General features: G+C 64.9%; 57 protein-coding genes, 1 other RNA gene and 1 pseudogene (2 of these 59 only partly in view). 34 read left to right on the top strand and 25 right to left on the bottom strand.

Annotation, left to right across the window (positions count from 1 at the left end):
* A protein-coding gene (locus tag H8B03_RS14550; RefSeq protein ID WP_193142600.1) for an NAD(P)H-dependent glycerol-3-phosphate dehydrogenase crosses the window boundary here: on the bottom strand, positions 1–368 show its beginning. 775 nt of this gene lie to the left of the window's left edge; 368 of the gene's 1,143 nt are visible here — the first part of the coding sequence; it begins with the start codon at positions 366–368; the stop codon falls past the left edge of the window.
* Positions 369–484: 116 nt separating this feature from the next.
* Here H8B03_RS14550 and H8B03_RS14545 point away from each other — a divergent pair, with 116 nt between their 5' ends.
* Positions 485–1,537 (top strand): Glu/Leu/Phe/Val dehydrogenase, encoded by a 1,053-nt coding sequence (locus tag H8B03_RS14545; protein ID WP_193142599.1) that lies wholly within the window; start codon positions 485–487, stop codon positions 1,535–1,537.
* A gap of 16 nt (positions 1,538–1,553) precedes the next feature.
* On the opposite strand, the gene H8B03_RS14540 is transcribed toward H8B03_RS14545, so the two are convergent.
* From H8B03_RS14540 to H8B03_RS14500, 9 genes are all read right to left on the bottom strand, one after another.
* Positions 1,554–2,462 (bottom strand): LysR family transcriptional regulator, encoded by a 909-nt coding sequence (locus tag H8B03_RS14540; protein WP_193142598.1) that lies wholly within the window; start codon positions 2,460–2,462, stop codon positions 1,554–1,556.
* Between the two features lie 79 nt (positions 2,463–2,541).
* Positions 2,542–2,991, bottom strand: coding sequence for a D-aminoacyl-tRNA deacylase (gene dtd / locus H8B03_RS14535; protein WP_193142597.1), 450 nt, complete (start codon positions 2,989–2,991; stop codon positions 2,542–2,544).
* The gene (locus tag H8B03_RS14530) at positions 2,991–3,914 is read right to left on the bottom strand and encodes a carbohydrate kinase (protein WP_193142596.1); all 924 of its coding nucleotides are present in this window, start codon (positions 3,912–3,914) and stop codon (positions 2,991–2,993) included. Before H8B03_RS14530 ends, dtd begins: the two co-directional genes overlap by 1 nt.
* Positions 3,915–4,017: 103 nt before the next feature.
* Complete coding sequence (locus H8B03_RS14525) at positions 4,018–5,133, bottom strand: TFIIB-type zinc finger domain-containing protein (protein WP_193142595.1); 1,116 nt, start codon at positions 5,131–5,133, stop codon at positions 4,018–4,020.
* Positions 5,134–5,145: 12 nt separating this feature from the next.
* Complete coding sequence (locus tag H8B03_RS14520; RefSeq protein WP_193142594.1) at positions 5,146–6,273, bottom strand: SPFH domain-containing protein; 1,128 nt, start codon at positions 6,271–6,273, stop codon at positions 5,146–5,148.
* Between the two features lies 1 nt (position 6,274).
* Positions 6,275–7,309 (bottom strand): DUF2927 domain-containing protein, encoded by a 1,035-nt coding sequence (locus H8B03_RS14515; protein ID WP_193142593.1) that lies wholly within the window; start codon positions 7,307–7,309, stop codon positions 6,275–6,277.
* A gap of 9 nt (positions 7,310–7,318) precedes the next feature.
* Complete coding sequence (locus H8B03_RS14510; protein ID WP_193142592.1) at positions 7,319–8,476, bottom strand: toxic anion resistance protein; 1,158 nt, start codon at positions 8,474–8,476, stop codon at positions 7,319–7,321.
* A 23-nt stretch (positions 8,477–8,499) separates the two neighbouring features.
* Positions 8,500–9,363 (bottom strand): 5-bromo-4-chloroindolyl phosphate hydrolysis family protein, encoded by an 864-nt coding sequence (locus H8B03_RS14505; RefSeq protein ID WP_193142591.1) that lies wholly within the window; start codon positions 9,361–9,363, stop codon positions 8,500–8,502.
* A 199-nt stretch (positions 9,364–9,562) separates the two neighbouring features.
* On the bottom strand, positions 9,563–10,447 hold the full coding sequence (locus tag H8B03_RS14500) for a pseudouridine synthase (RefSeq protein ID WP_193142590.1): 885 nt from the start codon (positions 10,445–10,447) through the stop codon (positions 9,563–9,565).
* A gap of 75 nt (positions 10,448–10,522) precedes the next feature.
* On the opposite strand from H8B03_RS14500, the gene H8B03_RS14495 reads away from it, so the two are divergent.
* Together H8B03_RS14495 and H8B03_RS14490 are read left to right on the top strand one after the other, a co-directional pair.
* Positions 10,523–10,990: a nucleoside deaminase gene (locus tag H8B03_RS14495; RefSeq protein ID WP_193142589.1), complete on the top strand. Its 468-nt coding sequence runs from the start codon at positions 10,523–10,525 to the stop codon at positions 10,988–10,990.
* A complete protein-coding gene (locus tag H8B03_RS14490) occupies positions 10,990–11,601 on the top strand; it encodes a DUF5671 domain-containing protein (RefSeq protein WP_193142588.1) in 612 nt (203 codons plus the stop codon). The genes H8B03_RS14495 and H8B03_RS14490 overlap by 1 nt, the downstream gene beginning before the upstream one ends.
* A 9-nt stretch (positions 11,602–11,610) precedes the next feature.
* Here the strand turns inward: H8B03_RS14490 and H8B03_RS14485 are convergent, their stop codons facing one another.
* The gene (locus tag H8B03_RS14485) at positions 11,611–12,303 is read right to left on the bottom strand and encodes a metal-dependent hydrolase (RefSeq protein WP_193142587.1); all 693 of its coding nucleotides are present in this window, start codon (positions 12,301–12,303) and stop codon (positions 11,611–11,613) included.
* Positions 12,304–12,362: 59 nt separating this feature from the next.
* Here H8B03_RS14485 and H8B03_RS14480 point away from each other — a divergent pair, with 59 nt between their 5' ends.
* The 10 genes from H8B03_RS14480 to H8B03_RS14435 all read left to right on the top strand — a co-directional run bounded on the left by H8B03_RS14480 (position 12,363) and on the right by H8B03_RS14435 (position 19,400).
* Positions 12,363–13,034, top strand: a complete 672-nt coding sequence (locus H8B03_RS14480; protein WP_193142586.1) for a ceramidase domain-containing protein — start codon at positions 12,363–12,365, stop codon at positions 13,032–13,034.
* Positions 13,035–13,065: 31 nt separating this feature from the next.
* Entirely contained in the window at positions 13,066–13,353 is a 288-nt protein-coding gene (gene gatC, locus H8B03_RS14475; RefSeq protein ID WP_193142585.1) for an Asp-tRNA(Asn)/Glu-tRNA(Gln) amidotransferase subunit GatC, read from the top strand.
* Positions 13,353–14,840 carry an Asp-tRNA(Asn)/Glu-tRNA(Gln) amidotransferase subunit GatA gene (gatA, locus tag H8B03_RS14470; RefSeq protein WP_193142584.1) on the top strand — a complete coding sequence of 496 codons (1,488 nt, stop codon included), beginning with the start codon at positions 13,353–13,355 and terminating at the stop codon, positions 14,838–14,840. The genes gatC and gatA overlap by 1 nt, the downstream gene beginning before the upstream one ends.
* Positions 14,841–14,844: 4 nt before the next feature.
* Positions 14,845–15,429 (top strand): hypothetical protein, encoded by a 585-nt coding sequence (locus tag H8B03_RS14465; RefSeq protein ID WP_193142583.1) that lies wholly within the window; start codon positions 14,845–14,847, stop codon positions 15,427–15,429.
* Positions 15,426–16,106 (top strand): N-acetylmuramoyl-L-alanine amidase, encoded by a 681-nt coding sequence (locus tag H8B03_RS14460; protein WP_193142582.1) that lies wholly within the window; start codon positions 15,426–15,428, stop codon positions 16,104–16,106. The genes H8B03_RS14465 and H8B03_RS14460 overlap by 4 nt, the downstream gene beginning before the upstream one ends.
* A 10-nt stretch (positions 16,107–16,116) precedes the next feature.
* Positions 16,117–16,509: RNase P RNA component class A (gene rnpB, locus H8B03_RS14455), an RNA gene on the top strand.
* A gap of 113 nt (positions 16,510–16,622) precedes the next feature.
* The gene (locus H8B03_RS14450; RefSeq protein ID WP_193142581.1) at positions 16,623–17,375 is read left to right on the top strand and encodes a DUF533 domain-containing protein; all 753 of its coding nucleotides are present in this window, start codon (positions 16,623–16,625) and stop codon (positions 17,373–17,375) included.
* A gap of 179 nt (positions 17,376–17,554) precedes the next feature.
* Positions 17,555–17,722: a 50S ribosomal protein L33 gene (gene rpmG, locus H8B03_RS14445; RefSeq protein ID WP_193142580.1), complete on the top strand. Its 168-nt coding sequence runs from the start codon at positions 17,555–17,557 to the stop codon at positions 17,720–17,722.
* A 172-nt stretch (positions 17,723–17,894) separates the two neighbouring features.
* On the top strand, positions 17,895–18,194 hold the full coding sequence (locus H8B03_RS14440) for a hypothetical protein (RefSeq protein WP_193142579.1): 300 nt from the start codon (positions 17,895–17,897) through the stop codon (positions 18,192–18,194).
* An 87-nt stretch (positions 18,195–18,281) separates the two neighbouring features.
* A complete protein-coding gene (locus H8B03_RS14435; RefSeq protein WP_193142578.1) occupies positions 18,282–19,400 on the top strand; it encodes an acyltransferase in 1,119 nt (372 codons plus the stop codon).
* Between the two features lie 58 nt (positions 19,401–19,458).
* Here H8B03_RS14435 and H8B03_RS14430 read toward each other — a convergent pair whose 3' ends face one another.
* Entirely contained in the window at positions 19,459–20,235 is a 777-nt protein-coding gene (locus H8B03_RS14430; protein WP_193142577.1) for a Bax inhibitor-1/YccA family protein, read from the bottom strand.
* A 176-nt stretch (positions 20,236–20,411) separates the two neighbouring features.
* Positions 20,412–20,636 carry a DUF1127 domain-containing protein gene (locus H8B03_RS14425; RefSeq protein ID WP_193142576.1) on the bottom strand — a complete coding sequence of 75 codons (225 nt, stop codon included), beginning with the start codon at positions 20,634–20,636 and terminating at the stop codon, positions 20,412–20,414.
* A 124-nt stretch (positions 20,637–20,760) separates the two neighbouring features.
* On the opposite strand from H8B03_RS14425, the gene H8B03_RS14420 reads away from it, so the two are divergent.
* Positions 20,761–21,633 carry a LysR family transcriptional regulator gene (locus tag H8B03_RS14420; RefSeq protein ID WP_193142575.1) on the top strand — a complete coding sequence of 291 codons (873 nt, stop codon included), beginning with the start codon at positions 20,761–20,763 and terminating at the stop codon, positions 21,631–21,633.
* A 6-nt stretch (positions 21,634–21,639) separates the two neighbouring features.
* Here H8B03_RS14420 and H8B03_RS14415 read toward each other — a convergent pair whose 3' ends face one another.
* On the bottom strand, positions 21,640–22,599 hold the full coding sequence (locus H8B03_RS14415) for an NADPH:quinone oxidoreductase family protein (RefSeq protein WP_193142574.1): 960 nt from the start codon (positions 22,597–22,599) through the stop codon (positions 21,640–21,642).
* A 286-nt stretch (positions 22,600–22,885) separates the two neighbouring features.
* Here H8B03_RS14415 and H8B03_RS14410 point away from each other — a divergent pair.
* Together H8B03_RS14410 and hisN are read left to right on the top strand one after the other, a co-directional pair.
* A pseudogene (locus H8B03_RS14410) lies at positions 22,886–23,095 on the top strand (helix-turn-helix domain-containing protein); the annotation flags it as partial.
* A 155-nt stretch (positions 23,096–23,250) separates the two neighbouring features.
* Positions 23,251–24,054: a histidinol-phosphatase gene (gene hisN, locus H8B03_RS14405; protein ID WP_193142572.1), complete on the top strand. Its 804-nt coding sequence runs from the start codon at positions 23,251–23,253 to the stop codon at positions 24,052–24,054.
* Positions 24,055–24,172: 118 nt separating this feature from the next.
* Here the strand turns inward: hisN and guaD are convergent, their stop codons facing one another.
* Positions 24,173–25,477 carry a guanine deaminase gene (gene guaD, locus H8B03_RS14400; RefSeq protein ID WP_193142571.1) on the bottom strand — a complete coding sequence of 435 codons (1,305 nt, stop codon included), beginning with the start codon at positions 25,475–25,477 and terminating at the stop codon, positions 24,173–24,175.
* A 174-nt stretch (positions 25,478–25,651) separates the two neighbouring features.
* Here guaD and mgtE point away from each other — a divergent pair, with 174 nt between their 5' ends.
* From mgtE to H8B03_RS14380, 4 genes are all read left to right on the top strand, one after another.
* Positions 25,652–27,028, top strand: a complete 1,377-nt coding sequence (mgtE, locus tag H8B03_RS14395) for a magnesium transporter (RefSeq protein ID WP_193142570.1) — start codon at positions 25,652–25,654, stop codon at positions 27,026–27,028.
* The gene (locus tag H8B03_RS14390; protein ID WP_193142569.1) at positions 27,025–27,579 is read left to right on the top strand and encodes a 5-formyltetrahydrofolate cyclo-ligase; all 555 of its coding nucleotides are present in this window, start codon (positions 27,025–27,027) and stop codon (positions 27,577–27,579) included. Before mgtE ends, H8B03_RS14390 begins: the two co-directional genes overlap by 4 nt.
* A gap of 77 nt (positions 27,580–27,656) precedes the next feature.
* Positions 27,657–28,469, top strand: a complete 813-nt coding sequence (locus tag H8B03_RS14385) for a TIGR00282 family metallophosphoesterase (RefSeq protein WP_193142568.1) — start codon at positions 27,657–27,659, stop codon at positions 28,467–28,469.
* 75 nt (positions 28,470–28,544) lie between these two features.
* Complete coding sequence (locus H8B03_RS14380) at positions 28,545–30,323, top strand: SLC13 family permease (protein WP_394355475.1); 1,779 nt, start codon at positions 28,545–28,547, stop codon at positions 30,321–30,323.
* Positions 30,324–30,700: 377 nt separating this feature from the next.
* Here H8B03_RS14380 and H8B03_RS14375 read toward each other — a convergent pair whose 3' ends face one another.
* Positions 30,701–31,279 (bottom strand): PEP-CTERM sorting domain-containing protein, encoded by a 579-nt coding sequence (locus tag H8B03_RS14375; protein ID WP_193142567.1) that lies wholly within the window; start codon positions 31,277–31,279, stop codon positions 30,701–30,703.
* Positions 31,280–31,693: 414 nt separating this feature from the next.
* Positions 31,694–32,245: a hypothetical protein gene (locus H8B03_RS14370; RefSeq protein ID WP_193142566.1), complete on the bottom strand. Its 552-nt coding sequence runs from the start codon at positions 32,243–32,245 to the stop codon at positions 31,694–31,696.
* A gap of 462 nt (positions 32,246–32,707) precedes the next feature.
* Between H8B03_RS14370 and H8B03_RS14365 the strand changes: the two genes are divergently transcribed.
* Both H8B03_RS14365 and H8B03_RS14360 read left to right on the top strand, forming a co-directional pair.
* A complete protein-coding gene (locus tag H8B03_RS14365; RefSeq protein WP_193142565.1) occupies positions 32,708–33,448 on the top strand; it encodes a YebC/PmpR family DNA-binding transcriptional regulator in 741 nt (246 codons plus the stop codon).
* 110 nt (positions 33,449–33,558) lie between these two features.
* Complete coding sequence (locus H8B03_RS14360; RefSeq protein WP_193142564.1) at positions 33,559–33,792, top strand: YdcH family protein; 234 nt, start codon at positions 33,559–33,561, stop codon at positions 33,790–33,792.
* A 45-nt stretch (positions 33,793–33,837) separates the two neighbouring features.
* Here H8B03_RS14360 and H8B03_RS14355 read toward each other — a convergent pair whose 3' ends face one another.
* Together H8B03_RS14355 and H8B03_RS14350 are read right to left on the bottom strand one after the other, a co-directional pair.
* Entirely contained in the window at positions 33,838–35,250 is a 1,413-nt protein-coding gene (locus tag H8B03_RS14355; protein ID WP_193142563.1) for a short-chain fatty acyl-CoA regulator family protein, read from the bottom strand.
* Complete coding sequence (locus H8B03_RS14350; RefSeq protein WP_193142562.1) at positions 35,247–36,485, bottom strand: multidrug effflux MFS transporter; 1,239 nt, start codon at positions 36,483–36,485, stop codon at positions 35,247–35,249. Before H8B03_RS14350 ends, H8B03_RS14355 begins: the two co-directional genes overlap by 4 nt.
* A 175-nt stretch (positions 36,486–36,660) precedes the next feature.
* Here H8B03_RS14350 and H8B03_RS14345 point away from each other — a divergent pair, with 175 nt between their 5' ends.
* The 6 genes from H8B03_RS14345 (at position 36,661) to H8B03_RS14320 (ending at position 42,081) form a co-directional block, all read left to right on the top strand.
* On the top strand, positions 36,661–38,193 hold the full coding sequence (locus H8B03_RS14345) for an acyl-CoA carboxylase subunit beta (protein WP_193142561.1): 1,533 nt from the start codon (positions 36,661–36,663) through the stop codon (positions 38,191–38,193).
* Between the two features lie 36 nt (positions 38,194–38,229).
* Positions 38,230–38,790, top strand: a complete 561-nt coding sequence (locus H8B03_RS14340; RefSeq protein WP_193142560.1) for a hypothetical protein — start codon at positions 38,230–38,232, stop codon at positions 38,788–38,790.
* Positions 38,787–39,185, top strand: a complete 399-nt coding sequence (locus tag H8B03_RS14335) for a RidA family protein (protein ID WP_193142559.1) — start codon at positions 38,787–38,789, stop codon at positions 39,183–39,185. Before H8B03_RS14340 ends, H8B03_RS14335 begins: the two co-directional genes overlap by 4 nt.
* Positions 39,185–39,571, top strand: coding sequence for a hypothetical protein (locus H8B03_RS14330; protein WP_193142558.1), 387 nt, complete (start codon positions 39,185–39,187; stop codon positions 39,569–39,571). The genes H8B03_RS14335 and H8B03_RS14330 overlap by 1 nt, the downstream gene beginning before the upstream one ends.
* Positions 39,568–39,957, top strand: coding sequence for a hypothetical protein (locus H8B03_RS14325; RefSeq protein WP_193142557.1), 390 nt, complete (start codon positions 39,568–39,570; stop codon positions 39,955–39,957). The genes H8B03_RS14330 and H8B03_RS14325 overlap by 4 nt, the downstream gene beginning before the upstream one ends.
* A gap of 78 nt (positions 39,958–40,035) precedes the next feature.
* Positions 40,036–42,081 (top strand): acetyl/propionyl/methylcrotonyl-CoA carboxylase subunit alpha, encoded by a 2,046-nt coding sequence (locus H8B03_RS14320; protein WP_193142556.1) that lies wholly within the window; start codon positions 40,036–40,038, stop codon positions 42,079–42,081.
* Between the two features lie 76 nt (positions 42,082–42,157).
* Here the strand turns inward: H8B03_RS14320 and H8B03_RS14315 are convergent, their stop codons facing one another.
* Positions 42,158–42,604 (bottom strand): DUF4174 domain-containing protein, encoded by a 447-nt coding sequence (locus H8B03_RS14315; RefSeq protein WP_193142555.1) that lies wholly within the window; start codon positions 42,602–42,604, stop codon positions 42,158–42,160.
* A 153-nt stretch (positions 42,605–42,757) separates the two neighbouring features.
* On the opposite strand from H8B03_RS14315, the gene scpA reads away from it, so the two are divergent.
* Together scpA and H8B03_RS14305 are read left to right on the top strand one after the other, a co-directional pair.
* A complete protein-coding gene (gene scpA / locus H8B03_RS14310) occupies positions 42,758–44,896 on the top strand; it encodes a methylmalonyl-CoA mutase (protein ID WP_193142554.1) in 2,139 nt (712 codons plus the stop codon).
* Positions 44,897–44,965: 69 nt separating this feature from the next.
* The gene (locus tag H8B03_RS14305) at positions 44,966–45,475 is read left to right on the top strand and encodes a GNAT family N-acetyltransferase (RefSeq protein WP_193142553.1); all 510 of its coding nucleotides are present in this window, start codon (positions 44,966–44,968) and stop codon (positions 45,473–45,475) included.
* On the opposite strand, the gene H8B03_RS14300 is transcribed toward H8B03_RS14305, so the two are convergent.
* Complete coding sequence (locus tag H8B03_RS14300) at positions 45,460–45,915, bottom strand: GFA family protein (protein ID WP_193142552.1); 456 nt, start codon at positions 45,913–45,915, stop codon at positions 45,460–45,462. The genes H8B03_RS14305 and H8B03_RS14300 overlap by 16 nt on opposite strands.
* Positions 45,916–46,032: 117 nt before the next feature.
* On the opposite strand from H8B03_RS14300, the gene H8B03_RS14295 reads away from it, so the two are divergent.
* Both H8B03_RS14295 and H8B03_RS14290 read left to right on the top strand, forming a co-directional pair.
* Complete coding sequence (locus H8B03_RS14295) at positions 46,033–46,713, top strand: molecular chaperone DjiA (protein WP_193142551.1); 681 nt, start codon at positions 46,033–46,035, stop codon at positions 46,711–46,713.
* 149 nt (positions 46,714–46,862) lie between these two features.
* Positions 46,863–47,177, top strand: coding sequence for a hypothetical protein (locus H8B03_RS14290; RefSeq protein ID WP_193142550.1), 315 nt, complete (start codon positions 46,863–46,865; stop codon positions 47,175–47,177).
* Here the strand turns inward: H8B03_RS14290 and H8B03_RS14285 are convergent.
* The 4 genes from H8B03_RS14285 to H8B03_RS14270 are packed head-to-tail and all read right to left on the bottom strand — an operon-like array spanning position 47,174 to position 52,806.
* The gene (locus H8B03_RS14285) at positions 47,174–48,724 is read right to left on the bottom strand and encodes a Ppx/GppA family phosphatase (protein ID WP_193142549.1); all 1,551 of its coding nucleotides are present in this window, start codon (positions 48,722–48,724) and stop codon (positions 47,174–47,176) included. The two genes, H8B03_RS14290 and H8B03_RS14285, sit on opposite strands and share 4 nt — an antisense overlap.
* Positions 48,725–48,781: 57 nt before the next feature.
* Complete coding sequence (locus tag H8B03_RS14280; RefSeq protein WP_193142548.1) at positions 48,782–50,971, bottom strand: RNA degradosome polyphosphate kinase; 2,190 nt, start codon at positions 50,969–50,971, stop codon at positions 48,782–48,784.
* A gap of 21 nt (positions 50,972–50,992) precedes the next feature.
* A complete protein-coding gene (locus H8B03_RS14275) occupies positions 50,993–51,706 on the bottom strand; it encodes a DnaA ATPase domain-containing protein (RefSeq protein WP_193142547.1) in 714 nt (237 codons plus the stop codon).
* Positions 51,703–52,806, bottom strand: coding sequence for an AI-2E family transporter (locus H8B03_RS14270; RefSeq protein ID WP_193142546.1), 1,104 nt, complete (start codon positions 52,804–52,806; stop codon positions 51,703–51,705). Before H8B03_RS14270 ends, H8B03_RS14275 begins: the two co-directional genes overlap by 4 nt.
* Before the next feature lie 165 nt (positions 52,807–52,971).
* On the opposite strand from H8B03_RS14270, the gene proS reads away from it, so the two are divergent.
* The gene (gene proS, locus H8B03_RS14265; protein ID WP_193142545.1) at positions 52,972–54,309 is read left to right on the top strand and encodes a proline--tRNA ligase; all 1,338 of its coding nucleotides are present in this window, start codon (positions 52,972–52,974) and stop codon (positions 54,307–54,309) included.
* A 155-nt stretch (positions 54,310–54,464) separates the two neighbouring features.
* Positions 54,465–54,578: the 5' end (the start) of an aquaporin Z gene (gene aqpZ / locus H8B03_RS14260; RefSeq protein ID WP_193142544.1), read on the top strand. The gene runs 576 nt beyond the window's last position; only the first 114 of its 690 coding nucleotides appear in the window; its start codon is at positions 54,465–54,467; its stop codon lies off the right edge, out of view.

The following is a 54,578-nucleotide window of genomic DNA, read 5'->3' as shown; positions in this document are numbered from 1 at the left end:
TTGCAGCACAGCGCCAGCGGGATGCCTCTGGGCAGATGCGGGCGGATCAGGTCGCACACCTCGTGCAGCGTGGCCGAGGGGGTGACGATCAGCGCCGCCTCTGCGCCGTCCAGCGCCCGGCCCATGTCGGTGGTGGCCGCGATGCCCTCGGGCAGCGGCACGTCGGGCAAATAGCGGCTGGCGCGGCTGTCTTCTCGGATCTCGCGGGTGACCTCGGCGTCGCGTCCCCACAGGCTGACCTCGCGCCCCGCCTGTCGCGCCACGCTGGCCAGGGCCGTGCCCCAGGCCCCGGCACCAAGAACCGCGATGCGGGAGGGCGCGGCACCGGCGCCTTGCGGAATGTCGTCGGGGGTGAAGTCCAGGGCCATCGGGGATCCGTCCAGAATTGCTGGTTCGAGAGAGCATGAAAACACCGGGTTTGTCATGCCCTGATTGCTTGGATAGGAACAGAAGGGACCGGTTCGCACGGAAGGAGCCCAGGCGCATGTATACCCACCCCGATTTCAACGCCCATGAATTGGTGACCTGGATCCAGGATCCGCAAACCGGCCTGCGGGCGGTGATCGCCGTGCATTCCACGGCACTTGGCCCCGGCATGGGCGGTTGTCGGCTGTGGACCTATCCCGATGCAGCGGCAGGGCTGACCGATGTGCTGCGTCTGTCGCGGGGCATGTCGCTGAAGAACGCCATGGCCGATCTGGCGCTTGGCGGCGGCAAGGCGGTGATCTTTGGGCCTTTGCCCGAGGGGGCCGAGGCCCGCAGGGAGGCGTTCCGCGCTTTTGGTCGCGCGGTGGAAGGGCTCGGCGGAAAATACGTCACCGCCGAAGACGTGGGCGTGTCGGTTGCGGATATGGAGGCCGTGGCCGTGGAAACCCGCCATGTCTCGGGCTTGCCGCCTGCGGGCGGGGCGGTGGGTGGCGATCCGTCCCCCTATACCGCGCGCGGCGTGCTGCGCGGGATTGAGGCGGCGGTGGCCAAAAGGCTGGGGCGCACGGATCTGGACGGGCTGCGGGTGGCGGTGCAGGGCACCGGCAACGTCGGCGGGGCGCTGTGCCGGATGCTGGCCGAACGGGGCGCCGATCTGGTGATTGCCGAGGCCAATATCGCCCGTCGCGACGCGCTGGCGGTGGAGCTGAACGCCGAAGTGGTGGAGGGGGATGCGATCCTGACGGCCGAGGCGGATGTCTTTGCCCCCTGTGCCCTTGGCGGTGTGCTGACCGCGCAAACGGTGGCGGGGCTGAAGGCGAAGGTGATCGCCGGGGCGGCCAACAACCAATTGGCCGATGAAGCTGCGGGCCATGCACTGGCCGCGCGCGGCATCACCTATGTGCCCGATTATGTCCTCAATGCGGGCGGCATCATCGCCGTTGGGGCCGAATACCTGGGCGACAAGACCCGCGACCAGGTGATGACGGCTGTCGATGCCATTGGCCCCCGCGTGGCCGAGCTTCTGGCACGGGCCGAGGCCGAGGGCCAGCGTACCGATCTTCTGGCCGATCGCATGGCCATGGAACGGATCGCCGCCGCGCGCGGCTGAAATTGGCGCGGCGGGATCACATCCCGCTGCGCAGCACCCCGCCGTGCAGCGTGCCATCGGGAAAGGCGTTTTCCAGCAGTTCCAGAAAGGCGCGCATCCGGGCGGTCAGCGCCTGCGGTCCGGGATAGACGAAGACAATCTCGCCGGGCGGGATCTGCCAGCCGTCCAGAACCTCGACCAGCTGTCCTTGGGCCAGTTCCTGCTCGACAAGGTACAACGGCAATTGCGCCACGCCTGCCCCGCCAAGGGCCGCGTGCTTCAGGGCCGGGTAGGAGGTCATCGCCACGCCCCCGGCCAGCCGCACGGTGCGGTCCTGTCGCTCTTTCACGAAATGCCAGCTGTGCACCAGACCGACGCCGTGAAACAGTACCGGCAACCCGGCCAGATCTGCCGGGTCCTCCAGTTTCCGCGCGACGATCTGCGGCGCGGCCACCGCCACCCGATGCGATTGCGCGATGGTTCTGGACACGAAGGGTGTGTCATGGGGATGGCCCACGCGCAGCGCCGCGTCGAAGCCTTCCTCGACAAGATCGGGCTGGCTGTCGGTCAGCACCACCTCGATGGTCAGGTCGGGATAGACCCGGCGGCTGACCGCCACGATCTGCCCCATGAAGCTTTGCCCGAATAGCACCGGCGCGGCGATGCGCAGATGGCCTGCCACCCCGTCATCGGCGGGGCTGAGCGCGCGGGTGATCTCGCCCGCGTCCGCCAGAATGCGCTTGGCCCGCGACAGCACCAGCGCGCCTTCGGGGGTCAGGCTCAGCTTGCGGGTGGTGCGTTCGATCAGGCGCACGCCAAGGGCGGCCTCAAGATCCTGAATGCGTTTGGAAACCGTCGATTTCGGCGTGCCCAGCTTGCGCGCTGCCGCAGCGAAGGACCCCTCCGAAGCGATGGCGGTAAATTCGCGAAGTGCGTTAAGATCCATGCCCTGCCGTCCAGCCTTTTGGACTATCAAACATGCCCGCCCGGTGCTGCCAAGATGCAATTGGCGCAAGCTGCGGGGTTCAGGCCGGATCCTGCGTGTCGATCCAGATGGTGACCGGCCCGTCGTTCAGCAGCGATACCTTCATGTCCGCGCCAAAAATGCCGGTTTCCACCTGGATGCCCAGATCCGCCAGGTCGGCGGCGAAGGATTCGTACAAGGCCTTGCCCTCGACGGGCGGGGCGGCGCGGGAGAACCCCGGACGATTGCCGCGCGAGGTGTCCGCGGCCAGCGTGAACTGGCTGACCACCAGCGCGCTGCCGCCGATGTCCATGACCGAGCAGTTCATCTTGCCGTCCTCGTTCTGAAAGATGCGCAGCTTGGCGATCTTGGCGGCCAGTTTCGCGCCCGTCGCGGCATCATCACCCTGCATGGCGCAGACCAGAATCAGCAGGCCGGGACCGATCTTGCCGGTGCTGGCCCCGTCGACGACCACCTCGGCATGGGCGACGCGCTGGATCAGGGCGCGCATCAGGCCAATTCGGCGCGGGTTGGCGGGTTGGCCCCGGCGCGCGAGACGGTGACCGCAGCGCAGCGGGCGGCAAGGCCAAGGGCGGCAGACAGCGCCGCGTCATCCAGCCCGGACAGCGCGTCTTTCGACAGGGCGTCGGCATCGGCCAGCGCAGCAAGGAAGCCTGCGTTGAACGTGTCGCCCGCACCCACGGTGTCCACGACCGTAACCTTCTGCGAGGGAACGAAGACCGCGCGGTCCGCGGTGATGCCGTGGGCGCCCTTGGCGCCTTCGGTGACCAGCACCAGCTTGGGCCCCTTGGCGATCAGTTTGCGCGCCAGTTCGACCGTTGCGCCCGGACCCATCAGCCATTCCAGATCCTCATCCGACACTTTCACCACGTCACAAGCGGCGAACATGCGGTCCAGACGGGCGCGATAGGCGGCCTCGTCGCGGATGAATCCCGGACGAATGTTCGGATCGATCATGATCAGGCGGTCGCCTGCGACCTGCGCCAGAAGCTGGGCATAGGTGTCGGCGCAGGGGGTAACCGCAAGGCTGATGCCCCCGAAGAACACCGCCTTCACATCGTCGGGCACCTGCGGAAGGTCGGCCGGGGCCAGCATACGCCCAGCAGTGTTTTCATCGTAGAAGGCGTATTTGGCGTGGCCATCAGTCAGGGTGACGAAGGCCAGCGTTGTGGGCCGATCGGACACCGCGACCAGGTCGGTTCCGACGCCAGACGCTGCAAGACTTGCGGTTAACTGCTGGCCGAACAGATCATCTGACAGGCCGGTGAACATGCGCACCGGGATGCCCAGCCGTCCAAGCGCGATCGAGGTGTTGAACACCGCCCCGCCGGAATAGGGCTGGAAACAGGCACCGCCGTCGGCGCCTTTGCGCGGCAGCATGTCGATCAGGGCTTCGCCACAACACAGGATCATTTTGAGTCTCGCTTCCTTCGTTCGGGCCGTATGCGCCGGGAATGTTAGCGCTCACGTAAGGGAAAGGCCATGTTGACGGCAAGTCTTTTTGCCAAGGCGCGTGTCAATAACCCCCGCCTGCGCCATTCTGCGCCGCGAAAACAAAGGCGGCGGCCGCCGCCAGCACCATCCCCGCGACCACGGCCAGTGCGATCTTGCCCTTGGAGTAAGGCCGCTCGCCCTGAACGCGCCCGGTCTGGCCGTTGATGACGAATCGATAGCTGCGGCCCTGGTACTTGTAGGCCGCGACCCAGATCGGCAGCAGCACATGCTTGAAGGTTACATCCGAAACCCGGGTCTGGATGTTGTGCACCCGCTGCCGGTCGCCGCCGATGTCGAATCGCACGTCCCGCTCGATCACCCGGTCCATATGGGCGCGGGCCTCGTGAAACCCCTCGTCCAACTCGACCGTATAGGCCTCGGCCCGCATCCCGGCCAGGTACTCCGGGCTGTAGGGCACCAGTTGCGACAGGTCCCACGGGGGCAGGGCGTCGGTGAAGGTCTTGGGCAGCGAGCGCGCCGCCAGCACCAGCACATCGTCGAACATCCGCGCCACCCGGCCCGAGGCGCGGCGCCAGCGGATGCGGGCCACCCGCTCGGTCTGGCGCTGACCGTTCCGCGTCACCGTGCGCGTGGTGTAATAAACCGTGCCGCGCTCGCCGCGATAGTCCGAGGCGGTGCGCGCATCGAAGGTCCAGTAGGGAATATAGACCCCGTCCATCTTGCGGCCATGGCGGGCGTATTTCTGCAGGCCCGAGGGCGCGAACCACAGCCGACCCAGCCAGTTGGTCATGGCCTTGCGCGCGTCCCGCTCGCTCAGCAGGAAGGGCAGCAGCGCCTTGGGCTTGATGTGGCGGTTGGTGCCGGTGTCGGCGACGATGGGGCTGGCACAGAAAGGGCATTCCTTGCCGTGGGTGGCACCGTCAAACGCCACCTCGGCGCCGCAACTGCTGCAGGTGGCGGTGCGGGTTTCCTCCATTTCCGCCAGCGGCAGTTGTTCCTTCAGCGCGGTGGCAAAGTCCAACTCGCGGATGGCACTGCCGCCCCATGGCCCGTCGGACAGGTCGCGGGCTTCGTCCTCATAGCCGCAATGGTCGCAGACCAGCTTGCCCGACGCCGGATCGAAGCGCAGATCGGCCCCGCATTGGGCGCAGGGAAAGCTGTGGGTTTCGACGGTCATCGGCAGGCCGGGTCAGTCGTCCGCCGGCGGCGGCGGGGGCAGCACGGTGAACAGTTGTGCCAGTTCGGTGACCTCGTCTGCACGCAGCCAGCCATCCTGTCCGGCGGTCCAGACATGGGTACGGCGGGTCAGTTTGCCTTCGGTGGCCATCCGGCCCATGTCGGCCTTGGAAAACGGCCCCGTGGTCTGGCCCTTCTCGGCGATGTGCCAGACGTGTTCGACAGGGGGCGGCGGCGGCACGGCAGCAGCGGTGGGCTGGGCCTGCCCGGCCGGGCGGGTGCCCCAGGGCCCGGCGGCATGGGTCATCTGCTGGCCCATGGCCATCCCCATGCCCGCACCGATGCTCGCACCCATGCCCGAATTGGGCGTGGCGGCGGCGGTGGTCATCGCCTCGGCGGCGGAATAGCGGGTGTATTCGCCCAGATCGCCCGCCAGCCCCATCGAGGTGCGCTTGTCCAGCGCCTTTTCCACAGCCGGTGGCAGCGAGATGTTCTCGATGTAGAGCTCGGGCATGGCCAGCCCATAGCCGGCCAGCGTCGGTGCGATTTCGGCGGCGACCAGTTTGCCCAGATCGGCGGTGTTGGCGGCCATGTCCAGTACCGGGATGCCCGAGGCGGCAATGGTGCGGCTGAACTCCTGCACGATGATGTTGCGGATCTGGAAGCTGATCTCGTCCATGGTGAACTCACCATCGGTGCCGACGATCTCGACCATGAACTTGGCCGGGTCCGCCACCCGGATCGTATAGGTGCCAAAGGCCCGCAGCCGCGTCGGCCCGAACTCGGGATCGCGCAGCATGATCGGGTTCTTGGTGCCCCACTTGAGGTTGTTGAACCGGGTGGTGTTGACGAAATAGATCTCGGACTTGAACGGCGAGCGGAAACCGTGATCCCAGTGCTGCAACGTAGTCAGCACCGGCATGTTGTTGGTTTCCAGCATGTAGAGGCCGGGGGTGAACACATCGGCCATCTGGCCTTCGTGGATGAACACCGCCGCCTGGCCTTCGCGCACGGTCAGCTTGGCGCCGTACTTGATGGCGTGGCCCTGGCGTTCGAACCGCCAGACCATGGTGTCGCGGGTGTCATCGGTCCAGTGGATGACGTCGATGAATTCCCCAGACAGGAAATTGAACAGGGACATGTCAGGTCTCTCCTTGTAGCGGGGGGATCTCGGCGTCGGCCTCGGGGGCGGTGGCCAAAGTCGGAATATCTTCTGCCTCAGCATCGGGTGGCGGCTCGGGCAGCAGTTCGGCGGCAATGGTGCGCACGATCGGGGCGGCCTCGGGGGCGGTCATGCCCGGACGCAGGCGTGGATCGTAGAGGATCGTCAGCATCAGCGCGTCCTGCGTGGTCAGCAGCGCGAATTCCTCATCGTCGTTGAAGATCGACGGGCGCACGTCGGGGCTGTCGTTGGCCAGTCCCAGACCCTGGGTGATTTCCTCGTGCAGGCACGACTGGCGCAGCAGCGGCGGATGCTCGGCCCGCACGATGCCGATGGCGCGGCGATAGATGTTCGGCGCGTTGTCGGCCGAAAAGGCGATGATCAGGCAGAAAGTGCTGGTGGGCATCTGGGTGATGGCGCGCATCACCCCGTCCGAGATGCCGGGCATGTTTTCCCGCAACATGGGTTCCAACGCGCGCCGCTCGTCCTCGTTGACCACATAGACGGTCAGGTTTCCGGGGCCGCTGGTGGTGCGGATGTCATGGCCGCTGGCGGCGCGCAGCCGCCCGGTCAGGGCTTTCACCGTGTCGTCATCGACCGCCCGCTGTGCCGCGCTGACCGAGGCGCCATAGACCAGCCCGACGCGCACCGGATCCTGCCAGCGGCGCAGCGGGCTTTCGGTCTCGCGCGCGACCAGCCGCCCCGACAGCGGGGCGTATTCGTCAAACAGCGCGATCTGCATGAAATTCCGGGCCAGCAGGTCGGCATCAAAGGGCGTGTCCAGCCCACCGCCATCGGTGCGCAACAACCCGCGCGTCACCAGATCTTCTTCGATCCTTGCATAGCGGGCGGCCAGTTCACGGCTTTCCTCGGACACCTCGACCTGCGGCGCGGGATCGCCGCGCGGCACTGCCCGTGGCGCGGTGTCAGGGCTCAAGGGCATCTCGCAGGCCGTCACCAGCAGCATGGCGGCCAGGGCGGCCGCCATGCGGGACAAGACTGCGGGACGGCCCATGATCCGGCCTCAGGCTTTGGGCGCGGCGGCCTTGGCCGACGCCAGGGTGTCGCGAAGCTCTGCCTCCATCTGCTGCAACTCGGCCTCGGCAGCGGCGCGCTTGGCCTTGCCCTCGTCGGCGATCTGCAGGCTTTCCTGAATGGTCGCGATAAGGTTGTCGTTGGCCGCCTTCACCGCCTCGATATCGAACACCCCGCGCTCGATCTCCTGCCGGACGGCCTTGTTGGCGGTGCGCAGGTTCTCGGCATTGGATTGCAGCAAATCGTTGGTCAGATCGGTGGCTTCCTTCACCGCCCCGGCGGCCTGTGCCGAGCGGTTGATCGTCACCGCTTGCGCCAGTTGGGTTTCCCAAAGCGGCACGGTGTTGACCAGGGTCGAGTTGATCTTGGTGATCAGCGACTTGTCGTTTTCCTGCACCAGTCGGATCGAGGGCAGGCTCTGCATCGTGACCTGGCGGGTCAGCTTCAGGTCATGGACCCGGCGTTCCAGATCGTCGCGCGCGGCACGCATGTCGCGCAACTCCTGCGCGGCGATGACCTGATCGGCCTCGGGGGCGGCACCGACCTCGGCATCCTTGGCGGGGATCGTGACCGCGTCCAGTTCCTTCAGCTTGGCCTCGCCTGCCGCGATGTAAAGGGCCAGTTCGTCGTAGAACCCCAGCGTCTTTTCATACAGCAGATCCAGCGACTTGATGTCTTTCAGAAGCTGATGCTCGTGGCCCAGAAGGTTGTCGGTGATCTTGTCGATCTGACCCTGCACATCCTCGTACTGGGCCATGAATTTCGCCATCGGCTCCATCTTACCGGTCAGCTTTTCCCACCACGACCGCTTGCGGTTCGGGTCCAACTCGTCGACCGAAAAGCCGCGCAGGGTGGTGACGATCTCGCGCAGGCTGTCGCCCGCCGGTCCCACATCCTTGTTGCGCACATCGGCCAGCATGGCCTGGCTGATCTCCTGCAACTCGGCCTGCGCCTTCGAGCCGAACGCGATGATCGAACCTGTCTGGCTCATGTCGATCTCGTTCATCCGGCGGCGGATTTCATCGGCCACGGGTGCGTCGGCTTGCTCCAGCACGACAAGCGCGTCCTGCGGGACGGGCAGGGGGGCGGCCAGATCGGCCAGCAGCTCGGTCTGGGCGGCGGCCTTGGTGCGGGTCTCTTCGGACATCAGGGGCTCCTTGTCAGAAATTACTATTCCCGCGCCAGACGTTCGCGCAGCACCTCGATCTCGACATCAAGGTCGGTGCGGTTGTCCAGCAGCAGGGTTTCGGTCTTGGCGGCAAAATTGGCGTCCAGATCATCCAGCAGCGCGGCATAGTCGGCGCGTGCCTGGGGATCGCGGGTGCGGGCATGGATGTCGGCGAATTTCACCGTCGCGTCGCGGGCGCCCAGCAGGTAGACGCCCAGGAACTTGCGGGCGGCGGTCAGGTCGCGGGGGTCTTCCTCGACGGTGCGGAACATCTTGCGCACGGTATCGGCGAAACGATCGACACGCACTTCAAGCTTGCGATCGCCCGCGCGGGCGATGGCGGCGCGCATGTCGTCCAGGTATTTCTCGGCCTCGCGCACGGCGCGCTCCACCCGGTCGGACTGGAAGCGGTCAATCTCTTCCATGCCCTTGTCCTTCAGCGGGTCGATGCCGAAGGACAGGCTGTGCAGCACTGCGCCCAGAACCGTGAAGATGCCGGCATTCAAAAGGCTGCCATCCGCCAGCCCGGCCAGCCCAAGCCCCAGCCCGGTCAGCGCCGAGCCGAACAGCTTGCGCGGGATCGCCGGACGTTTCGAGATGCGCCGCTCGTTATAGGCATCCTCGGCCCGCAGCCCGTCGCGGGTCAGCCAGGCGGCCAGCATCAGCGTTGCGAAACAGGCCAGGTTCAGGGCCAGCCCCAGCGGGTCGGCCCGGAAGGCCGAGATCAGGAAGGGAAACGGCAGCAGGAACAGGAAATTGACGCGAAAGCCGACGCGGCTGCGGATCTTTCCGTCATAGGGGTGAACCTCGGGCAGATCGCCCGCCGTGGCGCCGGGGCTGAACTTGCCGCCGAACCGCTGGGCCATTACACCGCCCCCGTGAAGGCGACGTAAAGCACCAGCAGCACCAGCAGGGTGTATGACAGTTTTTGCATTCCGGTCCCGGACATGGCCATCCTCGAATGATCTCTGACTTCAAGAGATAGGGGACGAATGCCTCCCTGTTAAGGGAGGATGGCACGATGTGCCGGTTGCGCAAGCCCCGCGTGGCGGGAAATTTGTGCTCTCAGCGCGAGCCGGGCTTGCCGCGTCGCACGGGCCGGGGTGTCGGGGCCTTGCCGCCGCGGGCCGGTTTCCCCGGATCCGAGGGCCGGGTTTTTCCGTCGGGCGGCGTGGCGGCGGGGTCGTCCCGACGGCTGCGTTGCGGTTTGGGGCGTGCCGGGCCAAGGCCCAACTGGTCGCGCACGACACGCGGTTTGACCTCTTCCACCTTCCCGGCTTTCAGCTCGCCAAGTTGGAACGGGCCATAGGACACGCGGATCAGCCGGTTCACATCCAGCCCGATGGCCCCCATGGCGCGGCGGATCTCGCGGTTGCGGCCTTCGCGCAGCCCCACGGTCAGCCAGGCGTTCGAGGCCTGCTGCCGGTCCAGTTGCACCGCCATCGGCTGAAACCGCTCGCCCTCCACGGTGATGCCCTTGCGCAGCGGCTCCAGCGTTTCATCCGTGGGCGCGCCCTTGACGCGGACCCGGTACTTGCGAACCCAACCGGTCGCGGGCAGTTCCAGCTTGCGCTTGATCTCGCCATCGTTGGTCAGCAGCAGCAGCCCTTCCGAGTTCAGGTCCAGCCGCCCCACGCTCATCACGCGGGGCATGTCCTCGGGCAGGTTCTGGAACACCGTCGGGCGATCCTTCTCGTCGCGTTCGGTGGTCACCAGACCCGAAGGCTTGTGATAGAGCCACAGCCGCGTCGGTTCGGCTTCTTGCACCGGTTTGCCATCGAAGGTGATGCGATCGGAGGGCATGACATTGACGGCGGGGCTGGTGATGCGCTTGCCGTTCAGGGTGACGCGGCCGGCGGCGATCAGCTTTTCGGCATCGCGGCGCGAGGCGATCCCGGCGCGGGCCAGGACTTTGGCGATCCGGTCGCCGGGAGGGGTCTTGTCAGTCATGTCACAGCCTTAGTCCTCGGGAGCGGGAAACGAAAGCCTGTTGCATGGGCGCGGGGCCAAAGGCAAGAAAGGATGATGAGCACGTTCCATTCCCACATGAGCCTTGCGCTGGACGAGGCCCGCGCCGCCGCAGCGCGCGGCGAGGTGCCGGTCGGGGCGGTGCTGGCGGGGCCGGATGGCGCGGTACTGGCGCAGGCAGGCAACCGGACGCGCGAGATGGCCGATCCGACGGCCCATGCCGAGATGCTGGTGATCCGGCAGGGCTGTGCGCGGCTGGGATCGGAACGGCTGACCGGGTGCAGCCTGTATGTGACGCTGGAACCCTGCGCCATGTGCGCGGCGGCCATCGCGGCGGCGCGGGTGGCGCGGTTGTACTATGGCGCGGCGGATCCCAAATCCGGCGGCGTTGCTCATGGCGCGCGGATTTTCACCCGCGCCCAAAGCCACCACAGCCCCGAGATCTATGACGGCATCGGCGCGCAAGAGGCCGAACGCCTTCTGAAAACCTTTTTCGCGGAGTTGCGCGTGGGGCGGCCGGCCTGATGTCCCGTGCCCAGTTGCAGACTTTTGTGCGCGAGGCGCTGGTCGATGGCCAGGATCGCAACACCATTGCCGCAGCGCTGGCCAGCGCCGGTTGGGATGATCGCGAGATCGCCCGCGCAATGGATATTTATGCCGACAGCGATTTCCCGGTGCCCGTGCCGCGCCCGCGCCCGGCGATCTCGGCCCGTGATGCGCTGTTCTACGCGCTGATGTTCATCGCGCTGGTGAATGCAGCACTGGCGGTTGTCCACCTGTTGCACGCAGGGATCGAACGGCTTTGGGGCGATCCGGAAACCCGTTTCTACAACACTGACTGGTGGCTGGCCGAGTTTCTGGTCTTTACCCCGATCTACCTGCGGCTGGCGCATCTGGATCGCCGCAATTGCCGCCGCGATCCCCGGCGGCGGCTGTCGCCGGTGCGGCAATGGCTGACGGCGCTGGCGGTGCTGGTCGCGGCCGTCAGCCTGCTGGGCTGTTTCGTCGTCACCATTCACGGCGCGCTGCAGGGTGACCGCGAACTTGTGTTCTTCGCCAAGACCGCCGCGACCGCATTGGTGGCGGCCGCCGTCCTGCTGTTGTTCCTGCGGCCCGATGATCTGGACGGCCGCTAGGGCTGCGGCCTACAGCGTCAGTGTCTCCATCACCTCGGGGGTCTTCACATCCACGTCCGGCAGGGCATCGACAAGCGGCTGGGCCGATTGCTCCAGCAGGGGGAAGGTCTTGTAATGGCAGGGGATCACCGTCTTGAAGGTGAAGAACCGCTTGGCCGCATAGGCCGCCCGCGCCATGTCCATGGTGAAATGCCCGCCGCAACACAGGATGCCGATTTCCGGATGATGCAGATCCTGGAACAGCTCCATGTCCATCATCACGTCCGTATCGCCCGAGAAATAGATCGTGCGGCCGCCCTGCGCGATCATGAACCCGGCCTCGCCGCCCGCGTACATCGGCCCGTGATCGGTGCCCAGCGACGAGGAATGCACCGCGTGTACCATGGTGACTTTGACATCGCCCAGTTGCACGGTGCCGCCCTTGTTGAAGCCGACACCGTGGATGTCCTTGGCTGCTTCCCAATGCGAGACGATGTCGAAACTGCCCACCACCGGGATCTCAAGCGCCCGCGCGATTTCCAGCATGTCGCCGGTATGATCGAAATGGCCGTGGCTCATCAGGATGGCGGTGGCGCCTGCGATGGTCTCGGCCCGGCGATCGTCGGGAAAGGCCGGGTTGCCGTCAAGCCAGGGGTCGACCAGCAGGATCTGATTGCCGATCTCGATGCGAAAGCCCGAGTGGCCAAGCCAGGTGATTTTCATGGGAGCCTCCCTACATGTCCCGAAGCAGGGTCACGATAGCACAGGGACGGGACAAGGGAATGGATCTGACGCAGGCGCTGGATGGCTATTGCGAGCGGTTGGGGCCCGCGTTCTGGGCTGAGCCGTGGAATGCGGTGACAAACCTGGCCTTTCTCGTGGCGGCCCTGGTGATGGCGCGGCGGTTGCACGGGCAGGCGGTGCCGCTGGCGCAGGTGCTGACCGGGCTGCTGGCGTTCATCGGGCTGGGCAGTTTCCTGTTTCACACCACAGCGCAGGTCTGGTCGGCGCTGGCCGACACGCTGCCCATCGTGCTGTTCGCGCTGGTCTATCTGTTTGCAGCGAACCGGGCCTACCTTGGGCTGCGACGGCTGCCGGCACTGGCGCTGGCCCTGCTGTACCTGCCGCTGACCGCCGCCCTGACACCGTTGCTGTCGGCGTTGCCCTTCGTTCGCATTTCGGCGATGTACTGGCCGCTGGTTGGTGCGTTTCTAGTCTATGCCTTCGTGCTGCGTGCCCGGCTGCCGCAGGTGGCGCGCGGGCTGGTCATTGCCGGGGGGCTGCTGACGGCATCATTGACCTTCCGGTCGCTGGACATGCCCCTGTGCGGGGCCTTGCCCATGGGGACGCATTTTCTGTGGCATTGCCTGAATGCGGTGCTTCTGGGCTGGGTGATCGAAGTCTATCGCCGCCATCACCTGCGCTCGCTTGCAGCCCCGGCTTCGGACCGCTAAAGCGGGGCGCAGCACAATTACGGAGACACGCATGTCGATCGACCGCGACACCGCCGCGCGCGTGGCCAAGCTCGCCCGCATCCGGGTGGAGGAGGACGCGCTGCCCGCCCTGGCCCAGGAATTCAACACCATCCTCGGCTTCATCGAACAATTGGGCGAGGTGGATGTAGACGGCGTGGAGCCGATGGTTTCGGTCACGCCCATGCGCCTGAAACGGCGCGAGGATGTGGTCACCGATGGCGACCAGCAAGACAAGGTTCTGGCCAATGCGCCGGACGCCCGCGAAGGCTTTTTCGCCGTGCCGAAGGTGGTGGAATAATGTCGGACCTGTCGAAACTGACCATCGCCGCCGCCCGCGACGCCCTGCGCGCCGGCGAAACCACGGCTGCCGAGCTGACCGAAGCCTGCCTGTCGGAGATCGACACCGCCGGCGCGCTGAACGCCTTTGTCCACAACACCCCCGAGATCGCGCGCCAGCAGGCCGCGGCAGCGGACGCGCGGATCAAGGCGGGGGATGCGCCCGACATGTGCGGCATCCCGCTGGGCATCAAGGATCTGTTCTGCACCAAGGGCGTGCCGTCGCAGGCGGCCTCGGCCATCCTGGACGGGTTCAAGCCCGAGTATGAAAGCACCGTCACCACAAAGCTGTGGAACGCGGGCGCGGTCATGCTGGGCAAGCTGAACATGGATGAATTCGCCATGGGCTCGTCGAACGAGACCTCGACCTATGGCAATGCGGTGAACCCCTGGCGGCGCGCCACGGAAGAGACGGCGCTGACGCCGGGCGGCTCCTCGGGCGGCTCGGCCGCCGCGGTGGCCGCCGACCTGTGCCTTGCAGCGACCGGCACCGACACCGGCGGCTCGATCCGCCAGCCTGCGGCCTTCACCGGCATCACCGGGCTGAAGCCGACCTACGGGCGCTGTTCGCGCTGGGGCATCGTGGCCTTTGCCTCCTCGCTGGATCAGGCCGGACCGATGACAAAGACCGTGCAGGACGCGGCAATCATGCTGAACGCCATGGCCGGACACGATCCGCTGGACAGCACATCCGCCGATCTGGCGGTGCCGGATTTCGAAGCGGCGATCACCGGCGACATTCGCGGCCAGAAGATCGGTATTCCCAGGGAATACCACATGGACGGGATGCCGGCGGAGATCGAGAAGCTCTGGGCCGACGGGCGGGACATGCTGCGCGATGCGGGGGCCGAGATTGTCGACATCTCGTTGCCGCACACCAAGTATGCTCTGCCGGCCTATTACGTGATCGCCCCGGCAGAAGCCTCGTCAAACCTGGCGCGCTATGACGGCGTGCGCTTTGGCCATCGCGCCAAGCTGGCGGCGGGCGACGGCATCACCGAGATGTACGAAAAGACCCGCGCCGAGGGGTTCGGCGCCGAGGTGCAGCGCCGCGTCATGGTCGGCACCTATGTGCTGTCGGCGGGTTTCTACGACGCCTATTACAACCGCGCCCGCAAGGTGCGCACCCTGATCAAGCGCGACTTCGAGACCGTCTTTGCCGAGGGCATCGACGCCATCCTGACCCCGGCGACGCCCTCGGCGGCCTTCGGGTTGGGCGAGATGAATGATGCCGATCCGGTCAAGATGTACCTTAACGACGTGTTCACCGTGACCGTCAACCTTGCCGGTCTGCCGGGCATCGCGGTGCCCACGGGTGTGGATGGTCAGGGGCTGCCGCTGGGGCTGCAACTGATCGGCAAGCCCTGGGAAGAGGGCGCGTTGCTGAACCAGGCCAGCGTGCTGGAAAGGGCCGCCGGGTTCGCGGTCAAACCCGCGCGGTGGTGGTAAGCTGATGCGCGCCGCCCCGATCGCCGTCACCCTGTCGCTGCTGGCGCTGGCCGCCTGCAGCCCCTCGGTCCCCGATTCGGGTAACGTGGTCTATCTGGAGCCGGTGTCGCCCGAGGCGCGCGCCGCCCGCAACGCGGCGCTGCAGGGCCCCTCGGGCCGTGGCACGGTCGGGCTGGAACCGGTGGCGGGAAGCACGGCGGCAGTCAGCAGCACGCCCGGTACCGTCGGCAACGACACCACCTATACCGGGGCCGCGCCGGCGCAGATCACCCATGTGACCCCTACGGCGGTGGCGGTCGAACAGGTCGAGGCGCGCCCGGTGCCCTCGCGCCCGTCGACGGGCAGCCCGTCGGTGGTGGGCTTCGCCCTGGATACCTCGCACCCGGTGGGGCAGTCGGTCTATGCGCGCTCCAACCCTTCGGCGGAACGCGCCGCCCGCGCTTGCGCACGCTATGCCTCGGACGATCTGGCACAAGCGGCCTTCCTGAACTCGGGCGGGCCGGAACGCGACAGCGCCGGCATCGATCCCGACGGCGACGGCTATGCCTGCAACTGGAATCCTGAACGGTTTCGCAAGGCCATCCGGTGATCTGGCATCCCTCGCCGAACTTCGGCCCCCGGCGCAACGGCGCACGGCCGGGTCTGATCGTTCTGCACTATACCGCCATGGACAGCGCCCAGTCGGCGCTGGAACGGCTGTGTTCGACCGAGCATGAGGTTTCGGCCCACTACCTGATCGGCCGCGACGGCACGTGCTGGCAACTTGTCCGCGAGGCCGACCGCGCCTGGCACGCCGGGGCCGGGGCCTGGGCCGGGCAGGGGGATGTGAACTCCCGCTCCATCGGGATCGAGCTGGACAATGACGGGCAGACGCCGTTTTCCGAACCGCTGATGGCGCAGCTCGAGGCGCTGCTGGGCGAAGTGATGGCCAATTGGCAGATTGTACCCCAGGCGGTGATCGGCCATTCCGACATGGCGCCGGACCGCAAGTCTGATCCGGGGGCGCGCTTTGACTGGTGCCGCCTGGCGCGGCAAGGGCTGGCGATCTGGCCCGAGGTCGCGACCGCACCCGCAACGGACCCCGACGCCTTCGCCCGACTGGCCTGCACCTTCGGCTACCCAGATGCGTCCCCCGACGCCCTGTTGACCGCAGTTCGCGACCGTTTCCGCCCGGCGGCGCGCGGGCCGTTGGCGGCGGAAGACATGGCGGTGATTGCCGATCTGGCCCGCCGCTTCCCCGTTGACCCGGACCCCGTCCCGGCCTAACAGGCGGGGCGCGGATGGCTGGGTGATCGCGGGCAGCAATGCCCGAGGAAAGTCCGGACTCCATGAAGCAACGGTGCCGGGTAACGCCCGGCCGGGGCAACCCGAGGGAAAGCGCCACAGAAAACAGACCGCCATGGGGCAGGTCGGCCTTGCCGATACCGTCCATGGTCAGGGTGAAACGGTGGGGTAAGAGCCCACCGCGCGGCTGGCAACAGTCGTGGCACGGCAAGCCCCACCGGGAGCAATGCCAAATAGGGATCTCACGCGGCTTCGTCCGCAGGCCGCTTCAGCCGCGAGATCCGGGTTGGCAGCTAGAGCGCATCGGCAACGGTGCGCCCAGAGGAATGGTCATCCAGGGGGGGCAACTCCCGGACAGAATCCGGCTTACAGGCCATCCGCGCCCTTCTTTTCTGCCCCTGCGACGACGCGGAGCCGGAAAAGTTTTGCAATATCGTCGGTTTGGGGGTCCACTTGACCGGGCGGGAAGCATTGCCCGCCAAAACGGGAGGACCACAAATGAGCTTCATGCGAACGCTAGCTACCGTCGCCATGGGATTTGCCGCGGCAAAGGGAGTGGACAAGTTCAAGAACATGGGCGGCATGGCCGGGATGCAAGACATGATGTCGGGCAAGTCCGGCGGTGCCGGCGGCCTTGGCAGCATGGGCCTGGGCGGCATGACCGACCAGATCGCCCAGATGGCTGATAAACTGGGCGTGCCCGGCGGCAGCAAGGCCGTCAAGGACTTGATGGGCAGCCTCGGCGGCATGGGTGGCAGCAGCAAGGACAGCGGCGCCGCAGCCATGGGCCTTGGCGGGCTGATGTCGGCCATGGGCGGTGCTGCGGCGGCCGGTGGTCAGCAGATGGATGACATGATGGGTGGCATGTTCGCCAATACCCCGGTCTCGGTTGCAGCCGAATCCAACGCCAAGCTGATGATCCGCGCCATGATCCAGGCCGCCAAGGCCGATGGCGAGATCGACGCCGACGAGCAGGCCAAGATCCTCGATCAACTCAAGGATGCCGATCCCGATGAGGTCGCCTTCGTGAAGGCCGAACTGGCCGCACCGGTCGATCCGATGGGGCTGGCACAGGACACGGGCGAGGCCATGAAGGCGCAGGTCTATTCCATGTCGCTGATGGCGGTGAAGGTCGATTCGGCGGCCGAGATCACCTACCTGCGGCAGCTTTCGACGGCGCTTGGTCTGACCGATGCGGCCCGCGATCAGGTGCATCGCGCCATGGGCCTGCCGCCGCTGCCGCGCGGCTGACCGGGCGGGGCCGGGCCGCGCCCGCTGGCGTCATGACCCGGCCTGCCATTCCTTGCGGCTTTGCGCGCCTTGCCCCGGATTTCCGGGCGGTTTCACTTGACACCGGGGCGGGCATCCGTAAAAGGCGGGTTTCATGAATTCTTCGGGTGGTCCGTTCCGCCCGGTTGAGGAGACCTCCCATGGCGAAGCCGACCACAATCAAGATCCGCCTGAACTCGACCGCGGGCACCGGCCACTTCTACGTGACCAAGAAAAACGCCCGCACCATGACCGAGAAGATGGTGACCAAGAAATATGACCCGGTGGTGCGCAAGCACGTCGAGTACAAGGAAGGCAAGATCAAGTAAGATCGCCAACCTTTCGAATTTTGGGGCCACGCATCGCGCGTGGCCTTTTTCGTGGGTGCATGACGTTTGGGCAAGGTTCCGCGAAACAACGAGAATTCCGCAAAGGGCTTTGGCACGGCGCATTTTCCTCGCTAGGCTCGGAGTGAACGACTTTGGACAGGGAGAATCGACAATGATGAATGGTTTGAAAATTGCCGGCGGTCTGGCCGTGGCTCTGGGCCTGATGGGCTGCGACATGCCCTCGGGCGGTTCCAGCAGCGGGACGCCCACGGTGGCCGAGAGCGCATGTGCCGCCGCCGTGGCAGATGTGACCCAGAACCCGATGATCGCCGTGACCTCCTCGGAGTTCTCGGAAGCGGGCACTTATGTGACGCTTGCCGTCGGGGAGCAGAAAGCGCCGTGGAAATGCATCGCCTACAGCGATGGCAGCACTGACGGGGTAGAGTTCCTCGGCTCCGAGGGTGCGCTGTAGCGCCCTGCGGACGGCCATGACGATGCGGCCAACGCGCGGGGCAACCCGCGCGTTTGTCATTTTTTCCGGCAAACGTCTGGCAGTCACATGCCCTTGATTCTGTCGCGGGCCGCTGCCGCAAAACGCAACGACATTCCCGGTCTCGACGGGCTGCGGGCGCTGGCGGCGGGGATCGTGGTTCTCAGCCATATGTCCAACGCCAAGTGGCTCAGCCTTGGCGGCCTGTCCTTTGCGGGCTGGGGCAAGACGGGCGTGTTCCTGTTCTTCTTTCTCAGCGCCTTCCTGCTGTCGCGCATCCAGATCGGGCAGGGGGCCGGGTTCTGGACGCCGGGCGGGATGGCGGCTTATGGGCTGCGCCGACTGGCCCGGATCGTGCCGCTCTACCTGCTGTATCTGACGTTGGCGCTGGTCACCACATGGGCGCTGCAAGCCTCAGGCCAGCGCGCCACGGCCGCCTTTCCCTTCCCGCTGTGGTGGCAGGAGTACCTGGGCCACCTGGCCCTGCGCGACGGCAAGAGCGTCACCTGGAGCGTGCCGGTCGAGCTGAAATACTACGTGTTGCTGCCGGTGGTCACGCTGGGCTTCGACCTGCTGCGGCGGTTGGGGTTGGGCGTGATGGTCGGGATCGGGCTGGCGGGGTTCGGGGTGCTGGCAGTGCTGTCGCGTGATGCGGCGGCCAGCAACAGCGTCGCGCTCTGGCCCTATCTTTGCTGTTTCTGGGCCGGATCCCTGGCGGGTGTCCTGTCGGCCACGGCACAGGCAAGCGAGGTGCGTCCGGCGCGGGGTGTCGCGGGCGGGGGCATGATTCTGGGCCTGATCCTGCTGGTGCTGACCATCCCGGACCTGTCTGACGTTCTGTTCGGGGATGCCGTCACGGCCACGTTGCGGGTCTGGCTGGTGCCGCTGGCCAGCCTGTGTGCGGGGCTGCTGGTGCTGGGGCTGGAACATGGACCGCGCCCCTTGTGTGCGGTGTTCGAGGCCCCGTTGATGCGGGCGGGCGGCGCGCTTAGCTTCGGCATCTACCTGTGGCACATGGCGGTGCTGGACCAGATCGCCCTTCGCACGGATTTGACCGGAGGGCTGGCCATCCTGGCCTTGCTGGCGGGAACTCTGGCGCTGTCGCTGGCCAGCTACCTTGCGATCGAAGCCCCGATCCTGCGCCGCAGCCAGCGATTGGCCCAGCATCTGACCCGCGCGCGTCCATGAAAAAAACCCGCCGGAAAGGCTCCGGCGGGTTGTGATCTGTTCAGGCTTTGCCCGGCGATTACTCGCGGTTGCCGAGGAACTGCAGCAGGAACATGAACATGTTGATGAAGTCCAGGTACAGGCTCAGCGCGCCCATGATGGCGGCTTTGCCCAGCCATTCCTGATCACCGGCTTGCGCCATCTGGAGGTAGGTGGTCTTGATCTTCTGCGTATCATAGGCGGTCAGCCCGGCGAAGATCAGCACACCCAGCACCGAAATGGCGAAGGCCATGGCCGACGAGGCCACGAAGATGTTGATGATCGACGCGATGATCAGACCCACCACACCCATGATGAGGAAGGTGCCAAGCGCGCTCAGGTCTTTCTTGGTGGTGTAGCCGTAGAGGCTGAGCGAGGCGAAGGCGATCGAGGTCACCAGGAAGGTGGTCACGATCGATTCCCCGGTGAACACCAGGAAGATCGAACTGATGGAAATGCCCATCACCGCGGCGAAGGCGTAGAACACCGTCTGGGCCGTGGCCGCCGACATGCGGTTGATCCCGGCCGAGAAGCCGAAGACGAACAGCAGCGGTGCGAACATGACCAGCCATTTCAGCGGCGAGGTGTAGATCGCGGCGCCAAGGCTTGTCAGATAGGTATCGGCACCGATTTGCGCGGTTGCGCCGGTTGGGTCGCTGGTCACGGCAAGGCCGGCAATGGCCCAGGATGTCAGGGCCGTGATCAACATGCCGATCGACATGGTGCCGTAGACCTTGTTCATATGGGCGCGAAGGCCCTCGTCGATCTGCGCGGTCCGGGCCCCGGCCTGTGCGCGGATCGTCTGATATTCAGCCATGAAGCTCTCTCCTGTCATATCTGGCAGGCGGCCAGTTCACGGGCCGCACTTGCAACAGAATATCGGCAACCGGGCGCGGTTTTTCAAGCGAGTGTGGGTACGATTTCAGCCGATCTTCCGGATTTGTTCGGCCTGCGGGGGCTGATTCCTGTCAATGTCGGGGCCGGCAGGGCCTTTCAGCGCCGTTGCAGCCAATGGGCGGGCGCATCCCAGACCAGCCGCGCGGCCTCTTGCTCGGCCTGGGCGCGGGTGATCCCCACATCCGCCAACATCCGGTCGTCCAGTTGCTGCAAGGCACGCCGCTGGCGGTGCGCTGCCCGGACGGCTTGGAAGAGACCGGGCAGGGACAGGCGGCGGGATTGGCGGGGCAGGGCACAGGTGCAGGAGACGGGCGCGGACATGGGGTGTTCCTTTCAGTGTTCGTGATGCAGTTTGGCTCTTTCATGAATTCTGTTGATGTTTCTGTGCCGCTGTGGTGAATTTGTAAAACGAATGATTTTGAACCAAAACATCACAGGTATTGATATGAGGCGTGTTCTTGACCTGTCAGCCCTGCGCAGTTTTGTGGCCGTGGCCGATACCGGCGGCGTGACGCGGGCGGCAAACCTTCTGAACCTGACGCAATCGGCGGTCTCGATGCAGATGAAGCGGCTGGAGGAGGCACTGGACGTGCAGCTTCTGGACCGTTCCGCTCGCACCGTCACCCTGACCGCGGCGGGAGAGCAGTTGCTCGGCTACAGCCGCAAGATGCTGGCCCTGAACGACGAGGCGGTCAGCCGCCTGACCGACACCGTCTTCGAAGGCGAACTGACGCTTGGCGTACCGCATGACATCATCTACCCGCATATTCCCGGCGTGCTGCAACGCTTCAACGCCGAGTTTCCCCGGATGCGGGTGCATCTGGTGTCGTCCTACACCCGCAAACTGAAGGAAGAATTCGCCCGCGGCGATTGCGATCTGATCCTGACCACCGAGGAAAGCCCCGATGCGCAGGGTGAAACCCTTGCAGCGTTGCCGCTGGTCTGGATCGGGGCGCCCGGCGGGATCGCGTGGAAGCAGCGCCCGCTGCGGCTGGGGTTCGAACCGGGCTGCATGTTCCGCGCCCCGGTCCAGCAGGCGCTGGATCAGGCAGGCATCGAATGGGACATGGCGGTGGAATCGGATTCCTCGCGCACCATCGAAGCTTCGCTCAGCGCCGATCTGGCCGTGGGCGCGGTTCTGTCCGGCACCGCCTCGCCGCAACTGGACGAAATCCCGCACGGCGGCGCCCTGCCGCAACTGCCGTCGCGCCAGATCAACCTTTATGTCAACGGCGCCGGCCAGGAGACGCCCGTGGCCCGCATGGCCGAACTGGTGCGCGCGGCCTACCAGATCCGTCGCGCCCGCGCCGTGGCCTGAGCTGGCTCAGGGGGTGATGACCACTTTGCCGGTGGACTTGCGGCTGCGCAGCAGCTCCAGCCCCACGTCGGCTTTCTCCAGAGGCAAGGTGTGGCTGATGTGCGGCCGCAGCTTGCCCTCGGCGTACCAGTCGAACAATTCGGCCATCGAGTCTGTCAGCACCTTGGGGGCAAAGGCCAGGTAGCCGCCCCAGTACAAGCCATGGACGGTGATGTTCTTCACCAGCAGGTAATTGGCGGGGATCTGCGGCACCTGACCGGCGGCAAAGCCGATCACCAGCACCCGCGCACCGGGACGGCAGGCGCGCAGCGCCGCCGAGAACATCGGATCGCCCACCGCATCATAGATCACGTCAACGCCGCCCATGGCTTTCAGCGCGGCCTTCAGGTCAGGGGTTTCGCTGTCGATGACCTCATCGGCCCCGGCCCGGCGCGCGATGTCCAGCTTTTCGACCCCGCGGGCGCAGGCGATCACCCGTGCGCCCATGCGATGGGCGATCTCGACCGCCGTCAGGCCCACACCCCCGGCCGCGCCCAACACCAGAACGGTTTCGCCCGGTTGCAGGTTGGCCCGGTGGCGCAGCGCCACATGCGAAGTGCCATAGGCAATCTGGAACGCCGCCGCATCGGCGAAGGGCATTGCATCGGGCAGCGGCACGCAGCGGTCCGCAGGCACGCAGGCGACCTCGGCCAGACCACCACCGCCCGAGTAGGTTCCGACGCGGGTGCCCACCGCCAGGCCCGTCACCTCGGATCCCACCGCCCGCACCACGCCGGCGAATTCCATCCCCAGGGTCAGGGGCAGCGGCGGCTTTTCCTGGTACTGCCCCTTGATGGTCAGCAGATCGGCGAAATTCAGCCCACAGGCGGCAATGTCGATCTGCACCTCGCTCGGGCCGGGTCGGGGCGGCTCCACACTGTTAAGTTGCGGCGTTCCACCGATTTCTTCCAGTTGCCAAGCCCGCATTTGGTTCTCCTTACCCAAAAAACACTGTTTGCCGTCCGAGGTTTCGAATATGTGAAGTGTTAACCACTGGTAAAGATTAAGCTGACGTTGCACTGTATTTTTGAGAAATTTTTCCAGTATATGCGTTACAAGAGTGTTGCACGCCCCGAAGCGGTCGCTTTCCGGTCCTGTACCCATGGTGCGGGGACATGCCGGAACAGCACAGCGGGAGAATCCCAACGGCCCAGAACGGGCCAGGCGTTTCGGCTTTCACCAGTTTGGTATTGAGCGATTTGGGAGAACAGGAATGCCACATCCAGTGGATACCCACGTGGGAAACGTCATCCGTCAACGACGGCGCGAGATGTCGATGACACAACAGCAACTGGCCGAGCAGGTCGGGATCAAATTTCAGCAGATCCAGAAGTACGAAACCGGGGTGAACAGGGTCAGCGCCTCTCGCCTTTGGGAAATTTCTCAAGCCCTGTCGGTGCCGATCGACTATTTCTTCAAGGGCTACAACCCCAGGGCGCAGGACCCGGCAATCGAAGTGACCCCGTTCCGCCGCTAGGGCGGAGCTTTGCGAAAACCCCGTCCCCGGCCGCGCAGGCCGGGTGACAGACGCGCTTGCGCCCGCTATGACGCCTCCATCTTCAGGTGCGGGTGGTCGACGTGGTCCAACAATCAGAAATCTCCGGTCTTCTCGACTGTGCCCTGAAACTGGCCGATGCGGCGGCCAGGATCAGTCTGTCGCACTTCCGCACGCGGGATCTGGCGGCCGACAACAAGGCCGCAACCGGGTTTGACCCGGTCACCATCGCGGACCGCGAGGCCGAACGCGCGATGCGGCAACTTCTGGCGGACCTGCGCCCCAAGGATGCGATACTTGGAGAGGAATTTGACGTCAAAACAGGCACTTCCGGCCTGACGTGGATCCTTGACCCCATCGATGGCACACGCGCCTTCATGTCTGGGACCCCGACCTGGGGCACGCTGATCGCCTGCTGTACGGCAGACGGCCCGCTTCTGGGGGTAATCGATCAGCCGCACACTGGCGAGCGTTTCATCGGCACGCCCGACGGCGCACATCTGGCGCATCGTGGCACGACAACACCGATGACGGCGGCCGCGACGACCGACCTGTCGCAGGCCATCCTGTTTTCAACTTTCCCCGAGATCGGCAGCCCGGCCGAACGCGCCGCCTTCACCCGCGTGGCCGAGCGTGCCCGTCTGGTGCGCTATGGCATGGATTGCTACGCTTACGGGCTGCTGGCCATGGGCCAGATCGACCTGGTCATCGAGGCCGGATTGAACGCCTATGACATCGCCGCTCCGGTCGCGGTGATCGAGGCCGCCGGCGGGATCGTCACCGATTGGCAGGGCGGGCCGGTCTGGCAGGGCGGTCAGGCGCTGGCCGCCGCCACGCCCGAGCTTCACGCCGCAGCGCTGGCGCTTTTGAACCGGCCAGATACCTAGACAGACGCGCGCTTCGGCTTGTGCCCTGCCATTTCTTCTTGGCAAAAATACTCAAGGCACCCCGACAGCATTGCGCGACCACGTCGCAGCACATCGCGCCACCGACCCAAATTCCAGTTCACTCAGACGCGTTGACCCTACGCCCCTGCACATATGTCGCTGCCACCGACCGGTCCTCGCCCATCATGATGGTGGGAAAGACCGCCTCCCAGATGTCATTGGCTTGTGCTTGGCGCTGCGCGATGGCGGGGGTGGCGGCCAGGTCCAATACCACCAGATCCGCATCGCTGCCGGGCGCCAGCGTGCCAAGGCGATCGTCCATCCGCAGCGCGCGGGCCGAGCCTTCGGTGGCCAGCCACAGAAGCTGCGCCGGATGCAGTGCGGTGCCGCGCAACTGGCCGACCTCATAGGCTGCGGCCATGGTCCGCAGCATGGAAAAGCTTGACCCGCCGCCTGTGTCCGTGGCCAGCCCGACGCGCTGTCCGGCGCGGCAATGGTCCATCGTCGCGAACAGGCCCGAGCCGATAAAGGTGTTCGAGGTCGGGCAATGGATCAGGCTGGCGTCCACCGCGCGCAGGCGGTCGATCTCGCGCGGCTCCAGATGGATGGCATGGCCGTACAGGCCGCCGGGGCCCAGCAGCCCGTGGGATTCGTAGGTGTCCAGGTAGTCCCGCGCCTCGGGAAACAATTCGCGAACCCAGGCGATCTCCTCGTGCTGTTCGGACAGATGGGTCTGCATCAGGCAGTCGGGGTGTTCGGCCCAAAGCGCCCCAAGGGCCGCCAGCTGGTCGGCTGAGGAGGTGGGGGAGAACCTTGGCGTGATGACATAGGCCGCGCGCCCGCGCCCGTGCCAACGGGTCAGCAGCGCCTTGCTGTCGTCATAGGCGCTTTGGGCGGTGTCGCGCAGCCCCTCGGGCGCGTTGCGATCCATGCTGGTCTTGCCGGCGGCCACGCACATGCCACGGGCCTCGGCGGCCTGGAACAGCGCCTCGACGCTTTCGGGATGGATGGTGCAGAAACTGGCCACTGTCGTGGTGCCATTGGCCAGCAGAAGATCCAGATAGCGGGCGGCGATCTCGGCGGCATAGGCCGGGTCGCCGAACTTCATCTCTTCGGGGAAGGTGTAGGTGTTCAGCCAATCGATCAGCCGCTTGCCCCAACTGGCGATCATCGCGGTCTGGGGATAATGGGCGTGGGCATCGACAAAGCCGGGCAGGATCACCCCATCGCCATGGTCGATCCGCCGGGCGTCGGGGTGGGCGGCCAGCACCGTTTCAGCCGGGCCGTGGGCCAGGATCTTGCCGTCGGCCACCGCCACTGCGCCCCGGCGATCGTGGCGGGCGGCTGTTTCAGGCGGTCCGGCGAAAGGATCGTCCCGAAACTGCACAACCTGACCCAACAGTACCGTCACCTTGCCCGACATGGCCCAACCCTTCCTGCCTTGTGCCCACGGCCGGTTTTTTCGCCATACCAGGGCCATTCCGGCCAAGCATGGCAGTTTGTTGCAAATCCGTACATGCCCCCCTTGCCGAGCGGACCACCCCCTTGTTAGGTCCAGCCTACGGCACGTCGAGACAGCACCGCAGCGGAGGGGCAGATGAGCGAACATCCCGAGACTTTCGAGCCCGCCGACACTGTCCTGGATCCGCGCCGGATCACCAAGATCCTGGCCGCGGTGGCCGACCGCGACGCGGCCCTGCTCAACGACAACCTTGACGGTCTGCACCCCGCCGACATCGCCGACTTCCTGGAACAGGTCAGCGATGGCGACCGCGATGCCTTCCTTGAACTGTGGTCCGGCGAAGACGCGGGCGAGGTTCTGTCGGAACTGGACGAGGGCCTGCGCGAAGAGGTCATCGGCCAGCTGGATCCTGCGGCCCTGTCCGAAGGTGTCCGCGATCTGGAAACCGACGACGTGGTCGACCTGGTCGAGGATCTGGAAGACGACCAGAAGGCAGCCATCCTTGACGCGCTGGAGGATTCCGACCGGTTCGCGGTGGAACAGTCGCTGGCCTTCCCCGAGGATTCCGCCGGCCGCCTGATGCAGCGCAACGCGGTCACGGCGCCCGAGGATTGGACCGTGGGCCAGATGATCGATCACATGCGCGATGCCACCGATCTGCCCGAACAGTTCTACCATGTGACCCTGCTCGATCCGCGCATGAGCCCGGTGGCCAATGTCACTCTGGGCCGACTGCTGAGTTCGTCGCGCGCCACGCTGCTGAAAGACATCACCGAGGAAGTTTTCATCCTGATCCCGGTGACCGAAACCGGCGAGGATGTGGCTTATGCCTTCAACCAGTACCACCTGATCTCGGCCCCGGTGGTGGACGAGGCCGGGCGCCTAGTCGGGGTTATCACCATCGACGACGCGATGATCGTGCTGGACGAGGAAAACGAGGAAGACCTGCTGCTGCTGGCCGGGGTCAGCGGCGAAACCAGCCTGTCCGACACGGTGGTTGAAACCGTGCGCGCGCGCCTGCCCTGGCTGGCGGTGAACCTGCTGACCGCGATCATCGCCTCGCTGGTGATTTCCCAGTTCGAGGATGCGCTGACGCAGGTTGTGGCGCTGGCGGTGCTGATGCCGATCGTGGCTTCGATGGGCGGCAACGCGGGCACCCAGTCGCTGACGGTGGCGGTGCGGGCGCTGGCCACGCGCGACCTGACCGGATCGAACGTGACGAGGGTGATCCGGCGCGAGGCGCTGGCCGGGCTGGCCAACGGCGTGTTCTTCGCGGTGGTCATGGGGCTGATCGGTGGGCTCTGGTTCAGTTCGCTGACCCTTGGCTTGGTGCTGGGCGTGGCGATGGTCATCAACCTTCTGGTGGCGGGGCTGTCGGGCATCCTGATCCCCATCGTGCTGGAGAAACTGGACTTCGACCCGGCGCTGGCCTCGGGCACTTTCGTGACCACGGTGACGGATGTGGTGGGTTTCTTCGCCTTTCTCGGTCTTGCCAGTTACGTGCTGCTATGAGCGTCGAGGCCAAGACTGCTGCCCGCAAGGCCGGGTTCGCCCGGCGCAAGACGGCACATGACCAAGCCGATCCTGCCCCGGCGCTGGCCGCTTTGCGCGCGGTCTTGTCCGATCATCAGGGGGCCATCCTGTCCGGCTATATGGCGATCCACACCGAGATGGACCCGCTGCCGGTGATGTCCGACTGGACGCGCGTGGCCCCGGTGGCGGTGCCGGTGATCCTTGGCAAGGGGCAACCGTTGAGTTTTCACCGCTGGACCCCCGAGGCCGAGATGACCGACGGTCCTTTCGGTGCCCGCATTCCGGCCCGGTCCGATCCACTGGTGCCCGAAGTGCTGATCGTGCCGATGGTTGCGTTTTCGCGCAGTGGTGCGCGGCTGGGCTATGGCGGCGGGTTCTATGATCGCACGCTGGAAGGGTTGCGCGCGCGCGGGCGTGTGCTGGCCATCGGGCTGGCCTATGCCGCGCAGGAAGATCCGGACCTGCCGGTCGAACCGGTGGATCAGACGCTGGATATGATCGTCACCGAACAGGGTGTGATCCGGCCCTGATCGGCCTGTGCCCCCAAGCCGCCCGGCGGATTGCAATTCTGCTTGCTCCGGACCCGCGCGCCGCCTAGGCAAAGCTTATGAGACTACTTTTCCTAGGTGACATCGTTGGGCGGTCCGGGCGGACCGCGGTTCGGGAGCGGCTGACGCAATTGCGGGCCGACTGGAAGCTGGATTTCGTCGTGGTCAACGGCGAAAACGCAACCTCGGGTGCGGGGCTGTCCCCGGATCATGCCAAGCAACTGCTGGAGTCCGGCGTCGATTGCCTGACACTGGGCGATCACGCCTTCGATCAGCGCGACATGCTGGGCTTCATCGACAAGGAGCCGCGCATCCTGCGGCCGATCAATTTCGCCAAGGAAGCGCCCGGCAGCGGTGCCCGGATGTTCAAACTGCCGGACGGGCGCAAGATCCTGGTGGCGCAGGTTCTGGGCCAGGTGTTCATGAAGCGCCCCTTCGACGATCCGTTTTCGGCGCTGGACCTGCTGTTTCGCCGCAACCCGCTGGGCGGGCAGGCGCAGGCGATCCTGCTGGATGTGCATGCCGAGGCCACCTCGGAAAAGATGGGGCTGGGCCATTTCTGCGACGGCCGCGCCTCGCTGGTGGTGGGCACGCATACCCATGTGCCCACGGGCGATGCGCAGATCCTGCCCGGCGGCACCGGCTATCTGACCGATGCCGGCATGTGCGGCGACTACAATTCCGTCATCGGCATGGACAAGGCCGAGCCCTTGCGCCGTTTTGTGACCGGCATGGGCAAGGGCCGCTTTGTTCCGGCCAACGGCGAGGCCACCCTGTCGGGGGTTCTTGTGGAAACCGATGATCGCAGCGGCAAGACGACCTCGATCCGCATGATCCGCCATGGCGGACGGCTGGAAGCCAGTACCCTGTGAGATTTCCGTTGTCCCGGCGCTGGTGTTCTGTCTGTTATGGCGTCGGTGTGACGTGAAGAGGGACCAGACCGCACAATGATGGCCATTCTCGGAATGGAACATTCAGCGCCGATCATCGCCCTGATGATCGTGGCCCTGATGTTCATCGGGTTTCTGCGCGAGACCTTCCCCGCCGAGGTTGTGGCCCTGGGCGGGGTCTCGGCAATGCTGGTGCTGGGGATCCTGCCCTACGACTCTGCGCTGTCGGTGCTGTCGAACCCGGCGCCCTGGACCATTGGCGCCATGTTCATCGTCATGGGGGCGCTGGTGCGCACCGGTGCGCTGGAATGGTTCATCGGCCAGACCGAGGTGGTGTCCCGCAGGAAGCCCTTCATGGCGGTGCTCGTGCTGTTGTTCTTCGTGGTTGTGGCCTCGGCCTTCGTGTCGAACACGCCGGTGGTGGTCGTCATGATCCCGGTGTTCACGCAATTGGCGCGGTCGCTGGGCCTTGCGCCCTCGAAACTGCTGATCCCGCTGTCCTATGCCGCAATCATGGGCGGAACGCTGACGCTGATCGGCACCTCGACCAATCTGCTTGTCGATGGTGTCGCGCGGGAGCAGGGGCTGGAACCCTTCACGATCTTCGAAGTGACCCCGCTGGGTCTGGCCGTGGTGGCCTGGGGCGCGATTTACCTGGGCGTGCTGGGACCGAAGCTGTTGCCGGAACGGGACAGCATGTCGAGCCTGCTGTCGGGCCGCAAGGGCATGAAGTTCTTCACCGAGGTGGCGATCCCCGAAGGCAGCGCCCTGACCGGCCAGACCGTGACCGAGGTAGATCTGTTCAAGCGCGACGGTGTGCGCCTGATCGACGTGTTGCGCGGCGATGCCTCGCTGCGCCGCGACCTGTCGGCGGTTGTGCTGGAGCCGGGGGATCGCGTGGTTCTGCGCACCCAGATCGCCGAGGTTCTGGGCCTGCAGAAGAACCGCGACCTGCGCATGGTGGACAAGCTGTCGTCGGTGGAAACCACCACTGTCGAGGTTCTGATCACACCGGGATGCCGCATGGTGGGCCGGTCGCTGGGCGCGCTGCGCCTGCGCCGCCGCTATGGTGTCTATCCGCTGGCGGTGCATCGCTCGAACCAGAACATCGGCCGGCAGATGGATGACATCGTGGTGCGCGTGGGCGACACGCTGCTGCTGGAAGGCGCGCCCGAGGACATCCAGCGACTGGCTGCCGACATGGAGTTGGTGGACGTCTCCTCGCCGTCCGCACGGGCCTACCGGCGCAGCCATGCCCCCGTCGCCCTTGCCGCGCTGGCGGGCATCGTCGTTCTTGCGGGGCTTGGTGTCGCGCCGATCCTGATGCTGTCGGTTGTGGCCGTGGCCGTGGTGCTTCTGACCCGCTGTATCGATGCCGAGGAGGCGTTCTCTTTCGTGGATGGGCGGCTGCTGGCGCTGATCTTCTCGATGCTGGCCATCGGGGCCAGCCTGGAAGCCTCGGGCGCGGTCACGCTTCTGGTGAATGGTATTTCACCGCATTTGACGGGGTTGCCGCCCTTCGTGCTGGTGTGGTCGGTCTATCTGCTGACCTCGATCCTGACCGAGATGGTGTCGAACAATGCCGTGGCGGTTGTGGTCACCCCGGTGGCGATCGGTCTGGCGACGGCGCTGGGGATCGATCCGCGCCCGCTGGTGGTGGCGGTGATGATCGCGGCGTCCGCCAGCTTTGCCACACCCATCGGCTATCAGACCAACATGATGGTCTACGGTCCGGGGGGCTACAAGTTCAGCGACTACCTGAAGGTGGGCATTCCGTTGAACCTGAGCATGGGTGTCCTCGCCTCGTTCCTGATCCCCTTCATCTGGCCGCTCTGAAGCAGCGGGCGCCGATGCGAGAGCGGGCCGGAACCCGTGCCGAAACCTGTCCGGGCAAGGCTTTGATGTTGGGGTGATTGGTGTTCCGGGCACGGGCCAGACAGGCCACCTTGATGCGCGGGCCTATCTCTCAGGGTTTGGCCCTTCCCGGTTCAGCTGCCCACGACCATCCACGCGACAGGAACGCCAATGGGAGCCGCCAAGCGGCGGTGCGGGTCTTGTGTGTGAATACGGGGGGAGGGGGCGGTGCCAGGCCCGGCTGTCATCGACCGGCGGGAAGTGCTGTTCACGCCTGGATACGCGGGGCGATTGGCGAACGTGTCAACCAAAGAAAAAGGGGCCCGAAGGCCCCTTTCCCAAATCTTGATCCGAATGGATCAGGCGCGTGCCTTGCGGCGGCGGGCCAGACCCAGCAGACCCAGACCACCTGCCAGCAGGGGCAGGGCGGCCGGAAGCGGAACTTCCGAGGTCGTGAACGATGCGCCGACGTTCACCGGGTAGGTGATGCCGTCTTCCCAGTACAGGGTGAACGTGTCACCCTGGTTCATGAACAGACCCGGCAGCGAAGCCAGAGCCGCGGCAGAGCTGCTCGAGAACACGATCACGATGCCGTCGTTCTTGAACGAGTTGACCGTGGCCGAGGTGAAGCCGTACTCCACGTTGTTCAGGTCTCGACCGCCGTTCGAGCCGGTAGCGGACAGTGCGATGGTGTTCACACGCAGGCGCTCAAGGGCGGTGTAGGTGAACTCGGCGGAATCGCCGGGGCTCAGGATCTCGTTCGTGGTTACCGAAACATTGGCGACAATGTCAGCAACATTGGCGACAATGTCAGCGGTCGTGATCTTGTTGGACGGTGCCGGCACGGGGCCGGAGCCGTACACAACAACCGCTGCCGAAGCGGCGTTTGCTGCGAAAATGGTTGCGGCGATGGCCGCTGCTTTCAAAAACTTGCTCATACGGTGTTACCCTCTCTTAACTCCTGCATAGAGTTATGGGGCAAAAATGGCCTTGGGTCAACAAATCGTTGCGAATTCTCCCGCATAGGGTGCGCGGTGTGACACAGGCCAAAAACTGTCAAAAAATCTCGCGTCATTCGATAAGCTGCTGAATTAAATCAGATTAAATCAGACCTGACCGGAGGCGAGGTAGTGGAATCCGCTCAAAATCCGTGCAGGTCTGAAACCTGGGTGCCGGTCCAGAGCGAGATTCTTTCTAAATTTTTAAGGTGTTTTGGGGATCGAAGGACTGAAGAGCCCGGCGATTCTGTCGAAAATGACCGGTCTCTACGGCGATTTCGACGCGATTCTGCTTTGAAAAACATGGCAGGAAGGGCATTGCTGCCCTTCCCTGGAGTTGTTCGAATATGGTTGTCAGGACTTGGCTTTACGCCGCGCCATTCCCAGCAGGCCGAGCGCACCGGCCAGAAGCGGCAGCGCCGCAGGCAGGGGAACTTCGGATGTGGTGAACGAGGCGTTGATCGATGCCGGACTTTGCGTGTTTGCCCCGGACCAGTAGAGCGAGAACATGTCGCCCGCGTTCATGATAAATCCGTTCAACGACGCGACCCCGATAGAGGACGTCGGTCCAAACGTGAAGATCTGCCCATCGTTCAGGAAGGACATCGTGGTCGACGACGTCAGTCCGTATTCAATGGCCCGGACGGTTGCGCGCGTACCGGTTGCAGTCAGGGCGATGGTGTTCACCCGCAGACGCTCCAACGCGGTGAACTTGAACTGGTCAAGATCTTGGGGTGAAAGGACGTCCGCCACATTGACCGTGTTCCCGACAGAGATGTCGGTAAGAACCATTGCATTCGCGGCAGCGGGTGTTGGGCCGGCTCCGTAGACCACCACAGCGGCGCTTGCGGCATTGGCCGTCAGCAGGGCCGCTGCGACGGCAGTTACTCTCAAAATCGCTTTCATAATCGAGCTTCCCTCTCGTCAATCATTAACCAGATATCGCAAAATCTTTCCCAAAGGTCAACGATTGCGTTAACGCATTCCCTTGGTCGGGCCTTCTCTGGGGTGAAGATTTCCCGGCGTGCCGGCAAAGACCCATCTCCCTAACGCTAGGGAAACAAAGCGAATTTACTGACAATCCGGGCCCGTCAGGCCGCATCCGTCCCGCTTGGGGGTGGCCGCAACTTTATCGGCAGTCAAAGCGTGTGACATTCCGCACTAAACCTAAGGTTGTATTTTTGCGGAAACCCAGGCCCGTCACAGGTCTATCGGGGTCGTGATTCTGGTCCGACGGCGGATTGTGCCGGTCTCGTCCCCATGGGGCCGCAAGCTTGGTCCGGAGGGGTGCCCCGTGTCCAGGGCTTGCAGCCGCGCGCGGGCCTGCTTTATAGAGGCGCATCGCTTCACAGGCAGAGGAATTCGTGTATGGCCGGCCATTCCAAATGGGCAAACATCCAGCATCGCAAGGGCCGTCAGGACGCTGCACGGTCGAAACTGTTTTCCAAGCTTTCCAAGGAAATAACGGTTGCAGCGAAGATGGGCGACCCGGACCCGGACAAGAACCCGCGTCTGCGTCTGGCAGTCAAGGAGGCCAAGTCGAACTCGGTCCCCAAGGATGTGATCGACCGTGCCATCAAGAAATCCCAGGGCGGCGACGCGGAAACCTATGACGAAATCCGCTATGAAGGCTACGGCCCCGGCGGCGTGGCCGTCATCGTCGAGGCGATGACCGACAACCGCAACCGCACCGCCTCCAGCGTGCGGTCGACCTTTTCCAAGAACGGCGGCAACCTCGGCGAGACCGGGTCGGTGTCCTTCATGTTCGACCGCAAGGGAGAGATCGTCTATCCGGCCTCGGTCGGCGATGCGGACGCGGTGATGGAAGCGGCGATCATGGCGGGTGCCGAGGATGTGGAAAGCTCGGAAGACGGCCACATCATCTATACCGCCGACACCGATCTGAACGACGTGTCGAACGCCATGGAAGAGGCGCTTGGCGAAAGCGAAAGCACCAAGCTGATCTGGAAGCCGCAGACCACCACCGAGCTGGACCTGGACACGGCGCAGAAGCTGTTCAAGCTGATCGAGACGCTGGAAGACGATGACGACGTGCAGAACGTCACCGCGAACTTCGAAGTGTCGGACGAGGTCATGGCCGCGCTGTGACTCTCCGGCGGGCAGTTTGCCTGCAACGGCACCCCGCGCAAATGACACGTGTCAAGGTGCGGGGTGCTGCGGTTTCCTAGGATGTATGGGCGCTACCAACGAGGTTAGAGATGGCCCATACGCCCCATGACCTGTCAGACGAGTTTCCCGACCGGATCCATGTGCTGCACGATTTGCGCATGAAGGACGCCACGGTCGCGCGTCTGGTGGATGAATACAATCAGATCAACGAAACCCTGTACCGGGTGGACACCAACAAGCTGCCCATGGCCGATGTCGAGGCCTTGCGGCTGCGCAAGTCCCGTGTCGCGCTGCGGAGCGAGATCGACCGGATGCTCGGATAGGCCGAGAAACTTCGGGACGACTTGCGATCTGCGGGCCGTCCCCGGTCAGCCCTCGACCTCATAGGGCAGGGTGCCGCGGCGGTTCGGATCGACCACCAGCCGCCGTTCCAGCGGTGGAACCGACCGCTGGTGGCAATTCGTTCGTTCGCAGATCCGGCAGGAAATGCCGATGGGCTCGAACGCCTTGGCATTGTCCAGATCCAGATCGTCGGCGTAGACCAGCGACCCGGCGTGCTGCACTTCGCACCCCAGCCCGATGGCGTAGCGCCGGATCGGGGCGTGGAAGCTGCCGCCGGGTTTCGACACATCCCGCGCAAGGCAGAGATAGCGCCGCCCGTCCGGCGTTTCAGCCAGTTGCCGCAGGAACCGCCCCGGCGTTTCCAGTGCCCGGTGGACGTTCCACAGCGGGCAGGCGCCGCCATAGCGGGCGAATTGCAGCATCGTGGCCGAATGGCGCTTGGTGATGGTGCCGGCCTGATCGACCCTCACGAAGAAGAAGGGGATGCCCTTGGCACCGGCGCGTTGCAGGGTCGACAGACGATGCGCCACCTGCTCGATCGAGGCGCCGAACTGGTCGGCCATGCGTTCCAGGTCGTGCCGCGTGGCCTGTGCCTGCTGCTGGAACAGCCCGTAAGGCAGCAGGGCCGCGCCCGCGAAATAATTGGCCAGACCGATCCGGGCGATGGCCGCGGCTTCCTCGGACTGGAAGCGGGCCAGATCCAGCGTCGCGCCGATCAACTCGCCCTGTGTCAGCAGCGCCACCTGGTGCAGAAGCTGGAAGGTGATCGAGGCTGCCGGCGCCCGGTTGGACAGATGCAGGGACTTGCTGCCGGGATCATAGCCACGCAGCACGGCATTGTCCTCGAACCGGACGCTGACGCCGATCCTGTCCAGCGTGTCCAGCGCCCGCCGTCGCAGGTCCGGATGGCCGCCCACCAACGGCGCCCCGTCGGCAAAATGCTCGGCCGCGCGATCCACCGCGTCGATGTAGTTGTCACAATAGTGAAAGAAGTCGCGCACTTCTTCCCACGGCGACTGGGCATGGCTGCCGCCGCCCGCGCCCAGGGCCTCGTCCAGCGAGGCCAGCCGTTCATGCGACCGGCGGTAGGCGTGGTGCAGTTCCAGCAAGGCGCGCGCCAGCGCCGGCGCGTTGGAGGCCACCAGCCGCAGGTCGGCCAGCGGCGGATCATTGCCCGAAAACACCGGATCGGCCAGCGCCTCGCGCATGTCCGACACCAGCCGCTCGCTCTCGCCGCTGCTGAGTTCTGTAACATCCAGCCCGAATTCCTGCGCCAGCGCCAGAACCACCCCCGCCGCGATGGGTCGGTGGTTGTTTTCCATCTGGTTCAGATAGGGCAGGGACACGCCCAGCTTCTCGGCAAAGGCCTTCTGGGTCAGCTCCAGCCTGCGGCGAATGTCGCGCAGCTTGGCGCCGGCATAGATCTTCTGGCGGGTCATGGCTGCATGTCAGAGGGGTCGGTGGCGCCGACCTGACGCGCGCGGCGGATCACATACAGGATCGACAGCACCGACAGGACCGAGGTCACGAACATCATCCAGATCAGCGGATAGGCGCCGCGTCCGGGCACCAGAACCGCCGCGGCCAGCGCCGAAAGGGCCGCGCCGCCGCCGATCATCATCGCCCCGCCCAGGCCCGAAGCCGTGCCCGCCAGACGCGGCCGCACCGACAACATCCCGGCGGTGGCATTGGGCAGAACCAGCCCGTTGCCCAGCCCCACGAAGGTGGTGAAGCCGAAGAAGACCCACGGGTTGTGCCAGCCGGCCAGCGACAGGATCAACGACAGACCCAGCCCGGTGCAGCACAGCAGGGTGCCGGTCAGGATCATCGCGTTGATGCCGCGCCGGATCGAATACGCGCCCGAGATCGCATTGCCGGCCATATAGCCCACTGCGGGTGAGCCCAGCAGGATGCCCAGCATCAGCGGGCTGAGCGAGAACACCTCGGTGCCCACGTAGGGCGCGCCGCCGAGGTAGGCAAAGAACGCCCCTGACGAGAACATGGCGGCGAAATTGTAGCCCCAGAAGCGTGGGGAGCGCAGAAGTTCCGGCGCTTCGCGCATTTGGTCGGCCAGGGCGTTGGGGCCGGGGGTGGCGGTTTCTCCCAGGTCGGCCCAGGTCAGATACAGCGCGCCCAGCCCCAGGATGCCGAGGATATGGAAGGTCCATTCCCAGCCCAGAAGCTGATCGATGGCGCCGCCCAGCATCGGCGCCAGCATCGGCACCAGTGCCATGCCCATGGTGACATAGCCGATCATCGAAGCGGCTTCATTCTGCGGAACCACATCGCGCACGATGGCGCGTGACAGCACCATGGTCGCCACCACCACCGCCTGTCCCATGCGCAGGGTCAGGTAGACCTCGACCGAGGGCGAAAACGGGATGGCAAAGGAAAACCCCACGAACAGCGCCAGCGACCACAACAGCACGGGACGGCGGCCCAACCGGTCCGACAGCGGCCCGATGAACAGCTGCAACACGGCATTCACCGCCAGGTACAACGTCACCGACAATTGCACGACGCCATAGCCGGTGTCGAATTGCTCGGCCATCGCGGGCAGCGAGGGCAGAAACATGTTCATGGCCGCCGCGGACATGCCCGCCAGCACCACCAGGGTGGCCAGGTGCGGCGGCGTGTCCCGGTCGAGGAACTTGTGCGGGTAACGGGCAGCCATGGCGGGGTCCTTCGTTGATGGCGCGTCAAATCTATAAGGTGCTGACAACAAACAATGTTTGCAATTATGCAATTTGCAGTAGCATGTATCATATGCAGTTGCAAATTTTCTGAATTCCACTTTGCGGACTGCCATCTCCTGTATAGGGTGCCTGCAAAACAAGGGAACCCGGCATATGAAAGATATTCTTCAGGAGCTTGAGCATCGTCGCACCGAGGCGCGCCAGGGGGGTGGTGAGAGTCGGATCGAGGCGCAGCACCGCAAGGGCAAGCTGACCGCCCGCGAACGCATCGAACTGTTGCTGGACGATGACTCCTTCGAAGAGTTCGACATGTTCAAGGCGCATCGCTGCACCGATTTCGGCATGGAAGCCGACCGGCCCGCCGGCGACGGCGTGGTGACCGGCTGGGGCACGATCAACGGCCGCATGGTCTATGTCTTCAGTCAGGATTTCACCGTCTTCGGCGGGTCGCTGTCGGAAACCCACGCGGAAAAGATCTGCAAGATCATGGACATGGCCGTTCAAAACGGCGCGCCGGTGATCGGGCTGAACGACTCGGGCGGGGCGCGGATCCAGGAAGGCGTGGCCTCTCTGGCAGGCTATGCCGAGGTGTTCCAGCGCAACATCATGGCGTCGGGCGTGGTGCCGCAGATCTCGGTCATCATGGGGCCCTGTGCGGGGGGCGCTGTCTATTCGCCGGCGATGACCGATTTCATCTTCATGGTGCGCGACACCTCGTACATGTTCGTCACTGGTCCGGACGTGGTGAAAACCGTGACCAACGAACATGTCACCGCCGAGGAACTGGGCGGGGCGTCGACCCACACCAAGAAATCTTCGGTCGCCGATGGCGCCTTCGACAATGATGTCGAGGCCCTGACCGAAGTGCGCCGCCTTGTGGACTTCCTGCCGCTGAACAACCGCGAAAAGCCGCCCGTGCGCCCGTTCTTTGACCAGACCGACCGCACCGTGCCGTCGCTCGACACCCTGATCCCGGACAACCCGAACCAGCCCTACGACATGAAAGAGCTGATCGTGAAAACCGCCGACGAGGGCGATTTCTACGAGATCCAGGAAGATTACGCCAAGAACATGATCACCGGCTTTATCCGTCTGGAAGGTCAGACGGTGGGCGTGGTGGCCAACCAGCCGATGATCCTGGCCGGTTGCCTGGACATCGACAGCTCGCGCAAGGCGGCCCGCTTCGTGCGCTTCTGCGACGCCTTCGAGATCCCGATCCTGACGCTGGTCGACGTGCCGGGCTTCCTGCCGGGCACCAGCCAGGAATACGGCGGGGTCATCAAACATGGGGCCAAGCTGCTGTTCGCCTATGGCGAAGCGACGGTGCCGAAAGTGACGGTGATCACCCGCAAGGCCTATGGCGGCGCTTATGACGTGATGGCCTCGAAACACCTGCGCGGCGATTTCAACTATGCCTGGCCCACCGCCGAGATCGCAGTGATGGGCGCCAAGGGCGCGACCGAGATCCTGTACCGGTCGGAACTGGGCGAGCCCGAGAAGATCGCCGCCCGCACTGCCGACTATGAGGACCGTTTCGCCAACCCCTTCGTGGCTGCGGAAAAGGGCTTCATCGACGAGGTGATCATGCCGCATTCGACGCGCAAGCGGGTGGCGCGGGCCTTTGCGTCGCTGCGCAACAAGAAGGTCACCAACCCGTGGAAAAAGCACGACAACATCCCGTTGTGATGCGTTAGTCTCCCCGTGACAATCAAGGGGGATGTCATGGGGATACTGCCACTACTGACACTGATCATAGGAGTTTTCTCGGGTCTTATCATTGCCACGGGGGCACCGGATTGGTTGTCCGAACTGGCGCGGCAGAAGGGGTTTTTCACCACCGAAGCCTTGCAGGTGTTGCTGATCGCGGCGGTTCTGACCCAGGCCCACCGTATCCGCGCCGGGGGCCAGGAAAACCACAAGCGCGAAACACGCATCGCGACACTGGATTTCATCGCGTCGGTCTGGGGGTACTACGACACCTCGCGCATCGCGCTGGAGCGGAAATTTCCAAAGTCGGTGGTGACGCTGGAAGAGTTGACCAAAGAGGACAGGGAGCACGTGGACGTCTTGTTGAACACCATGAACATCGTCGCCGCCGGCATCCGGCATGACGCGCTGGACCGCTCCGTGATCGCGGATGTCTACGGTCTGCACTATCTGGCGGTAAACCGGAAGTACGCAGCCTATGTGGCGGAGCGGGCGCAACGGGCACGCATCGACCCCTGGCCGCATCTAACGTGGTTTCTGGGTGAACTGGGCATACCGGCGGGGGCAAGGGCATGACCAGATTTCACAAGATCGCCACGGCACCGACCCCGGTCGGACCCTTCTGTCACGCCACCGAGGCGGACGGCTGGGTGATGCTGACCGGCCAGATGCCGACCACGCCGGGCGCACCGGACGCGCCGCTGCCCGAAGGGGTAGAGGCGCAGACCGTGCGGGTGATCGAGAACCTCAAGCTGGTGCTGGAGGGGATCGGGTTGAGCCTGGAGGACGTGGTGCAGTGCCGCTGCTACCTGACCGAGTTCAAGCGCGACTTCGACGCCTTCAACAAGGTCTACATGTCCTATTTTCCGGACGGGCAACGTCCGGCCCGCACCACCATCGGGGTGACCGCCCTGGCCGTGGATGCGCTGGTCGAGATCGACATGCTGGCCGTCCGGCGGGGCGCCGCCTGATGCGGCGCAACGGCTGGCATATGGTCAAGACGGACGACGGTCTGACATTGGCGCGGCGGTTGCCGGCGCGCTTCGATGTCGAAGCAACAACCCGGCTGCCACGGCTGCGGGCACGGGTTCTGGCGCACGAGGTTCGCAAGGATCTCTGGCGTCTTCTGCGCAGCCAGCGGGGGTTTTCACCAGTGATTGAGCTGTCCGAGCGCGACGGGGGACTGTTTCTGCGCGCCGGCGGTCAGATCGCGGGACCGGTGCCGGGGGGCCTGGGCTCGCGTATTGCACATATGTTGGAAACTCCCGCCCTCAGACATCGCTGGGCAACCCATGCCCGGCTGCGCCCCACGGCGGCGAAGATGGCCACGCGGGCCGGAACGAAGGCGGGTTCATGATCAAGCATCGCGGATTCCCCGGGCGGCTGCCCGGCACCGATTACCAGTTCACCATTCGCCGGGCTTCCAAGGCCGGGGCGACGCCGCTGAAGGCGCGGGAGCGGTACAAGGATCGCAAACCCGCCGACCGGCGCGCCGATGCCGCCTTTCTGGGCGCCCTGATCGACCATTTCGGCGAGGCACCCTTCGAGCGTGGCAACCTGGATGCCGGGCGGCTGAGCTGGCTGCTGGGGCGCGAGGTTGTTCCCGCCGAGGAACCATTCGATCCAGCAAGTTACGAGGCGCTTCTGCATGTGGATATGCGGGCGGCGCGGGCCGGATTTCCGGCCCTGTTCCAGGATGAAGACGAGGTCTGGGACGGCGAAGACGATGCAGACGACGCCTGAGACGGCGGCGCTGACAACACCGAGATTTCCGGAGGTGGCGGGGCCGCACCGGGCAGGACTGAAGAGGAAGAAGGCAACATGTTCAACAAAATCCTGATCGCCAACCGCGGGGAAATCGCCTGCCGTGTCATCAAGACGGCGCGGAAGATGGGGATCCAGACGGTTGCCATCTATTCCGATGCCGACCGCAAGGCGCTGCATGTGCAAATGGCCGACGAGGCCATCCACATCGGCCCGCCGCCGGCCAACCAGTCCTACATCGTCATCGACAAGGTGATGGAAGCGGTCAAGGAAAGCGGCGCACAAGCGGTGCATCCGGGTTACGGTTTCCTGTCTGAAAACAGCAAGTTCGCCGAGGCTCTTAAAGCAGCGGGGGTGGAATTCGTCGGACCGCCGGTGCCGGCGATCGAGGCCATGGGCGACAAGATCACCTCGAAAAAGATCGCCCAGGAAGCGGGCGTGTCCACCGTGCCCGGTTACATGGGGCTGATCGCGGATGCCGAAGAGGCCGTCAAGATTTCGAACCAGGTCGGTTACCCGGTGATGATCAAGGCCTCGGCCGGCGGCGGCGGCAAGGGGATGCGCATCGCGTGGAACGATGCCGAGGCGCGCGAGGGTTTCCAGTCATCGAAGAACGAGGCCGCCAGCAGCTTCGGCGATGACCGCATCTTCATCGAGAAATTCGTCACCCAGCCGCGTCACATCGAGATTCAGGTGCTCTGCGATACCCATGGCAACGGCGTCTACCTGGGGGAGCGGGAATGCTCGATCCAGCGCCGCAACCAGAAGGTTGTGGAAGAAGCGCCGTCGCCTTTCCTGGATGAGGCCACTCGCAAGGCGATGGGTGAACAGGCCGTGGCGCTGGCCAAGGCCGTGGGCTACGCCAGTGCCGGCACCGTGGAATTCATCGTCGATGGCGAGAAGAACTTCTACTTCCTTGAGATGAACACCCGCCTGCAGGTGGAGCACCCGGTGACCGAACTGATCACCGGCGTCGATCTGGTCGAGCAGATGATCCGCGTTGCCGCCGGTGAACCGCTGAGCTTCACCCAGGACGATGTGAAACTGACCGGCTGGGCCATCGAGAACCGGCTTTATGCTGAAGATCCCTATCGCGGCTTCCTGCCGTCGATCGGACGCCTGACCGCCTATCGCCCGCCCGCCGAAGTGGCCGCCGGTCCGCTGCTGGTCAACGGCAAATGGCAGGGCGAAGCCCCGGAAGGGCCGACCGCGGTGCGCAACGATACCGGCGTCTATGAGGGCGGCGAGATCTCGATGTACTACGACCCGATGATCGCCAAGCTGTGCACCTGGGCGCCCAGCCGGTCGGAAGCCATCGAGGCGATGCGCGTGGCGCTGGACAGCTTCGAGGTCGAGGGCATCGGCCACAACCTGCCGTTCCTGTCGGCGGTGATGGATCATCCCAAGTTCATCTCGGGCGACATGACCACGGCCTTCATCGCCGAGGAATATCCCGACGGCTTCGAAGGCGTGACCCTGCCGGTCACCGATTTGAAACGCATCGCCGCCGCCGCTGCTGCCATGTACCGGATCGCCGAAATCCGCCGCACCCGCGTATCGGGCCGCATGGACAACCACGAACGCAAGGTCGGCACCGACTGGGTTGTGACGCTTCAGGGCGAAGAATTCCCGGTGGTGATCGCGGCGGATGCCGACGGCTCGACCGTCCGCTTCGACGATGGCGGCAGCCTGCGGGTGGCGTCGGACTGGACGCCCGGCGACAGCCTTGCCAAACTGGATGTGGACGGCAAACCGCTGGTTCTGAAGGTCGGCAAGGTGACCGGCGGCTTCCGCCTGCGCACCCGGGGTGCCGACCTGAAGGTACAGGTGCGCACGCCGCGTGCCGCCGAACTGGCGCGGCTGATGCCGGAAAAACTGGCGCCCGACACATCCAAGATGCTGCTCTGCCCGATGCCGGGCCTGATCGTGAAGGTCGACGTCGAAGTCGGCGACGAAGTTCAGGAAGGCCAGGCGCTGTGCACGGTGGAAGCCATGAAGATGGAGAACATCCTGCGCGCCGAGAGAACCGGCAAGGTCTCGAAGGTCAATGCCAGCGCCGGTGACAGCCTGGCGGTGGACGATGTGATCATGGAATTCGAATGACCGACAGTCCAGCCATATCCCGGCTGGCGGTTCCGGGCCGACAGGCCCGGATCACGACACCTGCGCGGCGGCGGGATTACCCGGCGCCGCCTGCCGCGTCGCGGATCTCCTGCTTGCGCAGGGGCATCTTGTCGATGGCGCGGGTCAGTTCGCGCACATCCCACGGCGCGGGCTTGCGCAGCGCCACCTTGCCGTCCTTGCCCAACAGCGTCAGCTGGAAACCGCGCGGGCGCAATTGCGTCCGCAGCGCAGATTTTGCCGCCGGATCGGTGTCGGCAATCACCACCACGTCCCGGACGAACAGTTCGTCCTTGCGGGCGTTCAGCAGTTCTATCTGCTTGATGAAGCGCGGATCGTTGGGCGTGTCGGCAAAGACCACCACGGGCCTCGCCACCCACAGAAACTGGTCCAGCTCCGTGGCCTCGGTCAGCAGCGGTCTGTCCATGTCCTGGGCCGACACCGGAAAGACGGCGGCCATCGAAAGCGTCAGAACGGCGAATGCGAGTGATCTTAAAGGTCTCATGCGGCCTCCCGTTCCTGAAAATATAGGTTGGGGAGGCCGCGAAGCACAGGCGATTTCACCGCTTCGTGCTTTGCCTTCCCCTACGTTCTTCTCACGTCCTGCCGGACCTGCGCCTGACGGGCGGCCGGACCCCTATCTAGAAAGGGCCTGCGCATGAGCGACAAGCTGGACACCTGGAAATCCCTGGCCGAAAAAGAATTGCGCGGCCGGTCCCTGGACGACCTGACCTGGACCACTTTGGAGGGAATCGACGTCAAGCCGCTGTATACCGAGGCCGATACCGCCGCCCTGCCGCAGATGGGCGAGCTGCCGGGATTCGGACCGTTTACGCGCGGCGTAAAGGCCACCATGTACGCGGGCCGTCCCTGGACCATCCGCCAATACGCGGGCTTTTCGACTGCCGAGGAATCCAACGCCTTCTACCGCAAGAACCTGGCCGCCGGGCAGCAGGGGGTTTCGGTCGCCTTCGATCTGGCCACCCACCGGGGCTATGACAGCGACCACGAACGCGTGGTTGGCGATGTCGGCAAGGCGGGCGTCGCCATCGACAGCGTCGAGGACATGAAGATCCTGTTCGACGGCATCCCGCTGGACAAGGTCTCGGTTTCGATGACCATGAATGGCGCGGTGATCCCGATCCTGGCGAATTTCATCGTCGCGGGGGAAGAGCAGGGCCATGACCGCAGCCTGCTGTCGGGGACCATTCAGAACGACATTCTGAAAGAGTTCATGGTGCGCAACACCTATATCTATCCGCCCGAGCCGTCGATGCGGATCATCTCGGACATCATCGAATTCACCAGCAACGAGATGCCCAAGTTCAACTCGATCTCGATCTCCGGCTATCACATGCAGGAAGCGGGCGCGAACCTGGTGCAAGAGCTGGCCTATACGCTGGCCGACGGGCGCGAATACGTGCGCGCCGCCATCGAAGCCGGGATGGACGTGGACAAGTTCGCCGGACGGCTGAGCTTCTTCTTCGCCATCGGCATGAACTTCTTCATGGAAGCGGCCAAGCTGCGTGCCGCGCGGATGCTGTGGCATCGCATCATGACCGAGTTCGGGGCCAAGTCGGACCGTTCAAAGATGCTGCGGACCCATTGCCAGACTTCGGGGGTGTCGCTGCAGGAGCAGGATCCCTACAACAACGTCATCCGCACCGCCTATGAGGCGATGTCGGCGGTTCTGGGCGGCACCCAGTCGCTGCACACCAACGCGCTGGACGAAGCCATTGCCCTGCCGACCGAATTTTCGGCCCGGATCGCGCGCAACACCCAGATCATTCTTCAGGAAGAAACCGGGGTGACCAAGGTCGTCGATCCGCTGGCGGGGTCGTATTATGTCGAAACCCTGACCGCGCAACTTGCCGAGGAAGCCTGGAAGCTGATCGAGGAAGTCGAGGACATGGGCGGCATGACCAAGGCCGTCGCGTCCGGCATGCCGAAGCTGCGGATCGAAGAATCCGCCGCCCGCCGTCAGGCCATGATCGACCGGGGCGAAGAGGTGATCGTCGGGGTCAACAAGCACCGTCTGGCCAAGGAAGACCCAATCGACATTCTGGACGTGGACAACGTCAAGGTACGGGAATCACAGATCGCCCGTCTGGAAAAGATCCGCGCCACCCGTGACGAGGCCGCTTGCGCGGCTGCCCTTGGCGAACTGACCCGTCGCGCCAAAGAGGGCGGCAATCTGCTGGAGGCCGCCGTCGAAGCGGCACGCGCCCGTGCATCCGTTGGAGAAATCAGCATGGCAATGGAAAAGGAATTCGGCCGCCATCGTGCCGAGGTCAAGACGCTGGCCGGGGTTTATGGCGCCGCCTATGAAGGCGACGACGATTTCGCCGCCATCCAGTCCAGCATCGAGGACTTCGCCGAGGCCGAGGGCCGCCGCCCGCGTATGCTGGTGGTGAAGATGGGGCAGGACGGGCATGACCGGGGCGCCAAAGTCATCGCCACCGCCTTTGCCGACATCGGCTTTGACGTGGACGTGGGGCCGCTGTTCCAGACGCCCGCCGAGGCCGCGCAGGATGCCATCGACAACGATGTGCATGTGGTGGGGATTTCCTCGCAGGCCGCCGGTCACAAGACGCTGGCGCCGCAGCTGATCGAAGAGCTCAAAGCCCAGGGCGCCGGGGACATCATCGTGATCTGTGGCGGGGTGATCCCGCAGCAGGACTATGATTTCCTGACCAAGGCCGGGGTGAAGGCGATCTTCGGGCCGGGCACCAATATTCCCGAGGCCGCCAAGGACATCCTGACCCTGATCCGCAAGGCGCGGTCGCAGGCGGCCTGAGGGCTTTTCCAGTCGTCACAACATGATTTTCGGGACGCCGCCCGCGCGGCGTCCTGCTATGTCGGGGGCATGAAGATTCTGTCCGCCACCCCCGACCATCACGCGGCCATTGCCGCGATCCGCACCGATGTGGTGCGCCAGACCACCGCCATCTTTCACACCAACGAATGGACCGTCCCCGAGGTCGCCGATCTGATCGCAGCCCGGCGCGCGGCGGGGCGCGATCTGTGGGTTGCGTTGGATGCGCGTAGCACGGTGCTGGGCTTTGCCACCTACGACCGGTTTCGCGGCGGCGACGGCTATGATCGCACCATGGAGCATTCGATCTTCCTGACACCACAGGCGCGCGGGCAGGGGGCTGGTCGTGCCCTGATGCAGGTGTTGGAGGCGCAGGCCGCCACTGTCGGCGTGCATGTCATGGTTGCGGCCATCGACGCGGACAACCAGGCGGCGCAGCAATTTCACGCGGCCCTTGGCTATGCCGAAACCGGGCGGATGCCGCAGGTTGGGCGCAAGTTCGGCCGTTGGCTGGATCTGGTGCTGATGCAGAAGATCCTGGGTGATCAGCCTGCGGATTGAGCCTCGAACCGTCCCATTGCATCGAAAAACTCCGCCGCGCCGGGCATTCCGGCAAAACTGACTGTGGCGCCGGTTTGCACCCATGGCAGGGCTTCGGCGGTGCAGGTGGCCATGAACGGCGGTAGATCCGCCAGCCCGTCGAACAGGACGCTGCGCAGGTTCACGAAATCCTCCAGTCCGGTGATGCGGGTGAAGATCCAGCTCAGGCAATGGGGGCAGAAGTGGTGCCGCTGGTCGGCGTCATGCAGCCCGCCGATCACCGGGTCCGCGCCCTCCACCTGAAAGGCCGCGGCCGGCACCAGCGCGCTGAGCGAAAAGGCGCTGGCGGTCATCTGCTGGCATCCCCGGCAATGGCAGGCCGAGGTCATGACGGGATTGGCCGAAAGGGTCATGCGGACCTGTCCGCAGCGGCAGCTTCCGGTGTGAAGGGGTGTGGTCATGGAAACTCCAGAACAAGGCAAGGTGGCGACGATGCGGTCAGCCTAGCATGCCGGGAAATGCGTACCAGCGGCCAAGTTGCCTCTTTTCGCGCCTGCACAATCGGGTAGCCTGCGCCTATGTCGATCTGGTCCCGAATTGCCGATGCCCTGTCTGCCCTCACCCAGGGGCAGCCGCTGGCCGATGTGTTCGACCGGCTGCGCACGCCGCCGGAACGCTCGGTGGCATTCACCATCGCCGTGATTGCCCTTGGCGCCAAGATGGCAAAGGCCGACGGGCAAGTGACCCGCGATGAGGTCGCCGCCTTTCGTCAGGTCTTCCACATCCCGCAGTCGGAAGAGGCCAATGCCGCGCGGGTGTTCAATCTGGCCCGGCAGGACGTCGCCGGGTTCGAGGTTTATGCCCACCGCATCCGCCGCATGTTCGGCGAAGGCCACCGGGCGCTCTATGACCTGATGGAGGGGCTGTACTATGTCGCGGTCGCCGACGGTGAATACCATCCTTCCGAACATGATTTTCTCAGCCAGGTGGCCGAGATCTTCGGTCTGGACGCGGCAGAAGTCGCGCGCATCCGCAGGCGCTTTGTGTCTGACATGGCGCCGGATCCCTATGACGTGCTGGGTGTGTTGCCCGACACGCCCTTGCCCGAGGTGCGCGCCGCCTGGCGGCAATTGGTGCGCGAGACCCATCCCGACCGGATGATGTCACGGGGTCTTCCGGAAGAGGCGATCAAGCTGGCCGAAAAGCGGCTGATCGCCGTGAATCAGGCTTGGGAAGAAATCTCGAACACGCGCGCCTGATAGGGAAAATCATCCCGAAAATCATCGTCACGCCGCTTCACCTTGAGGGTAGCGGACCTTGTCGTGGATGCCGGGGATCCCGATATTGGGGGTATGAGGCGCGTTTCGGCGCCTGCCGGGATGCGTCTTCCAACCCAATGGAGGACACCATGTTCAAACGCTTGATAACCGCAGCCCTGATCTTTGGCGCCGCCGCCACGGCCCCGCCTGTTCATGCACAATCGCCGACGGCCTGTGCGCCGCGCGAGGTGATCGCCAGAACCCTGGAAAAGACCTATGGCGAACATCTGTCCGCCGCGGGCCTGCAATCCGAAACCCAGCTGCTCGAGGTCTGGAACGACCCGGTCAGCGGCAGTTGGACCATTGTCGTGACCGAAGCCAACGGGCGCGCCTACATCGTGGCCTCGGGCCAGCATTGGCACGCCATCATGCGCGCGATGGTCCCGCCGGGAGAGCCCAGTTAACTGGTCACAGCCCGGCTGAGCGCCACCACCTCGGTCTCGGCGTCCAGGGCCCGCGCCAACGAGGCAAACCGGGCCTGGGCAACCTCTCCGTACAGGGTCATCGCCTGTGGCCCGATGGTCAGCGCCAGTTTCCGTTCCTTGGGCTGCCAGCGCATGGTGCCCATCTGCTCGGCCCGCTGGGCGGTGAACATGGCGCCAAAGCGCATGGCGCGGCCCAGAACCTCGGCGCGGGTGACATCTGCGGGATCGATCAGATCCACCAGCGCATCGAACCGCCCGTTGGCGCGGCTGTTCTTGTAGCGGTGCAGCAGGGCAAGCCCCAGGAAGATCCGCTCGGCATGGCTGAGCCCGCCGAAATTGGCGCGGGTGGCATAGTCGAAACAGACATCCGCGCGATAGTCGGGATGGGTGCGCCAGCTGACGTCATGCAGCAGGCAGGCGGCCTTGACCAAGCGGCGCAGGGCCAGCGGCTCCTTGTCATAGATTGGCCGGATGAACCGGTACAGCGCCTTGCCGAACCCCGGCACGCGGGCATCCTTGGCTTCGGCGAAACGCGCCGCTTCGATCAGCGGATCGCGGTCGCGCAGAACCTGCGGCATCTGCTCATACAGCAGCCCCTCGCGCAGGCCGTAAGAGGACACGAAGATATCCTTGGGATCGAAGACACGCAACACGCCCGACAACACATCCGCCGCATCCGGCACCAGCGCCATCCGCCCCGACGAGATGCCGGCCAGGCTGCGCAACTCTTCGGTATCGGTGTCCTTGATCCAATCCAGAGTTGCCTTAAGATCGTCCGGCAACATCTTGTATTCATGCAGAACCTTCAGGGGATAGTCACGCCGCGCCATGTCCAGCTTGGCGATGGCCCGCCACGATCCGCCGACAAGGAACAGCCGGTCATCCGAGGCATCAAGCGCCTCTTTCAGCCTGTTCAACTCGCTGTCGATATGGGCGCGCAGGGCCTTCTTGCCGCCCTTCACGTCGCGCAATTTCAGAGGCCCGAGAGCCGAGGTTTCGCGGTTGCCCACCTTGCCACGCGACACCTGCGCCATCTCCATGGACGACCCCCCGATGTCGCAGACCAGGCCTTCGGCGCGGGGCCAGCCCAGCAGCACGCCTTGTGCCGCCAGCCGCGCCTCTTCCTGCCCGTCGATGACATAGAGCTTCAGGCCGGTCTTGCGCTCGATCTCTTCGCGGAATTCGGGGCCGTCCGCGGCCTCGCGCATGGCGGCGGTGGCCACGGCGTTCAGCGGCTCCAGCCCCAGACCGTCAGCCAGCGACTGGAACCGTTGCAGCGCGTCCAGCGCGCGGCTTTTGCCTTCGGGATTCAGAAGGCCGGTCTCGGCCAGCCCCTTGCCCAGCCCGCACATGACCTTTTCGTTGTAAAAGTAGGCGGGTGAGCGGGCCGCGCCGTCAAAGACCACAAGACGGATGGAGTTGGATCCCACGTCCACAACGCCCACGCGGGACAGCTTGCGGGCCCGGGGATCCTGAAACAACGGGTGTCCGAACGGACCCCAGTCCGTCAGCAGATCCTGCACCATCGAACGCCCTTTCCCACAACCCGGCGGAGGCGACCTTGCCCGCCAAGATGTTCCGCGTCAACTTTCGTGAGTCAGCAGGGGCCGCGTGGTCAGGCGTGGCACATCGTCCGCCCCGGCAGACCCGCGCCCGGACAGCGATGGGTTTTCCATGAAGAACCGGTGGCAGTTGAACAGCTTTTCCGGCTGGTCATCCAGAACGCGGGTGAAGCTGCCATCGGGATTCAGCACCCAGCTTTGGGACTGGTCGTGCAGATTGGCGATCATGATCTGATCGACGATCTGCTTCTTCACCGTCTTGTTGTGACACTCCACCAGCGTTTCGACCCGGCGATTCAGGTTGCGACCCATCCAGTCGGCGGACGAGATGAACACCCGCGATTGTTCCGATGGCAAGCCGCCGCCATTGCCGAAACAGGCAATGCGCGAATGTTCCAGAAACCGTCCGACGATGGATTTCACCCGGATGGTCTCTGACAATCCCTTCACGCCGGGGCGCAGCCCGCAGATGCCGCGGATCACGCACAGGATCTTCACCCCGGCCTGGCTGGCCCGGTACAGCGCGTCGATGACCTGCGGTTCGATCAGCGAGTTCATCTTCACCCAGACCTCGGCCGGGCGTCCGGCGCGGGCGTGGTCGGCCTCGGCCTCCAGCATCTGGATGATGTCGGCTTTCATGTCCTTGGGGCTGAGCGACAGGTTTTCCAGCCCGACGGGCGGGGCATAGCCCGACAGGTAATTGAAGACCTTTGTGGCGTCGCGTCCCAGCCCTTCGTCGCAAGTGAAGAAGCTCAGGTCGGTATAGATCCGCGCCGTGATCGGGTGATAGTTGCCGGTGCCCCAGTGCGAATAGGTGACCAGCTTGTCGCCCTCGCGCCGCACCACCGAGCTGATCTTGGCATGCGTCTTGTAGTTGACGAACCCATAGACCACATGGGCGCCGGCACGTTCCAGCCGGCGCGACTGGCGGATGTTGGCGGCTTCGTCGAACCGGGCCTTCAGTTCAACCAGCGCGGTGACCGATTTGCCGTCTTCGGCGGCTTCGCACAGCGCCTCGACAATCGGGCTGTTGTGCGAGGTGCGGTACAACGTCTGCTTGATCGCCAGAACGTTGGGATCCTGTGCCGCCTGCTTGAGGAAGCGCACCACCATGTCGAAGGTTTCATAGGGGTGGTGCAGCAGCATGTCCTTCTGCTTGATCGCCGCGAACATGTCGCCGTCGTGATCCTGCACCCGTTCCGGCACCCGCGGGGTGTAGGAGGGCCACAGCAGATCGGGGCGCGCGTCGGTGACCAGTTCCTTGACATCGACGATGCCGATCATGCCGCGGGTTTCGATCACTTCGTCGCCGCTGACGTGCAGCTGTTCGGTGATGACGCGGGTCAACTCACCCGGTGCGTTGGTCGAGATCTTCAGCCGGATCACCTCGCCCCGGCGGCGGCGTTTCAAGGCGGTCTCGAACTCGCGGACCAGATCCTCGGCCTCTTCCTCGACCTCCAGATCGCTGTCGCGCAGCACCCGGAACGAACATTCGCCCTTCAGGTCATAGCCGGGAAACAGGCTGTCCAGATGCAGCAGCAAAAGCTCTTCCAGCGGCAGATAGCGCAGCTGGCCGGGCTTGGCAGGCAGGGGCACGAACCGGTCGATCTGCTGCGGGATCGGCAGCAGGGCGCGCAGCGGTTTCTTGTCGGACCGTCGTTCCAGCATCAGCGCCAGCGAAAACCCGGTGTTGGGGATGAAGGGGAAGGGATGCGCCGGGTCCACTGCCAGCGGCGACAGCACCGGGAACACCTGGCTGAGGAACACCTGTTCCAGGTGGCGCTTGTCGGCGGCGGTCAGCTTGCGGCGGGTCAGCAGGAAGATGCCTTCGGCTTCCATTTCCTTGCGCAAAAGGGCGAACACCCGCTGTTGCGATTGCATCAGGGCGCGGGCGTTCTTGTCGATCAGCGCCAGTTGCTCGGTCGGCAACAGGCCGTCGGCCGCGGGCGTGGTGTGGCCTTCGCGGGCCAGTTCGCGCAGGCCCGCCACGCGCACGGTATAGAATTCGTCCAGGTTGTTGGCCGAGATCGACACGAAGCGCACTCGTTCCAGCAGCGGCACGGCGGGGTTTTCCGCCTCTTCCAGCACGCGCCAGTTGAAAGCCAGCCACGACAACTCGCGATTGAAGAACCGCGCGGGTCCGGTCAGGTCAGTGTCATGCAACTCGACAGGTTCCGGGAGGGGCGTGTTCAGGAAATCGGCGGCGGTCATCTGGGGCAGGGCATCCTTGGGTCAGGGGGCGTCGGTGTCCTCCGCATCCGGGCCGGTGACTGCGAGGAACGCATCAGGATCCTCAAGCACTTGCGCGGCCATCACGCGGGAAATCCGTTTTTGACGGCTCAGGGACGCGCGGTCAAGGGCTTCGACCACCCGTTCGGCGTTGCTGAGCGAGCGATCGAGCCGCCGGGTCAGGAAGGTGATGGTCTCGGGCGTGACCGGCACCTGCCGATCATCAAAGAGCTTGACCAGCGCCATTTGCAACAACGTGTCGTCGGGCGCGTCGATGCGGGTGACAGCCAGGGTCAGCATCCGGCTGAGCAGATCGGGCAGCGCCAGGCCCCAGGTGCCGGGGGTGTCGGGCGCGGTCAGCAGCAGCGGCGCGCGGGCGGCGACCGCCCGGTTGAACAGGTGAAACAGCATCTCTTCGCGCGCCGGATGCCCGGCCACCAGATGGGCGTCGTCCACCACATAGGCCGGTGCCGGGGCGGGCAGCGTCTCCAGCCGTGCGCCCGACAGCATCGCGGCGCCGGTGTCGCGCGCCCAGATCGCCGCCAGATGGGTGCGCCCGGCACCCAGCGGCCCGCACAGCAGCATCCGCTGTTCGGGCCAGTCCCGCCAGTTGTCCACGGCGAACAGGCCCGCCGCGTTGGACGGCGCGGGCAGAAACTCGGCCCGGCCAAGGCGCGGGTCCGGCGACAGGTCGAGGGGCAACTGCGTGTCGGTCATTCGGCGGCGGGATCATCCCGGTCTGCGGGCGCCTTGGCCCCGTCCCGTGCTTCGACCCCAAGGTACAGTCGGCCACAGCGGTACTGCTCGACCGCGAAGCGCACCAGTACCCCGATCATGGCCGAGATCGGCACGGCCACCAGCATCCCGGTAAAGCCGAACAAGGTTCCGAAGATCGACAGCGCCAGCAGCAGCCAGACCGGATGCAGCCCGACCGAGCCGCCGACCAGTTTCGGGGTCAGGAAATTGCCCTCGACCACCTGCCCGAAGGCGAAAATTCCGGCCACCAGCAGGATCATCAACGGCTGATCCCAGAACTGGAACAAGGCCAGCCCGATGGACAACGCGCCGCCCACCAACGATCCCACGAAAGGAATGAACGAGATCAACCCGGCAAAGACGCCGACCAGCAGGCCGAAGTTCAGCCCCACCAACATCAGCGCCACCGCATAGAAGCTGCCCTGGATCAGGCAGACCAGGCCCTGACCTCGGATGAAGCCGGCCATGGTGCGATCCATTTCGCCAGCCAGACGACGCAGCGTGGGGGCGTGATCGCGGGGCAACAGAGCGTCGATCTGCGCCACCATCCGGTCCCAGTCCAGCAGCATGTAGACCGTGACCACCGGCACCACGAAGATCAGCACCACCACGTTGACGAAGCTCATGGCACCGCTCAGCACGCTGGTCAGGACTTCCACACCGCGTTCCCGGACGGTTTCGCCGATGCCGGGAAGCGTGCCGTGCAACTGGCTGATCTGCTCGCCAATCGACGGGAACCGGGTTTCTATGAAAGTTCGCGCCTGTGCCGTCAGTTCCGGGGCCAGTTGGATCAGGTCGATCAACTGCCGGATCATCGCCGGAATGATGATCAGCAGTCCTGCCGCAGCCACCAGCGCGAAACCGACCGAAATCACCGCCGTGGCGGCCGTGCGTGACAGGCCGCGTGCCTCCAGCCGGTCGGCCAGCGGATCCAGCAGATAGGCGATGGCACTGCCGATCAGGAAGGGCAGCAGAACGTTGCCCAACGCCCAGAGCACCGCGAAAAACACCACTGCGACAATGCCCCAGATCTTGGTCTGGGTCTGGACGGGTAGGGCCATGCTTCCTCCTGCGGTTCGCCCTTTCATCGCCCATGGCCCTGACGGGTGCAAGGATTCATGCCGCAGGCGCACAGGGGGTATGAGGGTGAGGGCGCGCTTGTCTGCCCTGCCGGGATGGCCTAAGCGGTCTTGAACGCCAAAACGCTAGTTGAAAAGGTGCCCGACATGCGCTTGTCCCGCTACTTCCTGCCGGTCCTCAAGGAAACCCCCGCCGAGGCGCAGATCGCCAGCCACCGCCTGATGTTGCGGGCCGGGATGATCAAGCAGGCCAGCGCCGGGATCTATTCCTGGCTGCCGCTGGGCTTCAGGGTGCTGAAACGGATCGAGCAGATCGTGAACGAGGAACAGATCCGCGCGGGTCACATCCCGATGCTGATGCCGACGTTGCAATCGGCGGACCTGTGGCGCGATTCCGGCCGCTATGACGACTATGGCGAAGAGATGCTGCGCATCACCGACCGCCATGGCCGCGACATGCTGTATGGTCCCACCAACGAAGAGTTGGTCACCGACATCTTCCGCAGCTACGTCAAAAGCTACAAGGATCTGCCGCTGACGCTCTATCACATCCAGTGGAAGTTCCGCGACGAGATCCGCCCACGCTTTGGCGTGATGCGGGGGCGCGAGTTCCTGATGAAGGATGGCTACAACTTCGACCTGACCAAGGAAGACGCGCTGCACGCCTACAACCGGCATCTGGTGGCCTATCTGCGCACCTACGAGCGTATGGGCCTTCAGGCAATCCCGATGCGCGCCGACGGCGGCCCCATCGGCGGCGACTATACCCATGAATTCCTTGTGCTGGCCGACACCGGTGAATCCGAGGTGTTCTATGACAGCCAGGTCACCGATCTGACCTTCGGCGACCGCGACATCGACTATGACAGCGTGGCCCAGTGCCAGGGCGTACTGGACGAGTTCACCTCGCGCTATGCCCGCACCGACGAAACCCATGACGCAGCCCTGTTCGACCAGGTCCCCGAAGAGCGCCGCCGCGTGGCGCGTGGCATCGAGGTCGGGCAGATATTCTATTTCGGCACCAAGTATTCCGATGCTCTGGGCGCGACCGTCATCAACGACAAGCAGGAACAGATCCCGGTGCACATGGGCAGCCACGGCATCGGCGTCAGCCGCCTGCTGGGCGCGATCATCGAGGCCAGCCATGACGACAAGGGCATCATCTGGCCCGAAGGCGTGACGCCCTTCCATTGCGGCATCGTCAACCTGCGTCAGGGCGATGCGGCGACCGACGGGGCCTGCGCGGACCTGTACGCCGCGCTGACCAAGGCCGGGCTGGAGCCGCTCTACGACGACCGCGACGAACGCGCCGGGGCGAAATTCGCCACCATGGACCTGATCGGCCTGCCGTGGCGGATCACCGTCGGGCCGCGCGGCCTGAAGAACGGCGTGGTCGAACTGACCTCGCGCAAGACCGGCGAAAGCGTCGAGATGTCGGCCGAGGATGCGGTGGCGCGGATCGTCGAGATCTATCGCGATATCTGAACGGCATGCGCCGGTTTGGCAGTCGAAAGGCATCGCGCATCATACGCGGTGCCTTTTTGCTGTTTTTTGCGCCCCCTACCGCCGGAATTCACTTGCGCCGCGCCGGACCTGTTGCAGACTGCGGTTAACCAACTTGACCAACTGCGGAGCGTTTCATGACAAACAGATTGATGGCGGAGTTCATTGGCACCTTCTGGCTGGTGTTCGGCGGCTGCGGCGCTGCCGTGCTGGCCGCCGGTGTGCCCGATGTGGGGATCGGCTGGCTGGGC

The sequence above is a fragment of the Meridianimarinicoccus sp. MJW13 genome (genome assembly GCF_014901205.1).
Lineage (GTDB): Bacteria > Pseudomonadota > Alphaproteobacteria > Rhodobacterales > Rhodobacteraceae > Meridianimarinicoccus.
The sequence above is the reverse complement of the archived record's forward strand: the minus strand, read 5'-3'. Positions and strand labels throughout refer to the sequence as shown.

Bases quoted from the DNA above. Each gene is read 5' to 3' on its own strand.
- H8B03_RS14545 (WP_193142599.1), top strand. From the start codon at position 485: ATGTATACCCACCCCGATTTCAACGCCCATGAATTGGTGACCTGGATC.
- H8B03_RS14540 (WP_193142598.1), bottom strand. From the start codon at position 2,462: ATGGATCTTAACGCACTTCGCGAATTTACCGCCATCGCTTCGGAGGGG.
- dtd (WP_193142597.1), bottom strand. From the start codon at position 2,991: ATGCGCGCCCTGATCCAGCGCGTCGCCCATGCCGAGGTGGTCGTCGAC.
- H8B03_RS14530 (WP_193142596.1), bottom strand. From the start codon at position 3,914: ATGATCCTGTGTTGTGGCGAAGCCCTGATCGACATGCTGCCGCGCAAA.
- H8B03_RS14525 (WP_193142595.1), bottom strand. From the start codon at position 5,133: ATGACCGTCGAAACCCACAGCTTTCCCTGCGCCCAATGCGGGGCCGAT.
- H8B03_RS14520 (WP_193142594.1), bottom strand. From the start codon at position 6,273: ATGTCCCTGTTCAATTTCCTGTCTGGGGAATTCATCGACGTCATCCAC.
- H8B03_RS14515 (WP_193142593.1), bottom strand. From the start codon at position 7,309: ATGGGCCGTCCCGCAGTCTTGTCCCGCATGGCGGCCGCCCTGGCCGCC.
- H8B03_RS14510 (WP_193142592.1), bottom strand. From the start codon at position 8,476: ATGTCCGAAGAGACCCGCACCAAGGCCGCCGCCCAGACCGAGCTGCTG.
- H8B03_RS14505 (WP_193142591.1), bottom strand. From the start codon at position 9,363: ATGGCCCAGCGGTTCGGCGGCAAGTTCAGCCCCGGCGCCACGGCGGGC.
- H8B03_RS14500 (WP_193142590.1), bottom strand. From the start codon at position 10,447: ATGACTGACAAGACCCCTCCCGGCGACCGGATCGCCAAAGTCCTGGCC.
- H8B03_RS14495 (WP_193142589.1), top strand. From the start codon at position 10,523: ATGAGCACGTTCCATTCCCACATGAGCCTTGCGCTGGACGAGGCCCGC.
- H8B03_RS14490 (WP_193142588.1), top strand. From the start codon at position 10,990: ATGTCCCGTGCCCAGTTGCAGACTTTTGTGCGCGAGGCGCTGGTCGAT.
- H8B03_RS14485 (WP_193142587.1), bottom strand. From the start codon at position 12,303: ATGAAAATCACCTGGCTTGGCCACTCGGGCTTTCGCATCGAGATCGGC.
- H8B03_RS14480 (WP_193142586.1), top strand. From the start codon at position 12,363: ATGGATCTGACGCAGGCGCTGGATGGCTATTGCGAGCGGTTGGGGCCC.
- gatC (WP_193142585.1), top strand. From the start codon at position 13,066: ATGTCGATCGACCGCGACACCGCCGCGCGCGTGGCCAAGCTCGCCCGC.
- gatA (WP_193142584.1), top strand. From the start codon at position 13,353: ATGTCGGACCTGTCGAAACTGACCATCGCCGCCGCCCGCGACGCCCTG.
- H8B03_RS14465 (WP_193142583.1), top strand. From the start codon at position 14,845: ATGCGCGCCGCCCCGATCGCCGTCACCCTGTCGCTGCTGGCGCTGGCC.
- H8B03_RS14450 (WP_193142581.1), top strand. From the start codon at position 16,623: ATGAGCTTCATGCGAACGCTAGCTACCGTCGCCATGGGATTTGCCGCG.
- rpmG (WP_193142580.1), top strand. From the start codon at position 17,555: ATGGCGAAGCCGACCACAATCAAGATCCGCCTGAACTCGACCGCGGGC.
- H8B03_RS14440 (WP_193142579.1), top strand. From the start codon at position 17,895: ATGATGAATGGTTTGAAAATTGCCGGCGGTCTGGCCGTGGCTCTGGGC.
- H8B03_RS14435 (WP_193142578.1), top strand. From the start codon at position 18,282: ATGCCCTTGATTCTGTCGCGGGCCGCTGCCGCAAAACGCAACGACATT.
- H8B03_RS14430 (WP_193142577.1), bottom strand. From the start codon at position 20,235: ATGGCTGAATATCAGACGATCCGCGCACAGGCCGGGGCCCGGACCGCG.
- H8B03_RS14425 (WP_193142576.1), bottom strand. From the start codon at position 20,636: ATGTCCGCGCCCGTCTCCTGCACCTGTGCCCTGCCCCGCCAATCCCGC.
- H8B03_RS14420 (WP_193142575.1), top strand. From the start codon at position 20,761: ATGAGGCGTGTTCTTGACCTGTCAGCCCTGCGCAGTTTTGTGGCCGTG.
- H8B03_RS14415 (WP_193142574.1), bottom strand. From the start codon at position 22,599: ATGCGGGCTTGGCAACTGGAAGAAATCGGTGGAACGCCGCAACTTAAC.
- guaD (WP_193142571.1), bottom strand. From the start codon at position 25,477: ATGTCGGGCAAGGTGACGGTACTGTTGGGTCAGGTTGTGCAGTTTCGG.
- mgtE (WP_193142570.1), top strand. From the start codon at position 25,652: ATGAGCGAACATCCCGAGACTTTCGAGCCCGCCGACACTGTCCTGGAT.
- H8B03_RS14390 (WP_193142569.1), top strand. From the start codon at position 27,025: ATGAGCGTCGAGGCCAAGACTGCTGCCCGCAAGGCCGGGTTCGCCCGG.
- H8B03_RS14385 (WP_193142568.1), top strand. From the start codon at position 27,657: ATGAGACTACTTTTCCTAGGTGACATCGTTGGGCGGTCCGGGCGGACC.
- H8B03_RS14380 (WP_394355475.1), top strand. From the start codon at position 28,545: ATGATGGCCATTCTCGGAATGGAACATTCAGCGCCGATCATCGCCCTG.
- H8B03_RS14375 (WP_193142567.1), bottom strand. From the start codon at position 31,279: ATGAGCAAGTTTTTGAAAGCAGCGGCCATCGCCGCAACCATTTTCGCA.
- H8B03_RS14370 (WP_193142566.1), bottom strand. From the start codon at position 32,245: ATGAAAGCGATTTTGAGAGTAACTGCCGTCGCAGCGGCCCTGCTGACG.
- H8B03_RS14365 (WP_193142565.1), top strand. From the start codon at position 32,708: ATGGCCGGCCATTCCAAATGGGCAAACATCCAGCATCGCAAGGGCCGT.
- H8B03_RS14360 (WP_193142564.1), top strand. From the start codon at position 33,559: ATGGCCCATACGCCCCATGACCTGTCAGACGAGTTTCCCGACCGGATC.
- H8B03_RS14355 (WP_193142563.1), bottom strand. From the start codon at position 35,250: ATGACCCGCCAGAAGATCTATGCCGGCGCCAAGCTGCGCGACATTCGC.
- H8B03_RS14350 (WP_193142562.1), bottom strand. From the start codon at position 36,485: ATGGCTGCCCGTTACCCGCACAAGTTCCTCGACCGGGACACGCCGCCG.
- H8B03_RS14345 (WP_193142561.1), top strand. From the start codon at position 36,661: ATGAAAGATATTCTTCAGGAGCTTGAGCATCGTCGCACCGAGGCGCGC.
- H8B03_RS14340 (WP_193142560.1), top strand. From the start codon at position 38,230: ATGGGGATACTGCCACTACTGACACTGATCATAGGAGTTTTCTCGGGT.
- H8B03_RS14335 (WP_193142559.1), top strand. From the start codon at position 38,787: ATGACCAGATTTCACAAGATCGCCACGGCACCGACCCCGGTCGGACCC.
- H8B03_RS14330 (WP_193142558.1), top strand. From the start codon at position 39,185: ATGCGGCGCAACGGCTGGCATATGGTCAAGACGGACGACGGTCTGACA.
- H8B03_RS14325 (WP_193142557.1), top strand. From the start codon at position 39,568: ATGATCAAGCATCGCGGATTCCCCGGGCGGCTGCCCGGCACCGATTAC.
- H8B03_RS14320 (WP_193142556.1), top strand. From the start codon at position 40,036: ATGTTCAACAAAATCCTGATCGCCAACCGCGGGGAAATCGCCTGCCGT.
- H8B03_RS14315 (WP_193142555.1), bottom strand. From the start codon at position 42,604: ATGAGACCTTTAAGATCACTCGCATTCGCCGTTCTGACGCTTTCGATG.
- scpA (WP_193142554.1), top strand. From the start codon at position 42,758: ATGAGCGACAAGCTGGACACCTGGAAATCCCTGGCCGAAAAAGAATTG.
- H8B03_RS14305 (WP_193142553.1), top strand. From the start codon at position 44,966: ATGAAGATTCTGTCCGCCACCCCCGACCATCACGCGGCCATTGCCGCG.
- H8B03_RS14300 (WP_193142552.1), bottom strand. From the start codon at position 45,915: ATGACCACACCCCTTCACACCGGAAGCTGCCGCTGCGGACAGGTCCGC.
- H8B03_RS14295 (WP_193142551.1), top strand. From the start codon at position 46,033: ATGTCGATCTGGTCCCGAATTGCCGATGCCCTGTCTGCCCTCACCCAG.
- H8B03_RS14290 (WP_193142550.1), top strand. From the start codon at position 46,863: ATGTTCAAACGCTTGATAACCGCAGCCCTGATCTTTGGCGCCGCCGCC.
- H8B03_RS14285 (WP_193142549.1), bottom strand. From the start codon at position 48,724: ATGGTGCAGGATCTGCTGACGGACTGGGGTCCGTTCGGACACCCGTTG.
- H8B03_RS14280 (WP_193142548.1), bottom strand. From the start codon at position 50,971: ATGACCGCCGCCGATTTCCTGAACACGCCCCTCCCGGAACCTGTCGAG.
- H8B03_RS14275 (WP_193142547.1), bottom strand. From the start codon at position 51,706: ATGACCGACACGCAGTTGCCCCTCGACCTGTCGCCGGACCCGCGCCTT.
- H8B03_RS14270 (WP_193142546.1), bottom strand. From the start codon at position 52,806: ATGGCCCTACCCGTCCAGACCCAGACCAAGATCTGGGGCATTGTCGCA.
- proS (WP_193142545.1), top strand. From the start codon at position 52,972: ATGCGCTTGTCCCGCTACTTCCTGCCGGTCCTCAAGGAAACCCCCGCC.